Origin of the sequence: Paraflavitalea pollutisoli (genome assembly GCF_029360705.1) — a bacterium.
GTDB lineage: Bacteria > Bacteroidota > Bacteroidia > Chitinophagales > Chitinophagaceae > Paraflavitalea > Paraflavitalea pollutisoli.
Genome location: NZ_JARKMX010000006.1, coordinates 115344 through 173014 on the forward strand (window position 1 = coordinate 115344; position 57671 = coordinate 173014).

The following is a 57671-nucleotide window of genomic DNA, read 5'->3' on the forward strand; positions in this document are numbered from 1 at the left end:
GCCGCCATCAAACTCATGGTACCAGGCCATGGGATGCTTCGTGCCCATGCGTGGGCCGGTATACGAGGTCTCGTCGATGGTGATCAACACCTGTACACTGTCCGATAGCCATTTGAAATTATACCACTCGTCTTTCCGTGTCCAGCGGGCAGGAAGGTGTTTGGTCGAGATATGTTTGTTGTCCACCACATCCAGCGAGGCTTCCTGGGTAGCCGGATGGCTTTTGAAATAGGCGCCCACCAGTCGGCCATACCAGGGCCAGTCATATTCCGTATCGGTAGCGGCATGTACACCTACAAAACCTCCCCCAGAACGGATGTACTGCTCAAAGGCAGCCTGTTGTGCCTCATCGAGGATGTTACCGGTCGTATTCAGGAAGATCACTGCCTTGTATTGTTTCAGGTTGGCCGTATTGAAAACATTGGCATCCGTACTGGTGTCTACCCCAAACTTGTTTTCCTGTCCCAGCTTGATCACCGCGGCCTTGCCCTCTTCAATAGAGTTGTGGTGAAAGCCAGCAGTCTTGCAAAACACGAGGACCTTATTCTTTTGGGCTTGGGAAAAGGAGGTTACAAACAGCAGGCTGATCAATAAGCAGCAGGATAAACGAAGCATATGGCGCATGGTTACAGGATCATTTGGTGAGGCTATGAAGCTAACGCAAAACCGTCAGCCGTCCGGTAGCCAACCGCATTTATTTTTCGGTTGATACAAAACACCCAACAGCAAACGGGCTCCCCTGCGAATATTTTTTCCGGTCAGCCACCACCCCGGTGCCGGTACGAAATTTTTTTCATGCCTGCCTTTCTCTCAATAGCTTGAAATACAATGCCTTTTTCAACTGGCACCCCGTTGGATATAGTTCTGGCATCAGCCGGAAAGACAAAAACCGGAACAACACATTCTTCATTTTAAAACACTATGTTATGCACAATCTTGATCGCACTACCAATGAGTATGAATTCAACAATGAATTCGAATATGAAGGAGAAGGAGAATTCGAGTTTGAATTCGAGGGAGAAGGAGAATTCGAATTTGAAGGAGAACTGGAAGGCGAAGCACTTGAACTGGAACTGGCCACTGAGTTACTCGAAGTGACCAATGAATACGAACTGGAACAATTCCTCGGCAACGTATTCAAGAAGATCGGCCGTGGCGTATCCAGCTTCGCCAAATCCCCCATCGGCAAAGGATTGTTGGGAGGTCTCAAATCCATCGCCAAGAAAGCATTACCCATCGCTGGTGGAGCCCTGGGCAATCTTGTTGCACCTGGTGTTGGTGGTATGATCGGTAACAAGCTCGGCAGTTTTGCTTCCAGCATGTTTGAAATGGAGCTCGAAGGCCTCAGCAATGAAGACCGCGAATTTGAAGTGGCCCGTCGTTTCGTACGCTTTGCGTCGGATGCTACCCGCCGTGCGACGTCTGCCGCCGCTGCTGGTGCACCACCCAGAGCAGCTGTAGGAAGCGCCCTCAAGCAAGCCGCTTACAACCATGCACCCGGTCTGTTGCGCAAACGTCGTGGTGGTGGCCGATACGGCGCACGCTCCATGGGCAGACGCGGTTATGGTGGCGGTGGCTACGACAATGGCGGTGCAGAAGGAGCTACTGGCACCTGGGTACGTGATGGCAACAACATCATCGTGTACGGCGCCTGATTACCGCAGGTCAAAACCATTCACCACACCTTAAAACTGATCTACATGAGCAGCTTATATGAATATGAGTTCAACAATGAATTCGAATACGAAGGAGAAGGGGAACTCAACGAACTCTTATCGGTCTCCAACGAGGGCGAGTTCGAAAACTTCCTCGGTAACATCTTCAATGCCGCCAAACGGCTCTACAATTCACCGCAAGGGCAGGCCGTCAAGAAGGACTTCGTGGCCGGCGCCAAAAGCTTCGGTAAGAAAATGCTGCCCAGTGTGGGGCGCAACCTGGGATCTTATATCGGTGGCAATACCGGCGGTAAGGTAGGTGGCGCACTTGCCAATGCAGCCAGCAACTGGCTCTTTGGAGAAGTAGGAGAATTGGAGGCTGTCGACTACCTGCGCGTGGTTAAAAAGGCCGCCAAATACCTCAACAAAGCCATCGCCGAAGGTGCCAGTGGCGAGCCTCGCCAGTTGGTCACACAGGCCATCAACCAGGCAGCAAGGCCCATACTTTCCAAACGCCGCTCTCGCGGAGGATATAGCCGCATTTCATCCAAAAACAAGGGAACATGGTTCAGACAAGGCAATCAGCTGGTCCTGCAGAACGCGATCTGAAATACCGGCGCTTCCTCATCAACGAAGCACAGGGATTACTGACCCGGCTCACGCAGATGCAGCCCTTCGAGTTCTCCATGCCCATGGTCATGGCAGCAGCCATACCTAACCAGGCACAAAAGAACATCTTCGAGCTGATGCGCGCCGGCAAAGACCTCCTCGCTACCAAGGTCAGGAAGTTCATCGACAGGATGGAGCAACCGCACAAGATGAATGTGGAGAAATGCCAGGCGGCCTATGCAGTACTCAAGCTCCAGTTCAATGCCCTGCTCGATCAGTTCGACATCTTCGCCGATGTCGTCAGTCAGCGGGGGGAGAACGAAACCGGCATTTGGGTAGCAGGGTTGGATGTATTCGCTAAAGATGCCCTGCGCATGAACCGCTTCCTGCTCGAAGCACCGCCGATGATCTGTTACCTCGACAGAGGCCACGGAGCCGCCATCCGGCGCGCCCGCACCAGGTTGCCCGGCGGTGATGAAAATCCGGTAGCCGTCATACGCATCCCACGCGAACGCATGGTCGCCAACGGCATCGGTTCATCACTCGTGCATGAAGTAGGTCACCAGGGATCGGCCTTGCTCGACCTCATTCCATCGCTGAAGCCAGTACTCGATGAGCGGGAAAAGCACGACCAACCGCGCAGCAACGCCTGGCGGCTACTCAATCGGTGGATTTCCGAAATACTGTCCGACTTCTGGTCGGTATCCTTCCTCGGCATCAGTGCCACCACCGGCCTTATGAGTGTCGTTAGTCTGCCTAAGTATTTCGTGTTTCGCGCCGTCGATAACGATCCGCATCCCTTTCCCTGGATACGCGTCAAGATCAGCCTCGCCTTCGGCAAACAGGTATATCCCGAAGACCAGTGGCACCGGCTCGAACAGTTATGGGAATCGATGTATCCGAAGACAGGACTGAAGCAGGAAGCGCTCGACATGATCGCAACGCTCGAAGCAACGCTCGCAGATTTTGCCAAACTCGTCGTGGACCACCAACCACGCAAGCTAAAGGGGAAGAGGATCGGTGACATTTTTCCCTATGCAGATCGCGATCCCGGTCAACTGCGCGCCTTGTTCAGGCAATGGAAGCTCGAACAGGAAACCATGAAAACACAAAGACCCTCGCTCGTCTTTGCCGTGATAGGACAGGCCAGGGCCGATAACGTGATCACGCCATTCACAGAAAACCGCGTATTGACCAATATGCTGCGTCATTGGGCCCTGGTCAATAGCTGAGGCAATAACATTTTTGAAATCAAAAATCAAACAACATGGGTACCATAAATTACGAGAACCCGATCTTCAATAAGACGGGCAACCTCTCCTTCGGCATCGGACACGTCAATGAGTCCAGGTTCATGGATGTGGGCAAGGTGCTCAACAACCCCAACAGCCGGCTCGTTAAAGTAGGGGACCTCATTTACCTGACATTACAATTCTTTGTCGATGATGTGAGCGCAACCCTCACCGGCCAGCAGATTCCTTCCTTCTTTGTATTTTATTCACCGGCAGATGATAAGGTACTCAACGTGAAGTACCTGTTCGATGCAGCCAGCCCCATCGTGGTAGAGCCCGATCAATCACAGATGGTACAGCTGGAATGCCTGCTTGATCTCTCTGACCTGGCTTCCGGTGAAAAGGTCATCCAGATGCGTGGATACGACAAAAACACCGGCACGCTGCGCGAGGTATTGATCGAAGAGTCTGATCCATTTTATGTACAGCAGTCGATTACCGAATGGATGCAGCCCAATATCGCCAACCAGGGTATATCGACAGATGATCCCAGTAATACACGCGACCGCATCAACAATCCTTCTTATTTTCCCGTAGGCTTGCAGCCCGTCAATCCCATCCTCACCAAAGACGTGAAGTTGTGGCAGGCCATCCGGGATGCTACCGAGGCCCTATCGTTCCGCAACTACCAGGACTACATGAACGTGATCTTTTGCGGGGAAGACGTGCCCATCGAGAATACCGGTTTATTCCAGGCCGAACTGAAACGTCTGCGCCGGCGCCGTAAACTGCCTTTCAACGATACCGACGCTTATCGTTCCATCAAGATCGCGACAGAAGCCTTCGTGATGGTCAACCTCGCCAACAGTACCGGCGACCTGTCTGGATATCTGGAATCTGTATCCGATTCCTCCGGTGAAGTGCTGCAGATTATTCCTTACCTGGCCATCATCCGCAACAAGCTAAGTGATATCGATTTCAAATCGACCAGCTTCGACGATGCGATGAGCAACTTCATCAATCCCGCCAATGGCAAAGTGGCCGATACTTGTTATGGTATCATTGCCGAAAGGATACAACAACCCATCTACCTCGAATTGATCTGGAGTTACTGGCACGAAGAAAGTATGATGGTACAGGGCGTCAATACTATTGCCCGCCGCTTCCAGAACATCAAGGGAGATGGTCCGGTCGATCCGCTGGCCAACCTCGAAGTAGGGCCATTACGTCCGCTCAGCAACCTCATGTGGGGGTACATCCAGGACGAGCAACACCGCCTCACCGTTCGCCGCCGGGCTTATGAATACGATCATCACTATGGCATCACCCTGCAAGGGAAAGCTGTTACCAATATGCGTACGGCCGATAGCCGCAGCAAGTTTATCGAGGCCTTCCATACCTTGCTCAACTTAAGTATGAAGTTCTATCGCCAGTACGACGATACCACCGTGGTGGCCGATGGCTTCCCCATCATGAATGCACTCAAAGAAGTACACATGATCCTCAGTGAAGGCGCCCACAACCAGTATGGCGACCTGCCCTCTACCACGCGCATAGAAATGCTGATGCAGCAATACCTGTTGGCAAGGCCCGAGTTCCGGGAATTTCTGCCCACGCGTCAAATGGTGCCCTATCCAGAAGCTTGGATGGATCGTGCCGCAGTGCTCAATCAACTGCATGGCTGGACCAAGACCAGCGTACTGCATTTCCGAGACCTGGGTGTATTTGGCGAGCAGATCCTGTTGTCCATCCGTTTCGGTGCCTGGAGTACCGTCTTCAACCGCGATCAGGCAGCCAACTGGGCCATCTTCTGGCGGCCGCAGATACAGAACTACATGCACGCCTACCGCGCTGTAACAGGTGTAGACCTTACCCGCGACGACAGTACGGCCATCGACGCACAACAACCCTCCACGCATTTGCTGCGCAGACTGAAAGAACAAAACACCCGGATGAGAATATGATGGATTTTACTTCATCGCTCTACCTTGGAATGAAACATAGTAGTAAAGAACTGGATGGCTGGTCCTCACTTACCACGGGCAGGCCGGCCATCCTGGGCGAGGTGAGGATTGCCAGGCAGGTCGGCAAAGAGATAGCCGCCTTGCAGGGATTGGAAAAAGGACTCGTATCCCCCTCTACCTTGCACCTTTACTACGACCTGTTCGATTGGCTCTGCCACCAGCCGGTACGGGTATACATCGATGAGAAAGTATACCCGGTTTCAAGATATGGCATCGAAAAACTCCTGCTGCGAAAAATACCAGTCAGTTATTTCCGGCACATGGACGCGCAGCACCTGGCCAGGCAGATGGCCTCGCAAACAGTGTCCGGCGCCAGACCGGTGATCATCACCGATGGCTGGTGCCCCGCCTGCGGTAGGCCCGCACCAGTACAGCAATATGCAGCCCTGGTAAAACCCCACAAAGGCTGGGTGGTAGTAGACGATACACAGGCCGTCGGCGTACTGGGAAAAGGAAAGCAGGCAGGAATGCCCTTGGGCTTGGGAGGTGGTGGTTTGCTGCAGTGGTTACCCGCTCCGGCAGATCAGGTGATGACAATCGTTTCCCTGGCCAAAGGGTTGGGGGTGCCCATGGCCGTGATCAGTGGAAATAGACGCACCATCGAGGATTTTGCCGCCAACAGCCGCACCAGGATTAATTCCAGTCCGGTGAGCATGGCACACCTGCAAGCGGCATTGAATGCCCTACGCATCAATCGGCAGGAAGGGGAAGACCGGCGGGCCAGCCTGAGTAGAAACATTCGGCTACTGCGATCCTCCCTGCACAACGCCGGTATAGCCGTTCAGGGCAGCTTATTTCCGGTACAGACGATCGAGGCAGGCAACAGGCAGCAAACCGTGGCTTTATGGGAAGCCCTTTCCCGCGAAAAGATCAAAACGGTGATGGTCACGCCGCACTGGCAACAGGATCCTGCCCTTTCGGTCATTCTGCGCAGTGATCAGTCTGCCCGTGACATGCACAAACTGGCCAACGCCATTATCCGACACCATACATACAATAAACCTATTGAACATGGCAACTTACTTACAGGAGATTTTGGGCGAACAGGAAACAGCCGAAGTAGCGCCCGTCGCCAGGCCGGGTCATAAAAGCCCCTGCAGCTGCAATGAATGCAAACAGAGCAAGAGCTCCGGACACCAGAACTGGCGCGAACGACGCAACCAGCGTTATTTTGGTACGCCGGTGAAATGCAGCGTATCGCCACAGCAGGAATTGGAAGAAGAACAGTTCCTGGGCCCCGTACTCGGCAATGCAGTCAGGATTGCCGGTAGCCTGGCCAACGCAGCGCGTAAGCATACAGGTCCGGCTAAGATGTTGGCAGCATTGCCCGGGAACGTCACCAAATCGCCGGTCATCAGTGTCGGCAAAAGACAGCGCGATGCTTTGTTGCAGCACTGGACACAGAAGTTACAGCGTGCCCGGAGTGCAGCCGTGAAGCAGAAATACCAGCAGTACATCGATACGATCAGAAAACGGCAGCGGCCCAGCTGGCACCAATCTGAGAAAGACCTGCAAGCCCTGTTCAAGGCACAAGGTATGCCCGGGCAACAGGTGTTTCTAAATAACCAACCAACAAAAATGATCCAGCGGCCCGGGCAAAGACCCATACCGCCGCGGGGTAGTGTAGTGCCAGACATCAATCCGGCCGATGCGATGATCGAAGTGAAAAACTACAACATCAATAACCAGGATGCCCTGATCCGCACCTTGCAACAGCAGATAGGTCGTCGCATGCAACAAGGCCCCAAGGGGCCCACGGGCAATCCGCTCGACCAGAAGATCGCCCTCGATATGCGCGGACAGAAAGCCACGTACGATCAATTGATAGAGCTGGCGAAGAAGGTGGCCAACAGCACCGGCCTGGCGCCGGAGAATGTGCAGGTCGTTACCTGGGAGATTGGAATGTAATAGACAATAAACCACATCGTCATGTTCATCATCGATGCCCATTGTCATGCCGGTAAAGGCGACGGCCTCACCGGCCCCTGGGACACCAGCGCGCCTTTGAAGAACTTCCTGCGTTGGTCGGCCGAAGCCGGCATACAAAGAACCAATCTCTTTGCGGCTTTTCATTCCGACTATGCCAGGGCCAACCGGGCAGTGGCAGCCATCGTCAACAAGCAACCCGACAGGTTTTATGGATTTGCCTTCGTACACGCCGTGAATGACCGCGGACGTGTGTTTGAACTGGTGCGAACTGCTGTTACACAATATGGCTTCTGCGGAATAAAAGTACACCGGCACGATGCCCGCATCTCCCGCGAGATCTGTGAGGCGGCGCGTTATTTCGCAGCGCCGGTATTGTATGATCCTACAGGAGAAGTATCGGTAGTCGAACTGTTGGCGACCGAATACCCGGATGTCAATTTCATCATCCCGCACTTATCCAGCTTCTCCGATGATTGGCGGGCGCAGATAGCGTTGATCCCTTTGCTGGAGCGTCACTCCAATATTTATACCGACACCTCCGGCGTGCGGCGCTATGACCTGCTGGAGATGGCCTTTAAAAGGGCGGGAGCACATAAGATCATTTTTGGAACAGATGGTCCCTGGCTGCACCCGGCCGTGGAATTGAAGAAAGTAATGGTACTTACCAACAACAAAGCCGACCTGCAACGCATGCTGGCCGGCAATTTTCTGCGCCTCACGGAGAAGGTGCGCAACAAAGAATATGAAACGGCAGGCCGTCCCAGGCCTACAGCCAATAAAGCCACAGAACCGATGGCCTACGAATACCGTGATCCCTGGCTTGTTGCGCCTTAAGTATTCGCACAATCCACACATATCCGGTTGCAGCACACCGCAACTGGTACCCGGCAGTATACCCACGAAATATAACCAGGGTGACTGGCCTTCCCCTCACTCCCCATTCCGCTTCCGCATATATTGCAAGGTCCTCACTTCTACATTCAGCCTTCTGGCAGCCAGCTTCAGGTTGCCACCACAATCTTCCAGTGCGATCTCCATGGCCAGTTTCGCCACATCGTTTTTGATCTTCAACAGGTCTTTGCCGCTGGCAATGGCCAGGCGGATGGATTGCTGCATACTTTGTTGCTGCTGGTTCCAGGCCTGCTTCAGGTCGTTGATGTCCGGCAGTTCGTCTTCTGGAATATCACCCATACTGATAAAACCTTCCCCGCAATAACGCATGGCAATCCGCGCTACCAGTTGCTTCAATTCCCGCACATTGCCGGGGTAGTTACGGCTCACCAGGTAATTCATCACCGTATTGTCGATGGCGGGCGCCACCACTACTTTTAATTCTTGCCGCAGAAAGAAACGCACCAGCTCCGGAATATCTTCCCGACGCTCCCGCAGCGGCGGTAAGGTCAATACGGTAGAGGCCAACCTGAAATAGAGGTCTTCCCGGAAGTGCCCGCGCTCGATCTCTTCTTTGAGGTTGCGATTGGTGGCGCAGACCAGCCGGAAACGGGTTTTGTTCCAGATATTGCTACCCACCCGCTTAAAAGTTCCTTCCTGTATCACACGCAGCAGCCCCGCTTGTAATGCCATCGGTAGCTCACCCAGCTCATCGAGAAACAAAGAGCCTTTGTCAGCCAGGGCAAAAGCCCCATCACGCGCATAGATCGCATTGGTAAAAGCACCTTTGTCGTGCCCGTAAAACTCGCTGCCCGATAACTCGGGAACGATGGTGGTACAGTCCAGCAGCACCAGCTCGCCCTTGTCCTGGCGGGGATCCAGTGTATGAATAAGACCGGCAGTCATCTCTTTGCCAGTACCCGATTCCCCCATTAGCAACACATGGTGACTGGTAAACACAGCAGCTTCCACCACACGTGTCAGGAACTTCTTCCAGACGCAACTCTCGCCAATCATCGCCTCCTGTACGATCCTGGAGTGAACCAGTTCCTGCAGCACCTTCCACCTTTTCAGGCGCGAGCACAGAAAACCTGTCACCCCTTCATCTGCTTTCCAGGCAATGACATCGGCAGCGCCCGCATGCAGCAATTGCCATTTCTGTAGGTCGGGCAAAGCCTGGTTGATAGCCAGTACGATCACCTTGCAGCCGCTTTGACAGGCAACCTGCAGTTGATCAGCCAGTGCTTCAAAAGCACATTTCTCCTGCCAGCATAAAATAATGCCCAGGCATCCCACACATGGCTCCTCCTGGCAGTCGAAGTCTTTTGCTGCAAGGGCATGACGAATAAAGGCCAACTCCGGATGATCCGGTTGACCAGTATGTTGCACACATACCGATAGGTTCTCCATGACGAAGCGATTGATGCTCGTTAATAGTTGTTACTTCAGGTAGGTGCCTTCAGTCGGCAAAATGGTGATGGCAGGGAAAATTCAAGTCATGATCTGTCATGGCATGGCGGGCTCAACAGATGCCCCCAAAGTTAGATCATCAACAGGCGGTGATAGTAGGCGGCAGGAAAGTGCGGGAAGAGATATCAGCTAAGGACATGGATGGAAATACTCATAGCGATAGTTGTTTTTAAAGGTTGGCTATAAAGGTAACGGCTCCACTAAACGCCAGCAATACCACATTGTGGTAGTTTTGAACACCGGATTGCGGTGCTGGAGGGCGTTTGGTGGAGCCGTTGGATTAATATAAAGATCAGGTAGTTGCAGGAGCTGTATGATAAACAATAGGTTGTTCGTCATGCGTAAAAGAAGGTAGAGGTCGATACTCCGAAATGGTCAGTCCCTCATGCAGGGGAAGTAAGAAAGTGGTCGCCCAGCCATGGTGCTCCAGTACCGACACATTATCGCTACTTACAATCAGGTTATTACTCACGCTACCGAAAAACAGGAAAGGCTCGGTAGTATAAGTAATGGATACCTGGTGTTGTCGTTTGTTGGCGAGGTCGGAATCGACGAGGGCAAATTCATATTGCGAAAAGGTGATAGCGACCTTACCCAGTGTATCTGATATACCAGGTACTATCTGGTTCAACTGTCGGATATACAAGCCAACGGCAAACCCCACCTTATAATGCAAAGAGTTGGCTTTGGGGTCATGGGCGATGATATCCTGCAGCCGCGTAAACTGGTTGTCTTTATTATAGCGCTGCGCCTGCATCAACAATTCGGCATAGCTGTCTTCAAAAACGGCTTGTTCAAATACGCTGCGCGCCCTGTGATCGATCAGCTGTCGATAGGTAAGGCGGATAGAAGCTGGATACATAAGTATAAGTTGAGAACCAGCCGGGCCGCCTGTTTGGTTCCGGCTCTCTGTAGTGTGATATATCTCCGCGGCCCGGCAGGCTCGGTTAAGCTTTTACGTAAATGGTGTGTACGAGGTTATAGCCACCCGTAGTACTGTTGGCAGTCACGGTCGCCAGTTCATTGTCCAGCGAATCCTGGATAATGTTGTCACCGGCATTGGTGATGGAGTTTTGTCCGTGGGCCGAATACAGGCTGGTTTTGTAAACAGCCGTATTGATGGCATCGGGGAAAGCGATCTGCGTAGTCAGCTTCAGCGAAGTGCCCACATAGATCTGTGCATGGACATGGGTAACACGGCCCGTGTACCAACCCGGATAAATACTGGTAAACTTTACCTGTCCCTGGCTATCGGTATATTGGAGGCCACGGCAGAAAACTGCTTCGGAATTGTTTTGCGTGCCCAGGTAACCCGAATTGGAATAGCCAGAATAATAACCGTCTTTATCGCAGTGCCAGACGTCGACGCGGGCATTTGCCAATACATTACAGCTGTCATTCACGTTGCGGACGGTGATCGTCATATCGAGCGGTAAACCGGTTTTGCCATCGGTGATATCCACCCGGTTGATGGCCGATCCACGGCTATTGTACAAAGGGTAGGGGCCATCGGTTTCGGTATCGGTGACTGCACAATCACCCGAAGCCGAGCTATAGCTGGCTCCGTCATCATCACCGCTGCCTTTTTTGCACGCGTTGATGATCAATGGCATCGCCGTACTGCCCACGATCAGGTGTCTGAGGAAGTTTTTTCTGGACTGCTCCATAAATGAAAGATTTTGTTAGCAAGAAGATTGTAACAGCAAATCTTATCAATTATCCGGAGCAGGGAAACTTTGATAGATCACCCTGCCTTATGTATCGGTGAATCCTGCAAAGGCCCGCCAGTACTGCTTTTGCGGGTTGTTTTGTTGTGAATGCTTTAACAGCCAGAGGCTTCTTTAAGACTGCTTCTTCCATTCATTGATGAAAGAAGTATAGCTGTCGCTGACCGGCAATTCGGCGCCGGAAGTCATGGTGACCTTTCTGTTGAGAATGGACTTTACCTTGTCGACCGCTACAATATAGCTTCGGTGAATACGCTTGAATTTAGAAGAAGGTAGTTTCTCCAGCACGCCCTTTAGGGTCATCAGCGTCAGCACCGGTTTGTCGTTCACCCGGTGTATCCTGATATAATCTTCGAGGCTTTCGATCGATTCTATATCCTGTAGGTTGATCTTCATCATCCTGTATTCGGAGTAGATGAACAGGCTTTCTTCCTGCTCGTACCGTGGTTTACTTTTGTATTCGTGAAACTCGATCGCCTTTTGTACCGCCCGCGCGAAACGTTCCGATGCGATGGGCTTCAGTAAATAGTCTACAGCATCAAGTTCAAACCCTTCATGGGCAAACTTCTTATAGGCCGTCGTGAAAATGATCAGCGGCCGTTCCTGCAGCGAACGTACCAGGTCCAGCCCCGTAATATCGGGCATATTGATATCGATGAACAGCAGGTCTACCGGCTGCTGCCGTAAGTATTCGGCCCCACTGATGGCATCATCAAAGGTTTGCAGCAATTGAAGGCCGGGAAACTGAGCAATGTATTCCCGGATCAGCGCCAGTGCCGGCGGCTCGTCGTCGATAGCGATACATCTTAAAGCCATAATAACTACAATGCGTGGTTAAGTGTCTAATTCCAATACTACCGTAAAAAGGTTGTTTTCGGTGGAAATGTTTAACGAATGCCGGTTGGGGTAGAGATGTTCCAGTCGCTGCTGGGTATTGGTAATGCCGATGCCGGTTCTTTCTGTTTGCTTCCGCGGAAAGAGGGCATTGCTGCAGTGGAAATAGATATGCCGGCCATCCACTTTGATGGTGATGTCGATCGTCGAAGTATGATGACTGCTGATGCCGTATTTGAAAGCATTTTCTACGAATGTCATCAGTACGAGCGGCGGGATCGACAGTGTTTCAGTAGGCCCTTCCACGTTTAAGGATACCACCGTTTTTTGTCCCAGCCGCAATTGTTGCAGGGCGATAAAGTCACGGATACAATCGATCTCGTCTTGCAAAGACACCAGGTCCATCGCCGACTCGTCAGTGATATACCGCAGAATATTCGACAGCTTCATAATGCTGGCAGCTGTATGCTCACTGTTAGTCACCGCCAGCGAGTAAATATTGTTGAGGGTATTGAAGAGAAAATGAGGATTGATCTGTGCTTTGAGGAACGACAGCTCAGCCTGCGCTTTGTCGGCCACGGCCTGTGCACGGTCAGCTTCTGCCTGCAGGGCCCGCTTCTCTGTCATACGCCAGCGCCACGTGCTTTGCAAGGCAATGCCCAACGACAGGGCCAGCAGAAAAAGAAAGATACTGACCACATCGAAGGGGCGGCGCCGCGGTCCGCGGCCAGGCATCGGCCCGCGTTCACCCATATTGGGAGGCGGTTTGAAAGCCCGATCCTGCGATGGCGACCGGGTGCCGGGCTCGAATCCCTGCGAGCCGGATCCCTCGCGACCCTGCCAGGTAGCCGAATCTGCCCACTTGCGTTCTCTGGCTTCCATGCCTGGCCGACGGAATTCTTCCTTCCACTTGTCTTTTCCCGATAGCTGAAAGAAGAGACTGTCGAACGGACGCAGGAAATAGACGCTTGCCAGCATCACCAGCAGGATGCTGAAATACCAGGCATATTTCTTTTTCAGGTACAGCAACGGGTACAGCACGTATGTATGCAGGTAAAACACGCAGACATAGGTGCCGAACAGCAGCCAATACCACCCGGTACTGATGGTAGATAGCGCGCGGTCATTGCCCGAATGACCGGCAATAAAGAGAAACGGCAGGCTTAGAAAGATAAGCCACCCGATTATATGCGATACGATGGTGGGCGTTTTGACGCGGTACATAGGCAAATAAACGATAATAAATGTACAGAAACCGCCGTGTACCGGCGTATGGGCCGTATGTATGGGTAAAAAGACCAGGGGCTGACCATCGAAATGGCCAGCCCCTGGAAAAGCGTTTAAGCGTTGGTTATTGTTTTACCACTTTCAGCACCTGGCGATCGGTGGCCGTGGCAATCGTCAACAGGTAGGTGCCGCCGGGGATTGATGGAGCAGCCGCGATATCCAGAATCCGGTGTCCGTTCGACAGGGAAACTGGCTGCCGCAGCACGATACGGCCATTCATGTCGGTCAGCAGCAGCTCGGCCTGTTGCACCTTGGGCGAATGAATGCTGATCTGCAATTGGCCGGCGAAGGGATTCTGCAGGGCAGTGACCAGGAAGGCGCTGTTGCCCCGTTTCAGGGTAATGACCTGGCTATAGGACTCCCCGCCATTGGCGGCAATCACGCGCAGGCGGTAATATAAGATCGTGTTACTGGTTTGACGAATATCATCGGGGTATTGATAGGCCTGATCTGTCGTAGCATTACCAACACCATTCACCCGACCGACCGTAGTGAAGCGAATGCCGTCCGTACTACGCTGCACCTCAAAATGGCTGATGGTTTCGTTGCCCGATGTAGTCCATTGGAGCAGGTTGTGTTGTGGTTGGATCGTTCCCCCAAATTGCACCAACCGGATCGGCAAAGCCGACGAAGCAGAGGTGTGAACATAAAAGCCGCTGAACCCATTGACCGCGAAACTCACCTCCCACCGGCTGGCGGTAGCATTCCAAACGATGTCTGCGTCATTGGGATCGATAATGGTGGTACTGCCCGAATAACTGCCGGGCAGGCCCGTGCCACTCATGCCCTTGTATTGACTCACCCGCAGGTTGGCAATACCGGTAGCATCGGCAGCGCCGGTCGGGAGATCTGGAAAGGCGCCGTTATTGCTATTGTAAGCAGTAAACTCAGCCTGACTATAATAGAGAGTGATGGTGGCTGTGGCCGTAGCGCCGCCCGAAGATGGCGACAGATCAACGTGCCGCTCGCTGAAAGGTTGGCTATTGAAAGTAGGCGTGCTGGATTCATATTTGACACAGGCGCTGATCGATCCACTAACAGGTGTAGCACCAGAAGGTACCACCCGGGCAATGGCACGGCAATAGGCGTCGGTGTAAGTGGTGCCGCCTGCCGATACCGTATTGCTCACACAAACCTGGTTGCTGCCCTGTATACCAGACAGTGAATACACATTGCCGGGTTGCAGCATCGGATTTGAACAGGTGGTAGTGGTAAATCCCGCTGAGGTGATCACATTGCCTCCGAGGATATCATCCGCGCTGAGCGTTCTGGACTGCGTACCGGCACCAATAGCGTAATGCATCACCGCTCCCGGGTTGATGATATGGGTCAATTGTTGTCCGTGTCCAAGTTCATGCACTGCCACTGTTTCAAAATCTACCTTGGGGTTCACCGGAGCTGCAGGCCCGTACTCCCAATTGGTCGTACTGCGAAACGTTACATCCAGCTCATATACAAACCATCTGACCACGCCAGCGCTGATGCAGCCATTGTAACGGGATAAACAAACGCCCAGTATACCGGCACCAAGCGGCGCACTGTTGTCGAAAGTGACCAGGCTGATCCCGTCATCGGCGGCAACATTCGCGGAAGTGTTGGCACCCACTGTCCAATTCATGCCCGTACTGCAGGTCCAGGTATCCATCGCTCGTTGGAAGGATGCTTTGGCAGCGGAAGCAGCGAAATTGGTTTCCATTTGAAAAGTATAGCCACCGGTACCATTTTTATTGACATGTTTTGCGCGATAAGTGGCGCCGCTATACGGAATATTGATATGGGCATAAGGGACCGTAATGCTAGCTGCGCTGATTACTGAATTGGGGTCAGCATTGGTTACACGTATCTGACCGCTGCCGGCTGGCCGCCCAGTAGTGCTGTATGAAGGAACAACCACCCGGATCTCTACGTCAGTCCAGGATACGATGTCAAAGCTGTTGGCCTCTATCCAGGTAGTGCCGCCCGTGTTGGCATCACGAAACTCGACCTTGCCGGGCGTACCGCCGAAATTGGTACCCGTGATGGTCAATACAGATCCGGTGCCAGCTGTGATGGTGGTAGGCGATAAATTTGAAATGGCCGGGATGGCCGCAACGCCCAGGGTGGTGAAGTCATTTACCAACAGGTCCGGGTTGGCACGTAGCTTCGTTTCCTGGTGGGTCAGTTGCCGTACTGCCGCAACGGCAGCATCGATCGACGTGTACTGTTTAAAGGGATCAGTGGCCCGCAGATATTTTGTATCATAGTGGATAAGCCCCTGCATGCTGCTGTAAACCATGTAAGCTGGCGTATTGCCTGCCTGCCGGCCTGTGGACTGGATGGTAGCTGGCATACAAAAGAAGATGCCCGATTGGCCGGTAGACAACTGCAGATACGAAGAATACACATCCATACGATCACCGAGTACGCCACCGTGCGTAATGATCTCGATTTCCTCCCCTTGCAGGGTTCCCTTGAATAGCCGGTAAACACGAATGCGGTTACTTGTATAAATATTGCCCAGGGCATCGGTAAAGGCCGATTGTCCCACCACCTTGCCTTCGGCGATCAGGTTGGAATAACGAACCCGTTGCGGTAGTGAAACAGGGTATAGCTCATTGGCCGATAGGAATAGAGGAAGGCAGAATAGCAATAAAAGAAAGGGAACAAGGGTTAGCTGGTTCTTCATAAATGAGGGTTAAAAGGATGCTGGATGCCCCTACAGAACGCAAAAAATTAAAATATAGTTTGCGCTCAAGCTTCCATTCATCGTGGATTTTCTGGCTTTGTATTACCAGCCATCATACCACTTTCACTAACCCTCAATGCTTCAACGAGATAAAATAAGAAGCGGATAAATACGAGCATGGCTACCTCGTATTTATCCGCCAGTGGATTAGAAGTTCACCTCATCAGCGCTGGGACCGTAACTGCCCGGGATCGGAATATTGAGCAATCGCAGGTATACACCCAGTTGCGCGCGGTGGTGCACCGTCTGGCAGTAAGCCATCCTGATCACTTCGGCTTTGCTGCTTACACTGTATACCTGGTCGCCGTTGCGCAATGTCCAGTTGTCGGAAAGATCTTGATCGGTCGCTTTTTCGAGTGCCACGTTGCCAGACGCTACATTCTTATCGAAAAATGCCAGCAGCTCCTCGTTATTCTGAACAGGCGGAAATGTATACGGGTTTGCCGCAAAGTCCAGCTCACTGGTACTAATCGTCATATCCACCCAACCCGGTAACTCGGCAATATGCCCGGCCAGACGCCGTATAGTCATACTTTTTTCATGGGGTGTCCAGTCGTATTTATCTTCCGGTACCCGCGACAACATCTTACGGGTGGTAGCAGCTTCCTGGTTCAGTTCCTTGATCAGTGACGGGATGATTGACATAGTGGTTTGTTTTAGTAATACAAAGAAAACCAGGGTTAGTGACAGCCCTATGTCAGTAGGTGGCAGGAGAAGAAAAAGAAAAATATAGGGGTAGGTATTTGTTCGTACGAAATAATTCCTATCTTTATTCCATGACAGCAGAACAACCCATCCATAAACAGCCCGAGCCCACCAAATCGGAGTTGGAAATACTGCAGGTGCTTTGGGCGCATGGTCCTTCTACCGTGCGTTTTGTGAATGACCAGCTCAACGAGCAAAAGCGCGCCGTACAATATACCTCCACGCTCAAGCTCATGCAGATCATGGTCGAAAAGCAGATGCTCGACCGCGATGAAAGCAGCATGAAGCATATATATAGTGCAGCACTGGAAGAGCAGAAAACAAAAGGCTTGTTACTCGACCGTTTTGTCGATTCGATGTTCAATGGGTCGGCTTCCAGCCTCATGATGCAGCTGCTGGGCAACAAAAAGACCTCCAAAAAAGAACTGCAGGCCATGAAAGACCTGCTGGATAAAATGGAAGACGGCAAGAAATAACCACCCAATACACCTCACCTATGCAACTACTGTTCATGAACCAATGGCTTCCGGCCAGCCTGATGAAGGCCATCTGCTGGACACTCGTCCACTCGCTGTGGCAGGGGCTGATCCTCGCGGCAGGAGCGGGCTTGATGATGATGCTGACCAAAAAGCGCACGGCCGCCTTTCGGTACAATATGCTGGCCATACTGTTCCTGGTGTTCATGTCGGTAGCGACCGGAACTTTTATTGTAGAGTTGAATACGAAGACACCAACTGGCACGGTTGCCAGTTATGAATTCGTTGACAAAACGATTGATGCCACTCACCACGAAGTATTTCCCCTGGGCACCAGCCTCGAAGCCAATAGTGGAGAGGATTACATCGAAAAGTTTACGGGTTATTTCAATGAACATGCCACCCTGCTGGTAACGATCTGGTTCCTGGTATTTATGGCCAGGGCGCTCAAGCTGATCAGCGGTCTGGCTTATATACAAAGGATACGACACTATAAAACACAACAACCTGCTGCTCCCTGGGGCCAACGCGTAAAAGAGCTGGCTGATTTATTGGGAGTAGGGGCGCCAGTGCAATTGCTGGAGTCGGGCCTGGTGACCGTACCTATGGTAACGGGTATATTGAAACCCATTATCCTGGTACCAGCAGGCCTCATGGCCAACCTGCCGCCTGAGCAGGTAGAGGCCATCCTGTTGCACGAACTGGCCCATATCCGGCGCCGTGACTTCCTCGTCAACCTGGCGCAGAGTTTTGCAGAAACTCTGTTCTTCTTCAATCCCGCCGTACTGTGGCTGTCCTCCCTGCTGCGTGACGAAAGAGAGCATTGCTGCGACGATATGGCCATTGGTGTCACCCAAAGCAGAAAGCAATATGTACATGCGTTGGTATCCTTTCAGGAGTACCAGCTGGAGAACACCACACCTTATGCAATGGCTTTTCCCGGCAAGAAGAACCAGTTGCTCAACCGGGTCAGGCGCATTGTGAACAACAGCAACAAAACACTGAACCTGACCGAGAAGACCTTTCTGGTTGTTTGTATTGGACTGATCCTATTGTTGTCGCTGGTGGTTACCCGTCCGGCCATTGCGCAGGAGGCTACCAATCATGAACAACAGCTGCCCGATACACTCGCACCAGTAGAGCGTTTAGCACCTGACGAACCAGGATCTCCCGTATCACCAACGACTGATCCCGATCAGCCAGCTGCCGAAGATGGACAGGCACCTATGGACGCACAAGCCACCCGCAAGGAGCCAGGTGTACCGGATACCATTCCTGCCATAGCTCCTTACAACGCTTACCGCGAACCCTATCAGGAGAAGGTGGAACCTGTGAACAAGGCTAACTATATAACGCCCTACGAGCCCGTCAACCAGGCATACACTCCTTATGTCTCGACTTACGATCGTGGCGATACTATGCCGGTGCTGCACAAAGCGAATTCTGTGATGTCTGGTGTTATTACGCTGACCTGGGAAGGCAAAGAGTACAAAATCACTGTAGACCACAACCGCCTTGTGGGTTTGATGGTTGATGGAAAACTGATTTTGAACGATGCCATGCCCCAATACTACAATGAGGTCAATGCGATATTCCGCAATATGGAAGCCGAAGAGAGGATGCTAAAAGGGGAGAAAGTAAAAGAAAATGCAGCACAGGCCCGCGAAAAGATGGCCGAAGCCAGCCGCCTGAGCGACGAGCAGGTCAGGCTGCATCAGCAGAAGACACTCCTGGACAACCGGGATAAAGAGCACCCCAGGCTTGGTAGCCTGGATAAGGTTGGCGGAAAATTACATGCGCAGGATAAATTGAACCTACTTAAAACGGATAGTCTGCTGAAGAAGAGCAAAACCATTGACGAAAATCCGGAAATTGCTGGAATCATCGCTGAGCTGGTAGCTGCGGGCGTCGCAACGTACGCCAATCCACTATCATTCAGGATCAACAAGGATGAAGTGGTTGTTAATAATGTGAAGGTGCCGGCATCCCTCCAGTCATTCTTTCAGGACAAGTACATCAAGACTCCCAAGGATAGCTACGTGTATAGCAAAGAAGGTAACCGTACCAGCAGTACGATCACCATCGATCGCTAAGAATGTGATCAGCGGAAATCAGTAATCAGCACAGATAAGGTATTTTGCGACCGGCACATTCCTCGCCCGGTAAGGGCTACCTATGCGCTCTATAAACGTCGCCTGGAGTTTGGTGTAAGAGAAGAGGAATGTTTCGGTTGCGTACAGAAAGTTTTACCACCCTCACGAATATATAAAGACCTGCGGGGCAGACCCTGTCTGCCAGCCCTGCATAAAATTGCACATACATGAAGAAAATGATTCGCCTCATGCTGGCATGCAGCATGATATTGGTACCCTACTGCCTGTTGGCGCAGACCACAGCCACCATCAACGGCACCGTACTCGACAACAGTAAGCGGCCGGTAGCTGCCGCCACCATCAACCTGGTGAAGCCCGGCGACACCACACTGGTGAAAGTAGCCCTTACCACCGATGATGGTACGTTTCAATTGGACAATATCAAGGCGGGAAACTATCGCTTAACCGTCACAGCGGTAGGTTTTGCCCGATACTTGAGTGATTCGTTCAGCCATACAGGTACGGTGCTGAAGTTGCCGGCCATTGTACTACAGCAGGCTTCCGCCGACCAGTTGAGCTCCGTGACCGTTACCGCCCGCAAGCCATTTGTAGAACGTAAGATCGATCGTACAGTGGTAAACGTCGATGCGCTGATCTCCAATGCTGGTACCAATGCGCTGGAAGTGCTGGATAAATCGCCGGGCATCCTCGTCGACCAGGATGGTAATATCAGCATGAACGGCAAATCAGGGGTTGTGATCTTTATCGACGATAAGCCAACTTATCTCTCTGGCAACGAGCTGGCCGCTTACCTCAAATCTCTGCCCTCGGGCACGCTGGAGTCGATCGAGATCATGACCAGGCCACCTGCCCGGTACGATGCCGCAGGCAATGCCGGGGTGATCAACATCAAAACCAAGCGCCTCAAGCAGAAAGGGTTCAATGGAAACATCGCTCCCGGCTATACCCAGGGCCTTTATCCCAAGAGTGCCAACAGCCTTAACCTGAATTTCCGCAACAACGCTTTCAATTATTACCTCAATCTCGGCTACAATTATAATGAAGGGTTCAGTCATCTCGATATCGAACGCCGGTATGTGAATGACGATGGTACCCCCCATTCCCGGTTCGATCAGCACTCCTGGATCAGGAGAAAGTCCAATTCGGGGCTGGCCAGGATGGGCGTAGACTACACCATCGATAAAAGCAATTCCTTGGGGTTGATGGTGAGCGGCAATACCAATGCCTATCGCGGTACGGTCAACAACAAAAGCTCCCTCTATGGCGCAGCAGGAGCACTCGATTCGGTGATCACCGCCGACAATATCGATAACCGGGATTTTAGCCGGGCTACTGCTTCGCTGAACTTCAGGCATAAATTCAAACAAACGGGGCGTGAACTCAGTGCCGATGTCGACTATGTCTACAATACGTCGGATGCGGATCAGTATTATAAGAATGCCAGTTATCGGGCCGACCAAACAGTGAAAGGAAGAGACGATCTGTCGGGATCATTGCCTTCTGATATACATATTTACTCCTTCAAGTCGGATTATACCCATCCACTGTTGGGCGGTGCAAAAGCAGAGGCGGGTATCAAGAGCAGCCTGATCGAGACCGACAATATCGCCGTCTATAACCTGATATTGAATGGCACTACGTATCCCGATTATGACAAAACCAACCATTTTACCTACCGCGAGAATATCAATGCTGCCTACCTGAACTACAGCAAGGATTGGAGCCGCTTTTCGGTGCAGGCAGGCCTGCGCGCAGAGAATACCATCATGAACGGGCACCAGTTGGGCAACGTGATGAAGCCTGATTCTTCCTTCAAGCGGGATTATGTCAACCTGTTTCCTACACTTTACCTGTCGTATAAACTGGATTCGGCTGCCAATAATCAGTTGATATTCTCCTATGGCAAGCGTATACAGCGCCCCAATTTCGGCAACCTCAATCCCTTTATATCTCCGCTCGACAAATTTACCTTCTACGTGGGCAACCCCTTTTTGCAGCCCACCATTGCCCACAGTGTAGAACTATCTCATGTCTATAAAAACAAGATCACGACTACACTCAATTATGAGTTCTACGATGGAGATATCAACGAAACGATCGAGCTGCAGGGACACCAGTACTACAGCCGTCCTGCCAACACGGGCAAAGCCCAGTACCTGAGCCTTACGGTCAATGCTTCCTTTCAGCCTGCTCCCTGGCTTACGATCAACTGGTTTGGATTGGGACAGTATGTCACGTTCAAGGCCGACCTGTACAACCAGAAACTTGACACGGCAGGTTACAATTTCATCACCAACTTCAATAGTCAGATCAGGCTTGGCAAAGGCTGGTCTGCTGAAGTACTCGGCCTCTATCGTGGCGACCTCATCACTACCCAGTTTGTATTGGGCGACTTCTGGACGCTGGGCGGTGGCCTGCAGAAGAAGATTCTCAAAGGCAAAGGTTCCGTCAAGCTGACGGTGAGCGATGCCTTCCTCACCAGGCTCAATTATGGATTGATCAATAACCTGAAGAATGCAAAAGGCCGGTATTACAACCTGGCAGATACACGTACGATTGGCATCAACTTCACGTATAATTTCGGAAAGTCCTTCGAAACACGCAAACGCAGCTCCGGAAGCGCCGAGTCGGAAACACAAAGGATATAACATACGCAATCGCAATTGATCGTACCTTAGATAGGTTGGCACAGTAATTAGTGTTACAGATCAGGATTTAAACGATCAACGATGAAAGCTTTTGTTTACCGGAAATTGGATAATGCAGCCTATCAGTACCTCAGAGAACATTTGCCCGAAGAAGTAGAAGCCGTGATACGCACGGAACTGCCCGAAGGAGAACACCGCAAGGCCTACGAAGAAGCCGATTTCATATTGGGCAATCCGCCACGCGAGTGGTTAGCTCAACTACCCACAGCCTTGAAGTTCTGGCAGATTTCTTCCGCCGGCTTCAGTGAATATGAGGGGATGAGCGTACCCATCCCGGTGGCCAATATGGGAGATTTCTTCGCCCGCCCCTGTGCAGAGACCATTGTAGGAGGTGTATTGTCCATGTACCGTGGCCTGCATACGCTGACGACCTTGCAGCGGCAAAAGAACTGGCAGGGCGAAAAGCTGCGGCTGAACCTCCGGTTGCTGGGCGATCAAAAAGCCATCGTATTGGGCGCTGGCGCCATCGGCACGCTGGTGAAAGAAATGCTGGAGGGATTTGGCTGTCAGGTTCAATTGGCCGCGCGCACCAACCCCGCTGCTACTATCCATAGTCGTGAAGCCCTGCTGCAACAGTTACCATTGGCGACGCTGGTGATTAATACGCTGCCAGGCAGTGCGGAAAAATATGTATCGGCAGACATGATCGCCGCCATGACGCCGCAAACGGTATATGCCAGCGTTGGTAGAGGAGAGACGACTGATGAAGAAGCGCTGATTGCCGCCCTCCGTACAGGAAAATTATGGGGAGCCGTGCTCGATGTGACAGAGAAGGAGCCGCTGCCGGAAACGAGTCCCCTGTGGGCGATGGACAACGTGATCCTGACACAGCATACCGGAGGTGGAAAGGCAGACGAGCTCACCGGCATCGCCCAACAGTTTATTGCCAACCTTCAACACTACTTGCACAAAGAACCCCTTGAGAACCAGGTAGAACTCTCAAGGGGATATTAGTAATTACAACTTAAGGGTGTGTAGCATTTCCTTGTTCGATTCTACGCCAATATAGGCCCAGGGATACACGGTCATTTTACCCGGTATCTTCCGCCCTGCTTCTTTAGCCTGTTCCGTTTCGTTGATCATGTGCAACAGGAACGCGAAATAATTATAGACGTACGGGATGAGCAATTGACCGTCTTCCTCTTCGCGGTAACTTTGGTAGAGCGCCTTGATGTTCGACTTCATGGCCGGGTCGCGGAAGAACTGGGCATGCTTTTTCGGCTCCTCATTCATATCGTAATGAAGCCATTCTTCCACCAGGGCAAACAGCGGTAGCGTAATGAGTATACTGCCACTGTCGGGCGTATACATGTCCCGGGCAAATTGTTGCATCTGCGCCAGGCTGCCACCCCATTTGGGATTCAGGAAATTGATCATCATCAGGTGGGCGATCAGGTGATTGGGCACCAGTTTCTTGGCCGCTTCGAAATAACTGGTAGCGGCTTCGGTTTCCGTTTGCAATCCCATATACACTCTTACGGTTCTCGCACAGATCTCAGCATCATCCTGGTTCAGTTCATCTGCCCGCTGCAAGTGCTCATCCGCAGCTTCGAGGTGTTCGAAAAATTGCTGCGCCCGGTCACCCGATACAGAATTGGCGATGCCTGCGGTACGCGCAATCCAGGCAAGACCTGTTTCCGACACACCGGCAAACAGGTGGGCGGCATAAGAGTCGGGACGTTGTGAAAGCCAGTCTTTGATCGCACCGGCCTGACCTGCATCCAGGCCAATACCTTCGTTGACGAGTGATTTGGCATCCCAGGTCAGTGTTTCATAGGCCGATTCAAAAGCTTCATAGTTACGTTGTGCCAGCCAGCCTTTGAATTCCGGCAGGCGTGCATACCCAAGCGACAGGTCGATGTCAGACGCCGATTTACCTCTAAGCGCCTTGAAAAGTTTGCCCAGCATAACGAGATCGGTTTGTAAGGTTTCTGTTTATAGATCGGTGATAAAGACTCGAAACTATCTACACTGTGCTACCAGCCAATGCCATAGTCTTCCCCGTGATTACTGCTACCACCCCAGAAACTGCCATGCTTCCAGTCGAAGTAGATCAGGTTGATGGGCCCACTGGTGCGGTCATCGAAGGTAAGGGTATAACCCATCTTTTTGAGCGCATCTCTCGTTGCCGGTGGGGTAGAGGCGTGCAGCAGCAGGTGCCCTGGCTTAGGCTGGCGGTCGGCTATTTTGGTACCACCCAATGATAACCAAAGTTGGTTGCTGTTGATATTGGCAGCTTCGGCAGCTTGTTGCGCCGTCATGCCAAACTCGACCACATTCAGGAAGCATTGCAGCAGGTTTTGATCTTGCGTGTCGCCACCTTGTACGGCAAATGACAGGAAAGGTTTGTTGTCTTTCAAAGCCAGCGAGGGCGTTAAGGTGACGCGGGGTCTTTGTCCGGGCTGCACCACATTGAAGGGGTTCAGTACAGAGTCCAATACAAAACTTTGCATCCGCTGACTCATGCCCACACCGGTTTGACCGGCAATGCAGGCAGGTAACCAGCCTCCGCTGGGGGTGATGGATACCACCCAGCCAGCTTCATCAGCCGCTTCTACCGAGGTGGTACCACGCCACAGGCGGTCCTGGTACTCGGCCTCCAGCATGGCCAGGTCGGCGGAGGTAGAGATCCCTTGACCGTTCATGCCGGTGCGCACGTCATGGGCAGGGGCAAAATTTCGGCGGTTGCCGCTGGTATCTCCCAACGTACCCCTTTCTTGCAGCAGCGCGGTGTAGGGGTTGATTTTACCTTCAAAAGGGTAGGGGTCACCGGGACCGGCCTTGTCATCGTTCTTGTCTGGGTTGATCAGCCTGGCTCTTTCTTTCGCGTAGTCTTTACTCAGCAAACCTTTGATGGGCTCCACAGGACCTTTGTACGGATCGCCATAATAAAAGTCACGATCAGCGAAGGTGAGGTTGAGGGTTTGGTAAAGGGTATGAATATACTGGGGGCTGTTGTAGCCCATTTTTTTCAGGTCAAAGTTCTCCAGGATATTGAGGCCTTGCAGCAGCATAGGGCCTTGCGTCCATTCGCGCAGCTTGTATACATCGATGCCTTTGTAATTTGTTTGCAGGGGTTCTTCCCACAGAGGTTTCCAGCGGGCCAGGTCTTCCTGGGTGATCAGACCGCCCTGCTCCTGGCAACCACGTACGAATTCTTTGGCGATATCGCCGGTATAGAAGCGGTTGTAAGCGGCCATGATGGCGTCTTTGCGGCTTTTCTTTTGTTGGAGAGCGGCTTGTTCGGCATCGACCATTTTTTGCAGGGTGGCCAGCAGGTCTTTCTGCACGAAGATCTCACCTGCTTCGGGGGCTTCCCTTTTTTCACCGGGGTGGGTCAGGAAGACGGCTTTGCTATACGGCCATTCTTTGATGCGGGCTTTGCCTCGTTCGATGCTGTTGGCAGTTTGCGCTTCGATGGGGTAGCCAGCGGCGAGCTGCATAGCGGGGGCCAATATCTCTTTCAGGCTCATGGTGCCGTATTCAGCCAGCATATAGCAGATGCCGCCGGGCGTACCGGGAGTAGTGGCTGCCAATGGGCCATATTCCGGGGGAAAACTGTAGCCTTTGCCTTTAAAGAAGGCAGGGGTAGCACCAGTAGGTGCCACGCCCATCGCGTTGAGGGCAATAACTTTTTTCGTTTTGGGATTGTAGATGAGTGCCTGCGTTTCGCCGCCCCAGCTCAAGACATCCCACATGGTGCAGGTAGCGGCGAGCATGGCACAGGCGGCATCGACGGCGTTGCCGCCTTTTTGAAAGACGATGCTGCCGGCGGTAGCTGCCAGTGGTTTGCCGGTGATGGCCATCCAGTGTTTACCGTGTAAGGGTGGTTTCTGGGTTGACTGTCCGAAGGCGACAGCAGTCATAAAGAGTAAGAAGAGAGCGGAACAGGCTATTCTCATGTCAATAAGTTTGGTTCCTAAAGATAAGGATTGAACTAGGTATCCGTATCCTTAGAAACCATCCTATTGACTGCTGGTATTATTTAGCCAGGTGTTTGTTGAATCCAAGCGCTACCAGTTGTTCAAAGGCCTGCCATACGGTGTCGGGTATTTCCTGGGGTATCTGAAACCCTTTTTCGGGGTAGATGCGTATGCGTTGCAGGTCGCCTACCATGACGTTGATCACGCGTTCCAGGGGGATCTCTTCAGTGGGGTAGTCCTGGAAGCTGATCTGCGGTGAGGTAACGAGTAAGGATTTTTCTGGCCAGTGCTTTTTAAAGGTAGCGTAGCTTCTGCGTTCCATGTAAGGCTTTTGCACCACGATGAAAGAGGCAGGATCGAGGCCGCGTTGTTTCAGCAACTCCTGGGTGAACAGGATATTTTCGCCGGTATTCGTCGATTTGTTTTCGACGAGGATGGCCTGGTCCGGCACACCCATATTGCGGGCGATCGCTGCAAACTGATCGGCTTCCGTTTCGGTCCAGATCTCTTTGGTGAGGTTACCGAGGCCACCGGAGAAAACGATCAGGGGTGCCCAGCCTGCGAGGTACAGTTCGGCTCCACGTGTAGCCACCCGTTTGTCATGGCTACCCAACACAAAAATGCAATCCGACTTTTGGAGGGAGTGCAGCAGGTGGTGGTAGTCCCAGAGTGTTTGAGCAAGGCGCAGCACTTCGGGGGTGATGGTCATACGGGGTGGTGTTAGCTATGAAGGTATTTATAGACGCGGTCTTTGTAGGCGGCCAGGTCGTCGAGGGTCGAAAATTCTTCGATCCTGTCGGTTTCGCCGGTGCGCTGGTGGCGCACAACGGCTACGATGCCGCCACCTACCAGCATTACTTTAGCGCGTTGGAAGATGCTATCCAGTCCTGCAACATCATTGAGCATTTGCAGTTCTTCGATCTTGCCCACGTTGATGATATAGTCTTCCATAGTAAAGTAATTGATAGAAAGAACGCTTTATTTGGCCTTTTTGGTGGCTTTCTTCTTTACAGGCGTGCCCTTGGGAGCGCTTGCTTTTTTGGTGCTGCTCTTGGTGGCTTTTTTAGTGCCGTTCTTAGCGGTACCATTTTTGGCTACACCGTTTTTCGCAGTGCCGTTTTTTGCTTTCTTGAGGCGTTCTTTTTCGTTTTCCTTCTCAACCCGGATGTTGTGACGGATCACCTGCCAGTATTCGGGGCCATAAGGCACCAGGATCTCGCTGTTGGCGGGAATATCCTTGGTCGCCTCGATAAATACGCGCTTGCCTTCGTTGATGTATTCGCTGTTATTGGTAATGCCTTTTACGCGGCCGATTCCACGGGCATCGTTGGCATAGCGGGCCAGGGCCGTTTTGTCGTTGGCGGCATCCAGTACGAGGTTACGGGTTACGTAGTAGATGTAGCCATTGTTGCCTTCGTTGTGCTCGACATCTTTCCAGGTAGAGGCTTTCCCTTTGTATTCAACGATACGGGTTCCTTTGGGTATGGACTTGGAGGTAAACAATCCTTTTCCGGCGCCAGGGATGGTGGATGTTTTTACTTTCAATTGCTTTTCGAGTAGTTCCATTCAATATTCGCTTGTAGGTGAACTTTAATAAGGCGGCGAAGATAATTATTCTTAACTGTCTCTGTATGATAGACATGAGAAAACATCGGGGTTGATTGTTGATCGTACAGTTATTAGCGCTGGCCGGTGCGACCTGATTATGGGTAGAAGTCAATAGGGGCGTGGCTGTGCGGCGTTAATTTGCAAGTTAGTTGCATATAATTATTTGGTTTATAGATAAATTGTAGATTATCTTTAATCAACAATTAACACGACAAACAGCCTGATTTGATTTCAATCAGGTATTCCCATTGAGCTTTTCACCCCTCCGGATATTATAGCACAAGTCGATACTCCCGTTATTTCTCCATCTCCCAGTTACCCCCGCAAAATCATTTCATTAAACCTTCCAACCGCTAACAGCCGTTTGCAATTGACTTAAGTCATAAATTGTTCCATTGTGCCAAGCTGGACCCTTTTTAATTACATTTGTTTCTAAGCATCCTTTCGGATCTACTTTTCCCACCATTTACCTTATCGATCTGAAGAATTCAAGAATCACACAAATGATTTTTACGGTTGAGCCATGTTGAAACCTGGACGGAATTGTCTAAGGACAGGCTTTGTTATCTATCCCTTTAATCAATATGAAACGGAAGGTTGTAATTGAGGTGCTTTCTTCGTTGCTGGTGTTATTGTTTGTTTATACGAGTGTTAGTAAATGGCTCGACTTCTCCACCTTCGCGGGTCAGATGGATAACCAGCCTTTTCCGAATTGGATGACTCCTGTTGTTGTTTGGACGCTCCCGATCATGGAGGTAATCATTTCCTTGTTGTTGATGTTTAACAGAACCCAACTGTGGGGATTCGTTGCATCGCTCGTGTTAATGCTATTGTTTACGTTGTATACGATATTGATATTGCTCAACGTGTTTGATCGCGTACCCTGCTCATGTGGAGGTGTCATTGAGAACCTGAGTTGGGAACAGCATTTAGTGTTCAACCTGTTCTTCGTCGCCGTTGCATTGACAGGCATCATACTCAAGAGGAAGGATCAACGAATCACGACAACGCAAAATATGGCAACAGCTGCTTGATAAACGAATTTCAGGGGAAGCCGAAAACCTGCCAATAGAGTAGGCGACACTAAAATGCATTAAAACAAAGACATTACCATTTATGAAGAAGAGCAATGTTTCGCTCATGGTGATTGCTGCAGTTGCCGCAATTACAAGTGCTTTTGCTACCCGGCCCGATTGTTTACAGTGTGAGGATGCGCTGCAGTATCATAAGGTGGCGAATACCTATTCTCCGCTGGGAGAATTCGGTGTTGATTATGATTGTGATTTTACCGAGAATACTACTTGTACTTACTATAAACCTAATCCGGTAGGTCAGCCTAATGTCTATGCTCCATGTAGGCTTGGAATCTGGATTGATTTGGCTAGCCGCACCAAATAATTTGGCGTATTTTAACATAAAAGCTTATCGCCGACCTATTGAAATCATTTTTAATGCTTGGCCTTCGGGCTCCAAATAAATTCCTTTTAAATAAATCCTTAATATCAGCCACAACTTTCAGATTTTAATAATTAAGTGCAAATCAATGTGTAATACTTGCATGTATTTTTCCCTTGTTTAATTCTTGGCGGGGAAATTTTCCACATTTCGAAAAATGTCCTACATTCATGTTTTCATAGGATAAGGTTTAATGGTTAATGGTATTTGATTAGTGCGGTCCCGTCTTCATGGCGGGACCTTTTTTTGCCCACATATCGCCAATTATCTTGGATTTTGCTGCATGCCGGTGAAGCTGATTACATCTGGAGGTATCAGAAAAGTGTAGCGGAGGTCACCTGGTCTGAGTTCATAATCTTTATTATTGATCCATCGTTTCAAAATTATATTAGCACCGTTTTTGTTCAATCTTCTCAGGTCGGTCCAGCGCAATCCACGAAACGGCAATTCTTTCCTGCGGTGTGCAAGAATACTGTCTAATGCCTCTTCATCATTATGTACTGTTAACGGCCGGAAAGCGGAAATTCTCCAACGATGTTCCAATAAAGTGTTTAAATCCTCCATGGCTTCTGATACATTTCCAAGCCTTGCATTGCATTCTGCTCGGATTAGATATATTTCATCGGTTGCAATTCCGGTAAATAGTTGGTTTGTGCCGTTGTAGCTTGATTTGGGGTTTATTGTATTTTGTGAGTTAACACGGAAGAAGACGGCTTTTCGAAGATCGTTTGTTTCGTATGATCTATATAATGAACTATCCACAACACAACTGCTTACGGAGATAGCTCTGAGAACGTTGGTGGTTACGAATCGACTTTGGTAAATCGTTTCAGGATTGAATTTGTTAAACTGGTTGGAGTTGGGACCAATTGTTAGCGTATCATATTTGATTAACGTCGGATATAATTGAAGGCAACTGTCTGCATATTTTAATGCTTGGTTGTAATCGTCCATGCTGAGAAATGTCCTCGCTAACAATCCCAGTGCTGCAGGTTTCGAAGACCGGTTGCGATTCAATAACGGAATATCGTTGGAAAGAAAACGAGCAGCTTCCTTTAAGTCGTGAATAATTTGTCTATAGGTAACCTCGAGGCTAGACCGAAGACTTATTTCATCTACTTCTGGTTGTAAGCGAAGCACTATTCCTGGAATGCTTTCTGGGTTTTTACTACTAAAGACGGGGGCAAAGAGTTGCGCTATCTGGTAAAAGGCATGCGCTCTTGCAAAAAATGCCTGGCCTTTGACCTCTTTCCATTTAACCTCATTGCTGGAGGTAATTTCAATACTTTCTACTGCCTGCAATACAACATTGGCATAAAATACCTGCTTATAAGGTGAGTTCCAATCCACAACGTTGGCAACCATTCCTTCAAAAGAATTTGGATGCCATATGTAAGCATTTTTCTCTCTTGGAGTTAGCGTATTCCAAAAAGTCGTCGAAATAAAAAAATTATCGGCTGCCACCTCCCCTAATACTGGGGATTCGTTCATCACAGTTTCGTTATCTAGCAACGCCTGACAGTCTTCGAGTGTAGTGGGAATAAAAATATTGCTGTCTGGATTTTGCTCCAGGAACTCCTTTTTGTTGCAACTAGCGAAGATTATAAGCATAGCGCAGAGCAGCCATGAAGTTATCGATCTAAGCATAAACTTTATTTAAAGTCAAGTTTGATACCGCCAGCAACTGTAAAAGGAGGCGGCCAGCCCGCAACGTAATCGGGATCAATTCCTTGATTGTTGGCTTTCCATAAAAGACCTATATTATTCGCATAAATGTAAAACTGTATTGATTGCAGTGGCAGTTTTCTTAATGCCTTATATCCTGGGTTATATTGTATTCGTGCATCTTGCAATCTAAAATGGTCTCCTTTTTCTACTAGAATGTTTGAAAGTCTGTAAAATTGATTTCGGGTTGTATTAATAGGATAGTCGAGAGAGGGGACATTTGTGTGAAGTTCATCTCCGGGGCTTTGCCAACGTTTGGCAAAATCCGAGTGCCCTTTTGTATTCATACCGAGTAATTCATCATAATCCACAGAAGATCTTCTAAAATAGTAGCCCGCCTTCCAGGTAATATTAAAGGAAATGCTGAGCCCTTTCCATTCAATATTGTTACGTAACGCTCCATAAAGAGTAGGGTTTGCCGGCCCATTATATCGAAGTGTACTAAAATCTGCTGATTTCAGAATGTTAACGTAGTCTTTGCTGGGCACGCCATCAAGCTCGCCAATCGGGTCTCCATTTTGTGGATCCAACCCTCTCCAAGGCAAACTATAAATGGCATAAACAGGCCGTTCTTCCAAAGGGTTGATATAGTCAGTATTAAGGTAGCTACCAATATTATTCTGCTGTACCAGATATTTGGTTATCTGGTCGGAGGTATAACTAAATAGCCAGTTTGTACTCCATTTAAATTGGGTAGTTGCGATGTTTAGCGTGTTCAGCGTTATATCAACTCCCTTCCCCTTCATGTTAGCTGTATTACCCCTGAAATTCGATAGGCCCGTGGTGGGATCGAGCGGGCTGTTACCAATCAAGTCATCTGCCTTTCTAAGGTAGAATTCAAGGCTTCCCGTAATCACGTTTTTCAAACTTGCAAAATCAATTCCCAGGTTGGTCATTCTTACCTTTTCCCAACGAAGATTGGGATTGGGTGGATTAGCTATATTACCACTGGGGGCACCATAAGTATTGGTACTGGTAATAAGTGCGGTTGTGTGTGCAGACACCGAACGATCCACGTTTCCATTATATCCATAGGTTAAACGAAATCGCAGATAAGGAAGCCAGTTTTGTTGTTTATAGAAAGTTTCTTTACTCAACTCCCAACTAAAGCCTGTACTCCACAAAGGAACGCCTTTTTGATTTGTCTTAACCCCGAAAATGTTAGATTCGTCTTTGCGTGCACTGGCTGTAAAAGTATAGCGTTGTTTAAACGTATAGGCGGTATTTATAAAGTAGGAGATAAAGCGATCAATCATACGCCAACTTTTATTAGGATTGTCAATTTTTTGTTCATAGGAGGGATTGTTGTACATCGGAAAGGTTGAATTGTAGTCTACAACTGTACCTGTTTGTCGATCTTGGATGTAGCCATATACGCGGTCATATTTCTGGTCCCTGGTAAGACTTTGTATTTCAGACCCGCCAAATGCTGTCAAGGAGTGTTTACTATTCCATGTTTTGGTATAATCTATCTGGCTTCGTATGATATGTGCCTGGGTCGATGAATTAAACCTATCCAAAATTCCCCCGTAAGGGATTGGAGTTTGGGTAGTATTGCCGTTTAGTTGTGTATATAAATTAATCAGGTTACGCGTATAAAAGGTTTCCTGGCTATAAAATCTATTCAGATCTGTAAATCCACGATTGTATTGATACAGTAGATTAATCAAAAGCCCTTTGGTTGCCTTAATCTTTAAACCTGCGTTCAATCTATAATCGGTTCCTGAACTCTTGTTACTACTTAAGTTAAACTCGTCCAAAGGACGATGTGTCCAATCAAGCAAGCGACCGCCTCCTGCTGTGTCTAAATATGACTTCCTTAAATTTAGGTAGATGGTCGATGGGTGACCGTTTTCATCTATTAATTTGGCATAGGGTGTCCTGATAGGAGTTTCCGGGGATGGGGCTTTACCGTCAGCAACCGTAAATATAATGCCTGTGCTGAGCTCTACTTTCTTATCCCACCAAGCGTAAGTATTGTTTGCATTGACGGTGATTCTATTGTATTGGCTCCCGACCTCACTACCTAGGTTTCTGTCATACCCCGCTGAGAAGTAATACTGATTCTGTTCGCCTCCACCGCTGGCATTGATCGAGTATTGCTGGTTGACGCTTGGGCGATAAAAGTATTTGTCTTTATCGTGGCGTAAATCATTTTGTTTAAGGGCATCTAAGAGTGATTGTGCTTTTGTTGACGAGATCAATCCATCACGTTCCTGGATCAGGATTTCGACAACAGGCGAAAGCGCAGGATGTGTTGGGTTAGTCTCGTTATCGTTGTAAAAACCTTGCCCAAACAGAAACTTCTCCACTTCCACATAATCACTCGAGCTCATCTGCGGGTCGTAATAGAGATCTGGTTTAGCACCCACCGTAACATTCGCATTCACCGACAACTTCATGGCTTGTTTGTACTTGCCCATCTTGGAGGTAATGACAATGACACCATTCCCAGCACGAGCGCCCCAAATGGAAGCAGCCGCAGCATCCTTCAATACTGTCACACTTTCTATGTCGTTGGGATTAATATTATTGATATCGCCAGTATAAGGGAAGTTGTCGAGGATGATCAACGGCTCCGGATTCGCAAAAATCGTACTGCGCCCACGAATGCTGATCGATGCCTTGTTAAGGGAGTTACCAGGTATCACACCAGGATTAAAGATCATCCCACTCGTTACCCCATCCAGTCTGTCCAGGATATTGGTTGTGACCTTATAATTCAATAGCTCCTGGTTCAACTTAGAATACGATCCCGTCAGCTTTTCGATCGACTGTTTCTGGTAACCAGTGGAGACCACCACTTGCGTCAGCTCTGATACATTTGTTTCCAACGTAACCTGTAGGCTGCGTTTGCCAAGTGTTTGGATCACCATCGTACGATAACCCACATAGCTTACCCGTAAACTATCCTGGGCATAAACTCCGATCCTAAACCCTCCATTCGCATCAGTTGTCAGCTCGTTTTTACTGCCCATCGCCAGGATATTGGCCCCCACCACCGGCTCTCCCGTCTGGTTCACCACCCTGCCCGAAAACTCAGAAAGCAATCCAGTACCCGCGCCACCCGGCCTCACCGCGGTCGGCGCGGCCGGCATGATCACGATCACCTGTTGCATCAACTCAAAAGTATAAGGATGCCCCTGCAGCAACAGCGTCATCACCTCCTTCAACGGTTGTGCACTCACCCGGATCGTCGCCTTTCGCTTCGAAAGTTGCCAATCCTCGTTGTACACGACACTACGCCGTACCTGTTTTTCGATTGCCTTAAAAATAGTGGTAAGTGGAGCGTTGTTGAAAGAGAGGGTCACCAGTTCCTGCTGTTGTACGCCCGTATCCTGGGCATATCCACAGATGCTCCAGAGCAGGTTAATGATGGTTATTAGAAGTATGCTGGCCCTTTTCACTACACCCTGTTGTTTTTTTCCGCTACCCTTTTGTAGATAACAGATTACATTCGCTCCCTGCGCTTAACCAGACTTCAGTTCTTCACCAGGGATATAAAATTTCAAAAAAAAACTGCGAACCTTGAGCAAATATAAGCTCTTGGTCCGCAGTAGAAAAAGATTGCTGCATGTTTCTCTGCCATGCAGCACAGGATGGTTTAATGATTAATGGGAAATCTATTGTTCCAATTAATTTGTGTGACCTCTTCGTTAAATTACTGATTGCTAACTATATCAATACTATTTTTCGCTCTTTTCGTAACAACTCGAACTTCAATCCCTGCGATTTCAACAACTTCTCCAATTCATCGATCGACATGGTCCGCGGGATCTTTCCTTTCAATGATTGCTCCGGGATTTTTCCCTTAAACTCCACGGTGAGATTGTACCAGCGCCCAATCTCCAGCAATACCGATTTGATATTACCCTCCAGGCTGATCAAATCCTCTACCCAGGGAACCGGCTTTGTAGCGTCTGCCGCTTCTATTCCATCCAGTATCCCCTTCCTGTTAACCACAGCGGTTTGCATCGGTTGCAGGATCTGCTGTTCCGCAGTAGGAGTCGTGAGTTTCACAGAACCCTCTACCAGCGTGGTTTTCATCAGCGCTACATCGCTGTAGGCGTCAATATTAAAATGCGTTCCCAGCACTTCTACCGTTCCCCCATCACCCAGTGGCGTCGTAACAGACACCCGGAAAGGCTTGTCCGTCATACGGGAAACTTCGAAAAAAGCCTCACCGGTTAATGAAACTTTTCTTTCATTACCGGCGAAGGCTATAGGAAAACGCAATGATGAAGCCGCATTTAGCCAGACAATACTTCCATCAGGAAGCTTTACCTGGAATTTACCACCCTTTGGCGTGGTGACTGTATTATAAAGAACTGCTGATCCGGGTAATGATGAACCACTGTAAGTCAATTGACCTCCTTTTCTCATCACTAACACATTACCCTCTTTTATCACCGATTGATCAGCAACCTGATCAAGGTCGATCTGTTTTCCGTCTGCCAGTGTCAGGGTTGCTTTCAACCCGCCCGGCAAAATGTCGTTGTTAGCCGCATTCACAGGCAGGTTGCCAGCTGTTGCTTCCTGGTTGACCGGCCTTAGGTATTGCCATCCCACTACGGAGACTGTCAACACCACCGCAGCGGCTGCCGCATACTTCCACCAAACACTTTTGGGAGGATGCAGCGGGATCAGACTACCTTCCTGAGCGATATGCTGCATAGTTTTTTGCCAGACAGCATCCCCGTCGATTTGGTTATAAACCCTCAAACGGTCAATCAAGGTCTTGTTATCCGTTAATTCCTGTAACAAAGAGCGATTCTCCTCAGATTCGTTCAGCCACCGCTCTAACTCATTTCGTTCCTCATTGGTCAAAGTCTGGGCCCTATGCTTCAGGATGAGCCCTGCTATGTATTCGACTTTTTCCATAAAAAATAAGGTAGTAATTGAGTTTTCGAGCCAGTACCCTCGCGAGTACGATTATATAAACAGCGAGTAGTGACTCTTTGACAAAAAGATTTTTTACTTTTTTTTCCGGCGGGCTGCATCAGCCCCGCTGGAGGTGTACCGGTAGCTGCCTGTGCACCCGACAGGCATAGACCTAATAAGGTGTTTATCAGTATAATCAGCAATATTTTATCGCGTAGCAATTGCAGCGCACGAGCTTTCTGATTCAATACATTACGCGCACTAATCCCCAGATTGGCCGCTACTTCTTCAGTACTCGCCCCGTCAAAATAGATTTGTTTGAAGACCGCCTTACACTTCTTGGGAAGGTTTTCAATATGCGGGTGAAGCTTTTGCAATAATTCGATCTCCACCATTTTGCGGAAAAAATCTTCCTCCTTGTCGGCAAGCAGATAGCTCAGCTCATTGTTAGAAGCCGCCCGGCGCTTTTTCTGCTTCAGCAGATTGAGCGCAGCATTGCGGGTAGCGGTGATCAGAAAACCCTTGATATGCTCCTCGGAAGTAATCTGCATACGACCATGCCACAACTTCGTAAAAGAATCGGCAGCGATGTCTTCCGCCTCCTCTTTTTCCAGCCCCATCTTGATGGCATAAAAACAAAGTGCCCGGTGATGTTCATTGAACACCCGTCGGAATGCCTCCGGCTTTCCCTCCCGGAAGGAGAGCATCCAATACGAGTTATCCTGAAACTTTGGGGTCATCGCATGACGCGGTAGTCGTCGCTTGTTTTAATGGTTCAATAAATCAAATAGTAATTACCAATGCCTGGTGGGCATCATAGCAAATAGATAAGGCTTAACCTGTTCAGGGAAGATGTAACTATATAATAAACAAATCCCGGCAAACAGTTCATTTGATAAGGGGAGAGGAGCTAACTGAAACTGAATAGATGCCGGACTGCAGCGAACTAATAATTGCCGATCAATATTGGCCCGCAGCAAATGCAACATTACAAAAATTAATCCTAAATGCACACAGGTATTATGTTACACATTCGTCACTTTTCCAGCTGTAGCGTTCACCCCTGAGAGTAATGGAAAAAACTGATATATAAGACGGAAATGTTATTTGATACTTGTCAATAATTTCCCAAATCAGGAACTGCCAATCGCATCACTAATGGACAGCAGTTCCACTTTTTCAGGATAAAGCTTTTAAATTGTGCCATCATCAATTTCTTACAGCACATGATTAAGCATCGTTCCTGTTTTCAACAGACTGCTTTCGTCCTATTGATCGGCACTACAACCCTCTTCTCCTGCGGAGAACCAGCCAAAGGAACCGGCCAACTCGTGATCGATAATACGACGATCGATCGACCGGCTCAACTCGTCGTACTCAAACGAACGGAACTGATCAACCAGGTAGATAGCCTCACCCCCGGTAAATACATGGTCGCTACCGATGCAGGACGCCCGCTGGTCGTACAACACGATGACCTCGACGGCGACGGCGCCTGGGATGAAATTGCCTTCCTGCTGCCGCTGAAAAGTGGTGAGCAGAAAACGCTGCAGTTAACCGCTTCCGACGCACCCGCTACCATCAAAGCTGCCGTACTGGCCCACGTACGCCACAAACGCAAAAATGCCGACAACAGTTTCGGAGATGACCTCGCCAAAGACTCCGTCCCTGCAGGCCAGCCCGCCACCGATTTCAGCAAACAACCCCTGCCACCCTTCCTCACCGAAGGACCAGCCTGGGAAAATGATAAAGTAGGTTTTCGCATTTATTTCGACGTACGTAACGGAAAAGACATCTGGGGTAAAACCACCCCCCGGATGGTATTGGACGAAGTTGGCGTGGATACCGCGAACAACTACCACGCAAAAGCTGACTGGGGCATGGATGTTTTGAAAGTCGGCAAATCCTTGGGAGCAGGCTCCCTGGCCTTGTTGCTGAAAGATGCCACCGGCAAAGACACCCTCGTGCGACTCGGTGGTATCAATATGGGGCCTATCCAATATGAAAAACTGGCCGACGGCCCTGTACGCGCTATCTTCCGGATGAAATACCCCGCCTGGAAAGCCATCGATTCCACCAAGCCGATCGCTATAACAGAAGAGATCTCTATTTGGGGCGGACAATATTGCTACGAAAGCAAAGTCTACCTCAGTGGCGCTCCCGCCGACGCCCGCCTGGTGACCGGTATTGTCAACCTGCACAGCAAGGAATCCGCTACCATCGATACCGCTGGTTACAAAGCATTGTACACCTACGACGCGCAAAGCGAAAACAAAGACAACCTCGGTATGGCTATACTCACCGCCAATGACCTGTTTGATAGCTATCTCACCACACCCAACAGCAATACCGATGTACAGAATACCTATGCTGTCGTATTAAAGCTGCGCGAGGATGCCGCCACCTTCCGTTTCTATGCAGGTTGGCAACCCAGCGACGAACAGTTCGCGACGGCGACCACTTTCCGTAGTTTCCTGACCCAGGAGATCATCCGGGGCACACCGGTAAAATTGAGCTGGAAGTAAACCGATAGTCGAACCGATGGCACCTCCGTGACGGGAATGCCAAAAGGCGAGCATTGCGCTACCTGCAAAACAATACCGCGCTCTTTTGTAACAATTCCAGAAAACCTAGCGTCACAATAGGACCAGGGCTTACCCTTCACGTAAGCCTTTTTTGTTATATGAAAGGTGTGATATAGGTATAATGTATTTATTATTATTGTCTTATGGGTGTTTCTAGCACTTAGTTAACTGGCCGAATGTACGCGAATAGCACGCTAATAGTATGATAACCTGTCTGATATAAGCCAGCAGATGGCATGGAAATATACTACACATAGCACTGCCTAGAGCAGTTGAGTGCTATGTGTAGAGCAGTATAGTGCTATGTGTGGAGCTATTTTTCACCATAGTGCGTACTATTGGCGTGCATTCCACCCACCTTTCGCCCGCTCAATTTCCTGGCGCGCGCGGGCGAGTCCAGGGGAGGCAGCGGTCACCAACGGGTTGTCCGGCAAATGCGAACGAACTGTGCGAAACCGGACAGTCAGGAAGCAGCAAGTTCTACTGTAAATATTTGATAATTATATGAATAGTAAACTGGCACAGCGTATGTTACAAATACGCCGCTATTGTACGCTATCGATCAAATCCAACATATAGCCATGCAGGAACAAGATCGTATCTGGACGTTGCTGGGTCACAAACTCGCTGGAGAGGCCACCCCACAAGAAGTAGAAGAGCTCGAAAGGCTCATCAGGCAGCGGCCTGAACTCGCCTACCAAATGGAGGCAGTTTTGCAATATTGGCAAATGTCGTCTTCCGATGACACGGAAGAGGCGGAGGCTGCCTTCAACCGCATGAAACAGAAAATGGCCGCCCAGCAAGCGCAGCAGCAACCACCGTCGTCCCCAAGCAACAGAACCCCGACCCCCATCGCTCACCGTGTTACCTGGAAGAAAAAAACCTCACCCGGCGCACGCCTGTTCAAAACCTTGCGCAATAAAAGCGGCCTCCTCAACAGCTATGTAAAAACTTCCTGTCGCACCCTGCTGCGCAACAAGACCTTTTCCTCTATCAATATCATCGGACTGGCAGTAGGCATGGCCGGCGCCATGTTGTTGCTCATGTGGATTCACCATATGTTCAACTACGATACCTTCAACACCAAAGCAGACCGGATCTACCAGGTATACAGCCGGGAAATACAAGACGGACAAACCAACGTATGGAGCGGCACGGCACATCCCCTGGCTCCTGTGCTCAAAGCAAAATGGCCCCAGGTGGAAGAGTCCGTTCGTCTCAATTGGGTAGCCGCTTTTGTACTCAAGCACGGCGACAAACAATTGCAGGCACAAGGCTTTCTCACTGATCCCTCCTTTTTCAACGTATTCGATTATCCGCTGCTGAAGGGCAATCCAGCTTCGGCGCTGCTGGATAAATACTCCATCGTATTGACGCAGGAGACAGCCGAACGCCTTTTCGGCAAGGAAGAAGCACTGGGCAAAACCATCCGTATCGACAGCAACATCAATTTTACGGTCACGGCGATTCTCGACAAAATTCCTAACAACAGCAGCTTCCGGTTCGACTACCTCGTTCCCTGGAGCTATATGAAAGATGTGACCTGGGAAAACAACGACTGGGGGAGCAGTTCTGTAGCGACCATCGTACTGTTGAAAGAAGGTGTTAGCGAAGCAGCTGCCAATAAACTGCTGGTCAATGCTATCCCGGAAAGCGATCCCAAAGTGACTACCCAAATATTCCTGCACCCCATGCGGAAATGGCAACTTTGGAGTCGCTTCGAAAACGGACAGAGCGTTGGCGGGGATATTGAAGTAGCCCGCCTGATGGGGATCATCGCTGCATTTATCCTGCTTATTGCCTGTATCAATTACATGAACATGAGTACAGCCCGTAGCGGGAAGCGGGCAAAAGAAGTAGGTATCCGCAAGGTGGCCGGGGCTGCCAGAGGTTCGCTGGTCTTTCAGTTTATCAGCGAATCGCTGATGATCTCGCTGGTAGCGGGTGCCGTCGCATTGCTCATCGCCCAGTCGGCTTTGCATTGGTTCAATAACCTGGTCGGGCAGCAACTGCAGATACCCTATGGTCATCCAGGCTTCTGGCTGGCCGCGCTGGGCTTCGTCATCATGACCGGCGTACTCGCGGGCAGCTATCCTGCCTTTTATCTCTCTGCCTTCAGGCCAGTAAAAGTATTGAAAGGAACCTTCAAGGCGGTCAATGCCCTGGTTACTCCCCGCAAAGTGCTCGTGGTAGTGCAATTCACTTTTGCCATCCTATTCATCATCTGCACGATGGTGATCTATAAGCAAATCATACATGTGCAGCAACGGGATATCGGCGTCAACCTCGATAAGCTGGCGTTTGTGTATGTCAAGGGCGACATGTCGAAGAATTTCCGGCTCATCAAACGGGATCTGCTCGATCAGGGACTGGCTACCGACGTAACGCGCACCAACTCGCCCATCACGGATATATGGAGCAATACCGATCAATTTACCTGGGAAGGTAAACAACCCAACCAACGCATAGCCTTCTCACAATTTCTCGCCGATGAAGATTTTTCGCGTACCATGGGTATTAAGATCTTGTCGGGCAGGGATATCGAACCCGCTAAATATGCGACTGACTCTACGGCCATGTTGCTATCGGAAATGGCAGTACAACAAATGGGGCTGAAACAACCCATTGGCGTTATTATCAAAGATGGTCAGGTCGATTGGCATGTAGTGGGCGTTGTTGGCAATTTTGTACCAGGATCTCCCTTTGAACAAATGAGTCCCATTGTTCTTCAAGGACCTTATAAAGATCAATTTGGCGCAGTCAGTTTCCGCCTCAAAGATGAGCGTAAAGAAACACTGGCAAAGATCGAAAAGGTGTTTAAGCAATACAATCCCGGTTATCCGGTCGACTATTACTTCGCTACGGATGTACACAAACGTAAGTTCGAAGGTCAGCAAAATACCGGCCAACTGGCTGCCGTCTTTGCCGGTCTCACCATCCTTATTTCTTGTCTCGGACTTTTTGCGCTGGCTACCTATATGGCAGAAAGCCGGATCAAGGAAGTGGGCGTACGCAAAGTGTTGGGCGCTTCCGTGTCTGCCCTGGTGGCCCTTTTGTCGACAGGCTTTCTGAAGCTCGTCCTGATCGCTTTCGTAGTGGCTTCGCCGATCGCCTGGTGGTTGATGCATGCCTGGTTGAGCAATTTTGCCTACAGGATCGAGATCGGTTGGTGGATTTTTGGCATTACCGGCGCTATTTCCCTGGTGATTGCCGTTTGCACTGTTGCGACCCAAGCATTGCGCGCAGCTACTGCCAACCCGATCAAGGCACTGCGCAATGAGTAATTGATAGCTTTTTTCGAAACACCGCTGCATCGTGCAGGCGGTTCCCGCCGTAATACCCGACTTTGCCGGTAGGGTATCTAATGTCGCAAGGCATAGTGCTGCCTATGCGTGAATATGTTTTTCCCTTATCTTTGATTGCACCCTGATAAAGTGAACTGGGTAATTGGTTTCCACCACGATACAACAACTATCTTATGAATAATGGGAAAACCTGCCTGCTGATAGATGACGATATAGACGACCAGGAAATATTTACCCTGGTGTTGAAAAGCGTCAATCCCTCGATCTCCTGTATCGTTGCGCATGATGGGGTTGAAGCGGTATCGCGTCTGACCAGCGAAGCAACCCTCAATCCCGACTACATCTTTCTCGATCTCAACATGCCCCGGATGGATGGAAAAGAGTGTTTACAAGAGATTAGAAAGATCGACCGGCTAAGACAAACCCCCGTTATCATTTATTCTACTTCTTCCGAACAAAAAGACATTGTGGAGACGCAAAGCCTTGGCGCCAGCGATTACCTCGAAAAACAGTCCAGCGTGGAAGACCTGAAAAGGATGCTGGCACATTTTTTTAAATGATATGCATGTCCGATCGACATGCAGGTAACCGACGAACGCAGCTGTTATGAATGATGCTTTCAACGACAATCACTTATCTTCTCCTGAAGCAGGACCTGGCCATCCCAACTTCTACGTAAATCTGTTCAATAATCTACCCGTTGCGTTGTATTACTGCGACAAGGAGGGTTATATCAGCCAATACAACGAGGCCGCTGTGGCTTTGTGGGGCAGGGAACCCGTGAAAGGCACCGATCGTTGGATTGGTTCGCTGGAGTTGTACCGGGCAGATGGATCCAGGTTGCAACCCGATGAAAGTCCATTGGCCCTCGCCGTGCGGGCCGGGCATGCCATCATCGCGGAAGAAGTAAGCATAGTACGTCCCGATGGCACCACCCGCGTGATCATGGCTTCACCACGATTGATACACGATGCCGCTGGTGGCCTGCTAGGCGCCGTCAATATGCTGACCGATATCACAGAGCGCCGACATACCGAGGTCCGGATGGCACACCTGGCGGCCATCGTCGATTCTTCGGACGATGCCATCATCAGTAAAACGCTGGATGGCACCATCACCAGCTGGAATGATGCGGCTGAACGCATACTTGGGTATACCGCCACTGAAGCCATCGGTCGTCCCATCACCATGTTGATCCCGCCCGATCGGCTCAACGAAGAACCGCAGATCGTACAACGCCTCACCAGGGGCGAACGTGTCGATCACTTCGAAACGCAGCGTGTCACCAAACACGGTGCTATTATTGATGTTTCGCTGACGATTTCTCCGGTAAAGTCTAAAGATGGACGGGTTATCGGGGCCTCCAAAATCTTACGTGACATCACCTTGCAAAAGGAAACTGAAAGACTGATACGGGAGAGCGAAACACGCTTCAAAATAAAACTGGAACAAGAGGTCGTGCAAAGAACAGGCGAGTTGTTGCGCACGAACGAAGAACTGGAACGATCGAACCATGAGCTGGAGCAATATGCCTATATTGCCAGCCACGACCTTCAGGAGCCGCTGCGGAAGATCCAGACCTTTGCCGACCTGTTGAAGAGTAGTTTGCATGACGAAGCGGCGGTCGAGTTGTACTTCAACAAGATCAACGTATCTGCCCAGCGTATGTCGAGCCTGATCAAAGATGTGTTGAACTACTCCAAACTTTCCCGGACGGAGAGTGTATGGCAAAGGGTAGACCTCAACCAGGTGCTGCTCGAAGTGAAAAGCGATTTTGAATTGCTGATCGAACAGCGGCGTGCGACTTTTACCGTCGATCATTTGCCGGAGATAGAGGGAGATACGCAGCAACTGCGTCAGCTCTTGGGAAATCTCGTCAGTAATGCCATCAAGTTTTGTGAGCAGGAGCCGCATATACAAATATTTACCTCGATCGTACAGGTAGCCGGTGATACCAATGAATATGACCTGTATCCAGGCCAATATGTACAGCTCGAGTTCATCGACAACGGTATCGGATTCGAGCAGAAATATGCCGACCAGGTATTCGTGGTATTCAAGCGACTCAATCACCGGCATCATTACAGTGGTACTGGTATTGGACTCGCACTCTGTAAAAAAATAGTAGAGCGCCATAAAGGCGCTATCAAAGCCAGTAGTCAGCCGGGCAAAGGGGCAGCCTTTCAGATGCTGTTTCCCCTACCGCAGACCATGGGATCAAACCGACCCACTCAACCATGAGCGAAACGATCGTCATCACCGTTCCCTATCGCGGAACAGACAAAGAAATAGAGCTCGAATGGCAGCCCATGGGCTATACCCATCGGTTCAAAGCCCAAATCGATAACGTGGAAGTGTATTTCGAGCCCGATGAAGAAAGAAATTACCGCGTAGTATTGCCACCCGACGTGTTGGATAGCCACGCAAAGATCAATGTAGAGTTGGTACAGGCTGTGGCCACCGTTCTGCAGGAAACCTTATCCTGAACCTTTTCGTTACGCGTCACTTAATTATACTCCATTGTTGTATTTTCATGCGGGGATCCTGTTTACTCCGGTTGCATGCAAAACGATCTTACATACCAGCTATTCAAGAAGGCATTCGATGATTATTATGAGCCCTTGTGCAGATATGCCTTTACCCTGGTAAAGAACGAGGCAGCCTGTGAGGACATCGTGCAGGAAACTTTTGTCAGGATCTGGGACAAAAAAAAGGACCTGATCGGTTCCGAAGGGCTTCACTTCTATTTGTTCCGGGCCGTCCGTAACAACAGCCTCAGTTATATCGAACAACTGCGGCGGCAGGCCACAGGTGATTTGGGCAGTTATGATATGGCCGATACAAGCGCCGACCAACCAGCCCCCACCAGCTCGGGAAAGGATTACCACACCCTGTTGCAGGAAGCGATCGGCTCCCTGCCACCCAAGTGCCGGGAGGTATTTGTGCTGAGCCGGGTTAGCGACCTTTCTTACCAACAGATCAGTGAAACGCTGGACATTTCCATTAAAACAGTTGAAAACCATATGGGTAAGGCCCTCAGGATACTGCGGTCGTACGTACGCAACAAGCAGGCATTCCTGGTAACACTGGCTTTGTTATTTCTTTATTGAACCAGATAGGGGTTTCCCTGTTTTTTACGTTTATCTTAAATATGAAGTCCCTTCCATGAACCAAGCCGATAACATAATGGACCTGATTGCCAAAGTGCTGAGCGGTCGTGCTTCGGTCGACGAGCAGCAGCAGCTACAGCAGTGGATTGAAGCTGACCCCGCCAACAAGCGCGAGTTTGAGGAACTGGCGATCGTGTGGCAGGAGAGTCTCCGCCTGACGACCGATAGTTCATTCGATAAAGCCGCGGGCTGGACCCGAGTGGCCAACCGCATTCACGAACAGGCTGCGGCCAATGTTGCCCCGGCGCCTGCGGCAAGAACGCCCATACGTTCGCTCCGTCGCCCCCTGGCTATTGCTGCCTCCCTGCTGGCAGTTGCACTGATCGGCTGGTGGACCTGGAGCCGTACAGCATCCCCGGCCTGGAAAGCGATCGCCGCCGAACGGCATACCACCATCGTATTGCCCGACGGTAGCTCGGTAAAGCTGCGCAAAGGCGCTACCCTGCAATATCCCGAGCAATTCGATCAGCGGGAGCGCCGGGTGACCCTGTCTGGCGAAGGTTTTTTTGAGGTACAAAAAGATGAACATCACCCATTTGTCATAGGTACGCAAAATGCCAGCATCAGTGTGTTGGGCACCTCTTTCCTCGTCAATACCTCCGATCAGGAAGACGAGGTCATCGTGGTAAACGGTAAAGTGCGGGTGGCCAGCAAGCAAGATGGCCAACAACAGGTGGAGCTTTTACCCGGTCAGCGTATTGTGTTGCAACAGAACGAGTTTCACCAAAGTGCGGTGGCCGATTCCAATTTTATTGCCTGGAATACCGGTCTCCTGCATTTCAACAATACCCCGCTTCCACAGGCCTTGCGCGACCTGGAAGACTACTACGAAGTGCCTATCTCCATCGATAACCAGCAGGCGGATCTGGCAGGCATCGTTGTCAACGCCCGGTTTGATCAGCAACCCCTCGATCAGGCCCTCGAAGAGATCCGGTTGGTAACCGGTTTGCAGACTAAAAAAGAAGATGGTAAAATCGTCTTTTATATGAAATAAATGGTTCCTTTGTTGGGCCGGCAACGGCAACCCCAACGAATACATTGTACAGGAACTACGGCATGAAAAAGGCTCTGGGCATACTGGCATTACTTGGCAGTATGCTTACTGCGCACGCGCAAAAATTCTCCTTTACCAACAGGCCTTTCCAGCCTTCCCTGATCAAAGGCACTGTCCGGGAATTTCTCGACGACATCAACAAAAACGGCAAAGTACTGATCGAATACGCCTCCACCAGTGTGGAAACGGAGCGGATCATTGTGCTCAATGACCATCCGGCTACCCTGGGCTCGGTGTTGCAGCAAGTGTTAAAAGGGCAAAAGCTGTCGATTGTCGAGAAGAATAATAAAGTCATATTGGTGCCGGCTGCTGTTCCGTTACCAGACGATCTGTTGTTGAATTACTTTGCCGTGTACGGACTGGTAAAAGATGAGGTCAGCGGTGAGCCACTTCCCGATGCAACGCTCTGGCAGCCTGTGCTGCAGAAAGGTGGATTGTCCAATACGTTTGGCCACTATTCGGTGATGCTTCCTGAAGGAAAGCAAACCCTTTATATTTCCTATGCCGGCTACAACACGCGTCGGGTAGAGCTGGACCTGCTGGAGAACACCCGTATAGACCTGAACCTGCAACCAAGGCCAGCTATTGAAGAGGTAACTGTCACCGCCGGCGGAAAAACTGGCGATGAAGTGAACCTGGCAGAGCAGGCCAATGCCGTACAGGATATGTTTCTCGGTGAACCGGATGTGATCAGGTCGCTGTATATGCAGCCCGGTGTGAAGAATACGCCTGAGATCACCAATGGGTTACTGGTGCGCGGCGGCAGTCCCGACCAGAATGTATTTCTGCTGGATGGGAACACCGTCTTCAATCCCACCCATATGCTGGGTTCGTTGTTTATCATCAACCGGGCATCGGTCAAATCACTGCACCTGTACAAGAGTAATTTTCCGGCACAATATGGTGGTGGGCTTTCATCGGTGATCGACGTGATCACCAAAGATGGCAACCTCAAAGAATGGAAGGGAGAAGTCAACGCGGGCGTATTGGCAGGTTCCCTCACGCTGGAAGGCCCGGTGAAAAAAGATCGCTCGGCCATTATGTTGTCGCTGCGGCATAGCTGGATCAATCCCTTGCTGCGGGCGATGAAATCCGGGATCGGTGTCAACTTTTACGATGTCCATGCCAAGTTTACCCAATGGATCGGCAAGCAGGACAAGTTGATGTTTGATGTATATGCCGGAGAGGATCAGCTGACCCTGCACCAGGATTATACCAATAACCGGCAGCAATGGGGCAATCGTACGGCTTCTATCGGATGGAACCGGCTGTTGGGTTCCAAAGCCTTCATCAATACCTCTGTCAATTACAGTCGCTACCGCAATATTGCCGGCTTCCGGTACAACCTGTACGACAGTACCGGCAGCTCGGTACAAAACAGGGTATACAATACCTACTCTTCCATTCAGCAGTTTACCGGACAATCACGACTCGAGCTGACAGCCTCTAATAAGGTGCGCATCATTACAGGTGTGAGGGCCAATTTCATGAAGGTGCGTCCCTTCGATTCCAATATTTCTACAGACTTCTTTGATAAGCCGGGTGACTTTTCCGAATTCCCACCCATTGCTTTTCGGGAGCTGGTCTATTTTGCCGAAAGCGAGTACAGACCGAATAAGCGACTCTATGTCAGGCCTGGAATACATGTGTCCTTTTTCACGAATAATGAATATGATTATACTTCCTGGCAACCTCGGTTGTTGGCCAACTACCGCCTTAGCCGGCAGCACCAGGTGAGTGTAGCGTACAACCACATGACACAGTACCTGCACCTGGTCACCAATCCTTACCTCGGAATCAATGGTGATGCATGGGTACCCAGCACCGGACAGCTGAGCCCGGAAGAATGCGATATGATCAACCTCGGCTACACGTTTCGCGATCGCCGCAAGTTTGTGGTGTCTGCGGAAGTATATTATAAACAGTTGCGCAATGTGACTAACTACGTAGAAGGTAAAAACCTTTTTCTCAATACGGCCGACTGGGAGCAGAACGTACAATCGGGCAAAGGCTGGTGTTATGGTGTGGAGCTGAAGACCGAGAAGACCACCAACAAATGGTACATGCAGGCCAGTTACACTTTGTCCTGGAACTGGCGTCGTTTTACAGGGATCAACAATGATGAAAAATTTCCGTTCAAATACGATCGCCGTCATGTGCTGAACGTAGCGGCTACTTACCGGCACAACAAACACTGGAATTTCTCGACGTTGTGGACCTTCTCCACCGGCGATGTATTTACACTGCCCGACCGCGGTTACCCCGATTTTGATGATGCCCAGCAGATATTGAATCCACTGTCACCGAAAGAGTACCGGCTTATTTACCATTCATCCGCTATCAACCAATACCGTACGCTACCTTATCACCGGCTAGATGTGGCTGGCACTTATGAGCTGAAACACCGGGAGAAACTGGCCTCCCGTATTTCGATGGGGGTGTATAATGTATACGGATCGCCAAACCAATATGTGTATGACCTGGAAGGTACCTTTGGCAAACGTTCGCTGGTGGTCACGACCAAATACCAGTTCTTCAAAATAACTCCTTACGTATCTTATTCATTGGTTTTCTAAACAAGATGAACAACACACGACCATATCGTATACTACAGAAGACAACCTGCCACTGGATAGGCCTGGCCGTTGTGTGTCTGTTAATGGCGTCTTGTAACAAAGGGTTTTCTTCGCACCAATTCGAGGATGATCACCTGGTGGTATTGGCGGAGATCTCGGCTGGTGACTCCGTGAAGATACCGGTGGGTAAAACGATCAAAGTAGGCAATGGAGGACTGGTTCGGTTCGATAAAGTGAATGACGCTACCGTAACCCTGAAAGAAGACAGTAGCCGGACCTGGGTATTGCAACCCAGTTTTGCCTGGCAGTATGCCGCCAATCCAACTTCCATCTTCACCAACCGAAAGCGTTTCCGGTTAAATACCAAATATTCCATCGAGGTCAAACATCCTACCATGGGCTTGGTGACGGCCAGCACCCATATTCCCAATATCCCCCGCTGGGGCACTGTAGATACGATGAGTGTGGTGCATGAAGGCCGCAACACCCTGGCGATCACCTTCGAGATTCAGGACCCTGGCGATACGGAGGACTATTATGTGGTAGAGTGCATAAAAGACCTGGTAAAGCCTGGCAAATATTTTATTTACCAGGGGCTGCGGTATGATTATCTGACGCCGCAAGGGAAGACGCTGTACGACCAGGTAAAGAACAATCCGGGCGTGCGGCTCTACAATGACACCGTTTCCATCAACAAATACCTGCGCCTCGAGCTGTTTACCGAAGATGTGAATACGGAAAACGCCCGCATTGAAAGCCTCCACACCCCGTTTCGCCGGCTTTTCCTGAACGATAAAACCTTCAATGGGCAATCTTATATACTCAAATGTTTCGTCGACAGGCAATTCTTTGTAGCCAACGACCCCATGCAGAAAGGCAGGGTGCGTTTTCAATTCAAGTCGGTGAGCAAAGAGTTGTTTGAATATCTGTTGGATTACGAAAAATACAAGGCCGACTTTGGCGCCATTCCTGCCAACCAGCTCCCGTCGCCTGCAGGGAATATCAAAAATGGGCTCGGGATCTTTGGGGGAGCTGCCCGTCGCGAGCGGGTTTATTACTTCGATCCGCTTTGGTAATTCTCCTGCAACCTAATCTTGCTGGTATTCAGGAGATTGATTGTCAAAACGTCTATTCTTCCCCGCGTTGCCTCCGTTGCCTTTGTGCCTTGTTGCCTTTTTCGAAAAATATCCTCTGGCCGGATTAGGGGTTTCTACTAAATGGCTGTGTTATCAGGATAAGTCCCCCAAATCTCAGTCTTTTATGAATAGTACACAGCCCCTTCCTGTTGCCGGTCCGGTTCCTGGTGTTGTTATGCAAGTGGTGTTACCAACGCCCAAAGAACTTAAAGTGACGGCTGTCATCATTACCTATAATGAAGAAAAGATCATTCGAAAAACCTTGTCGAAGCTCGACTGGTGCGATGAGATCGTGATCGTTGACAGTTACAGCACCGACCGCACCGTGGCCATCTGCCGCGAGTTTGGCTGTGATATTTATTCCAGAACTTTTGACGGATACGGAGCCCAGAAGCAATTCGCCATCGCCCGGGCTACCAATGATTGGGTGCTTTGCATCGATGCCGACGAGATCCCTTCCGATAAGCTCATCGAAGAGATCAGAAGCATCCGTCCCGACACGGCCTTTGCCGGGTTTTCTTTCCCCATGAACCTGGTATTTCTTGACAAGGAGTTTAAGCACGGAAAGGAAAGTGGTAGACACTTTCTACGGCTGTTCAACCGGCAGAAAGGTGGCGTAACCCCCGAAAAAGTACATGAAACCTTTTATGTAGAGGGAGAGATCAAAAAACTGGATCAACCGATCTTGCATCATAGCTATACCAATGTTCACCAGTGTATTGAAAAATTGAATCGTTATTCCGCGCTGTCTGCAGAAATATCCTATGGTAAAGGCAAAAACAAACCGGTGGTGGCTGTCTTGTTCGGCCTGCCGTTTAATTTCTTCAAATACTTCCTGTTGGAACGTAATTGCCTCAACGGCATGCAGGGCTTCTACTGGTCGGTATTCATTACCTACTATCACTTCCTGAAGTACGTCAAGCTCCGCGAACTGAACCGGACCCTGGGGCAGCCAGTGAAGGCAGCCGCGCTATACGTTCCCAATCACTAAAACCCTTAACTGTTCCTCAAACTTAATTGGCGTGTCGTTTCGTTCGTACCCCTTGCGCGTGTTAATGTATCATCAGATCAGTGCCGACGGCTCAGCCGATGCGCTGACGGTACCCGTTCAGGAATTTACCCGGCAGTTGCACTACCTGCGGCAGGAAGGGTATACTGCCATCCTGTTGAGCGAGTTGGTCAGCCATATCAAAAAAGGCACTGCTTTGCCGGTTAAACCAGTACTGATTTCATTCGACGATGGTTATCGCGACAATTTCACCAATGCTTATCCCGTGCTGGAGCAGCTGCGGATGAAGGCGAATATATTTTTAGTACCTACTTTTTTGAATAAAGCCAGTTACCTTAGTATCGAAGATATCCGTACAATGGATCCGGCGCTGGTGGAATATGGGTTGCATTCCTACGATCACCAGAGTTATAAGGCGCTCAATGCCGAAGCCGTACGCAACGACCTCGTGCAATGCGCCGTATCGCTCGATTTGCAAGGGATTCCTTTTCAACCCTGTGTAGCTTTTCCCTATGGTGCTTATCCCAGGAAAGGAGAAGCTGTCCGCGAATTTCTCGATGTGTTGGCCGGCGAACGAATAGCGGCCGCCTTCCGCATTGGCAACCGGTTGAATGCCTTCCCGTTGCGCAATCCTTTGCTGATCCAGCGGCTCGATGTACGGGGCAACAATAATTTCAGCCAATTTACCAGACTGGTGCGTAAAGGCAAAAGCTGGTTTTGAAAACGTTGATCTATGCGTCCTGATTTCAGTGCCATCAATGCTTACTTCGATAAGATCTATATATTGACCCTGCCACGGCTGACAGACCGAATAGCGTCTTTCACCCGCGAACTGGAAGGGCTTAATTATGAGATCTTCTATGGCGTAGATAAAGAAGCCGTCGATTTCACCGATCTGAAGGAGCGTGGTGTCTACGATTCCGGGGCCTACAAAGATGTGTATAAGAAGCGGGCAGAAATGAGCATGGGCATGCTCTGTTGTTCACTTGGGCATGTCAGGATCTATGAATCGATCATCTTCAACAATTATAAGCGCGTACTGATCCTGGAAGACGATGCATTCCCCATCCTGGAAAACCTGGCGCGTTTTGCTGCAATCAGCGAAGCGTTACCAGTCGACTGGGAAGTGTTTTACCTCGGTTACGAACGCAATGAAACCTACGGATGGAAACAACAGCTGAAGAGAACCCTGTACAAACTGTTTCCCTTTCATTCAGCCCTTCGCTTATCGCGCCAGCATTACGCCAACTACTATCCAAAGAATATTTCTCCCCTCATCGCACAAGCCGGTTTTCACGATTGTACCCATGCCTATGCGGTAACACAGGCCGGCGCCCGCAAACTACTGCAGCGGCAGACCCCAGTGGCCTACAACCCGGATAACCTCCTCGCATTCGCCATTGCCGAGCGACAGGTAAAAGGATATATCTGCCGCCCCAAACTCTTCAACCAGCGCACCGCCTTTGTACACGAAATGGCCTCGCTAACCGCCTGATTGTGCTGATTATCAGCGTGAAATGATAGGTTGTCAACAGCCTTCATCAATTTATGCCCATTCACTGGCAAACACGGAACTTTTACCCTATTTTGTTCGCAAATCCGGTCCCCGTGAAAACACTCATGATCCCCTGCCTACTGGCTGTGATGGCCAATGTTGCCATCGCACAACCGACCCCTCCTACGCATATAGATACAACAGGAGGGCTCAAGCTTCAGAAAGAGAACATCATCAATGCCAACACCATCATCAAGATCGAGAACCTCGGGGTCAATATCAACTCCGACCTGCCCGAGTTAAGACCTACGATCTCCGCCGATGGTAATTTGCTTTTCTTCATCACCGAAAACCATCCTGCCAACACCAAATACAATTCGATTCCGAATTCGCAGGATATCTGGTATTCGGAAAGGGATACCCTGGGGCGGTGGAGCGAAGCTCGTCACCTCAAGGCACCGCTCAATACCGCCCACTACAATGCTGTGTATTGGATATCGCCCGATAAGAACAGGATCCTCATTCGTGGTGCCTTTATCGACGGTGGTTACCATGGCAAGGGTGTCAGCCTCAGCTACCGCAAGACCAACGGTCGCTGGAGTGAACCACAAATGTTGTACATCAAGAACTATGAAAAGTATGATCGCGGCTTGCTGTCCGGGGCGACCATGACCCACGACGCGCGTACTTTGTTATTATATATGACACCGGATAAAGGCAGCAGTTTGAATGACCTCTACGTTTGCCACCTGCAGGACGATGGATCCTGGTCGGAACCCAAAACACTTGGCAAGCAGATCAGCCTGCCGGGATACGATGAAATGACGCCTTATGTGGCTGCAGATGGTGTCACCATGTATTTCAGTAGCAACCGTCCGGGTGGACTGGGCGACAACGATATCTGGATGACCAAGCGCTTGGACAAGAGCTGGCAGAAGTGGAGTGAACCCGTTAACCTGGGTGCGCCCATCAATACCACTGGCTGGGATGCCTTCTTTACCCTGGATGCTGGTGGTGAATACGCTTACCTCACCACGAACCTGAACACCTATGGCGAAAGTGATATCGTACGGGTGAAGTTGTTGGAAAAAGAAAAGCCCAATCCCGTTATTCTCGTGAGTGGCAACGTCTACAACCAGAAGACGAAGGAACCATTAAGTGCTTCGCTGGTATATGAAACCTTACCCGATGGCGCGCCTGCCGGCAATGGAGTGAGCAGTCCGACGGATGGAGCTTTCAAGATCGTATTACCTTATGACAAGAACTACTCGATCCGCGCGACGGCCGATAAGTTCTTTGCCATATCTGAAAACCTGAATCTCGATTCTATGATCAAGGCGGGTTATAAAGAGATCCACAAAGATTTGTACCTGGTACCCATCGAGATCGGGGCCATCGTGCGCCTGAACAATGTATTTTTCGACTTCGATAAATGGGACCTGCGTCCGGAATCTTATGTTGAGCTGAACCGCGTAGTGAAGCTGTTGAAGGAAAACCCATCGATCGAGATCGAGATGAGTGCGCACACGGATAGTAAAGGTACCGATGAGTACAACTTCAAGTTGAGTGACAACCGGGCTAAATCGGTACGTGAATACATCATCTCACAAGGCATCGATGAAAAACGGATCATCTCACAAGGATATGGTGAGTCGAAGCCGGTAGCGCCGAATGATACCGATGAGAACAGGCAGCTGAACCGTCGTGTTGAATTCAAGATCCTGAAGAACTAAATAAGAGCCTCTTAAAATACAAACTGCTACTACCTGTTAGCCTGAGCGCGCAAGTAGTAGCAGTTTTTTATTAAGTAACAGTAAGTTATTTCATGTCCACGGGGATCAATACCAGTGGGGTAGGGAGGCAGGAAGCGCCGGGCGGCGAATAGGTAAACCGAATGGTTTGTTCTTCCCCATTGGGGGCTGGTGTAAACACCTGCACCAAAATGGCTTCGGGTGATTTGCGCGTCACGAGCTTGTCGGAGGGTAACTGAATGATACCTTCTTTAAACTTACCCTTGCTCACCACCATAGTATTGGCCATACCACCACACCATTGACCATTGTCGGCGCGGGAGTTCCAGGTCACCAGGGCTAGTCCGCGTCCATCGGTGCTTTTCCATTTCAGTTCTACTTCATACATAACACCATAGTTGCCGGCCAGGGTAGCAACGCGGCCCGTATTTCCTTCGGTACCCAGTACCCAGGGATCCTGGTTGCCATCGGCCATGATGATCTGTTGGATGCCATCTTTCGTATCGATGGTGTCTTGCGCCAGTACGCGGTAGTTAGATACACCAAAAATGCCACGACCTGCATTGACCCCTTTCGAAGAGATGGCAGCCTTGATGCGGTCGTTCGCTACAGTGACAGGCGTTTTCAGATCCGTTTGCACCACACTTACTTCGCCGGGCTGATCGATCACAAGCTCATAGAAGCCGTGTACCAGCTCATCATATTTGGCGACGTATTTCTCCTGCGCCGGATCGATCGCAATACTTTTACCGGGCTTGATGATACGCACGCCTGTTTGTGGCGTAGCGGCAAAGAAATCTGCCAGACCTTGCTTGCCAGCCAGAAAGTAGTTGGTGGTAGGTTTTTGTGAGGAGTATTTCAACAGGCGCAGGCGCATATCTGCTTTGCCCGTGTTTTTGATCACGGCAGCAATTCTCGTTTCGATCTTGGCAGGTTCCTTCACGCCATTGACATTGTAAACATACAGGCGAACGGTGCCGGGCGTTACTGCTTCCCGCAGCGCAACCGCTTCGGGAACGCGGATGTATTCCGGATCATCGGAGATCAGGTACTGTGGACCAGGCATTACGATCTTGCGATAGCCGATCTGGGGTAGTTTTTCGGTGAGTACGCCGGGCAGTTCCACTACGGCGCCCTGGGGCGCGGATAGTAAACGTTGGTTGAGGGCAGCATCGAGCTGTTGGGCGGTAGCAGGGCAGGCCGTAAGCAGGGCGCCGGACAGCAAAACAGACAGGCAACCCGCATTCCTTACTAATTTCTTAATCATGACGTGCAATGGTAGGTTATTAGGAAATAAATTTATTAACCATTGCGAATTTAGTAAAAGTATTTAATAACTAGTGCCCATTTAGCGGTATTTAGTGCTTCTTTTTACTGCACAGAGAGTAATTTATCGCGGGCAATAAGGCATCCGCCGATCACACCGGCCTTTTCCTGGAGCTTGGACATATGCAGTTGTGTGTCGTTGTTGACGAGGCTGAGCGAGTACTTGTTGAGGGCGCTGCGGATGGGAAGCCGTACGTAGTCGCCTGTTTCAGCCAGAATACCACCCAGGATCACCAGCTCGGGATTGAATATATTGATGAGTACAGAGATGCCCCGCCCGATCTTCTCACCCAGTTCGGCAATGAGTTCAATACACAATACATCTTCGTTCTTGGCCGCCTGGATGATGTCGATCAGGCGCAGGTTGTCGGGTATCTTATTTTGTTGCACCAGCACCGAAGTAGAGCCTTGCGCGATCTTCTCTTTAAACAGTCGGATCAATGCCTGGCCGGAAGCTTCTGTCTCCAGACATCCTTTCTTACCACAATGGCAGATGATCTCATTGGCAAACAGGGGGATGTGGCCAAACTCGCCACCGAAGCCCGATTTGCCGCGGTAGATCTTTCCGTCGATCATGATGCCAAGGCCGATGCCATAGTCCATATTGACGAACAGTACATTCTTTTCTTCCTTCACCAGGCCGTTGTGAAACTCGCCATAGGCCATGGCGCGTGAATCATTCTCCAGGAAAGTGCGGATGCCCGTGATCTGCTCCAGGATGGTGCTGAGCGGCTCTTCGTGAAAGTGAAAATAACTATAGCTGTAGCCGTTCTCGCTGTTGATGCGCCCCGATAGGTTGAGGCACAGCGCCAATATATTGCGGTGCTCTTCCGGCAACTGCGAAATGAACGTTTGGATCACCTTTACCAACTGGTCAAAGGCCTCACGGGTATTGGACAACTCGTACGGTACATGCATTTCCGCCTTCACCAGGTTCTTCTTGAAATCGAGCAGACCTATATTAATATAATACTGCTTTACATCTACCCCCAGGAAAAAAGCAGAATCCGCTACCAGTCCATACAGGTTTGCCTTTCGGCCGCCCCCTTTCGAATCTTCCTTTCCATAATCCTGCACCAGCCCGTCGGTCATCAATTCATTGATGAGGCTGGTGATCTTCGGCACACTGATATTCATCTCCTGGGCCAGATCGGTAATGGTGGAATTACCCGTTTGATCCAGGTGATTGATGATAGCCCGTTTGAAGGCCTTGTTTCTGTAGGCCACACCCGAGGTATTCTCTTCGGAAAAGATCTCAAATATGCTTTGTTTAACTGCCATAACCGGTAAGGGATAAAGTTTATTCATTAACTAAGATAAGCGAATGCCCAATAAATATTAAATAAGAGCTAATCTAGATTTTTTAATAAAAATATTTACTAACTGTCCGTGTTTGATAAATTAATTATTAAATTTACTAGCGAAAGTAAAACAAATTAATAATATCAAGGATTTATGGCGTCGGATGTTAGAAATCAAAGCCAGCTAGAAACTGTATCCCCTGAAAAGGAATGGCCTTTTGCGGCCTATGCTGCCCTGTACCGCGATGAGCTGCTGGAAAATGTGTTGCCTTTTTGGATGAAACACAGCCGGGACGAACAAAACGGCGGTTTTTTTACCTGCCTTCGACGTGATGGGAGTGTGTATGATACCGATAAGTTCATGTGGCTACAGGGCCGGCAGGTCTGGTGCTTCAGCCACATGTATAATAATATAGCACCTCGGCAGGAATGGCTCGATATGGCCCTGCAAGGCGCCGGCTTCATGGAGAAATACGGCCGCGACAACACGGGGGGCAACTGGTATTTCTCACTGACAGCAGCCGGCAAGCCGTTAACACAGCCTCACAACATATTCAGTGATTGTTTTGCTGCGATGGGGTTTGCGGCACTAGACAAGGCCACGCCGCACGACCGCTACAAAGAGATGGCGATCGATACATTCGAGAACATCATACGTCGCAAAGACAATTGGAAAGGCATTTATAATAAAGCCTATCCTGGTACCAGGCCATTGAAAGGATTCAGCCTGCCCATGATCCTGTGCAACCTGTCGCTGGAACTCGAGCACTTGTTGGGCGCCAGCCGGGTGGATGAATTTATTCCTACGGTGATCCACGAAGTGATGGACGTGTTTTACCAGCCACAGCATGGATTGATCCTGGAGAACGTGCAACCCAACGGAGCGTTTTCCGACAGCTTTGAAGGGCGCCTCATCAACCCCGGGCATACCATCGAAGCCATGTGGTTCATCATGGACCTGGCCAAGCGTATGGGTGATGAAGCC

General features: G+C 50.0%; 46 protein-coding genes (2 of these 46 cut by a window edge). 27 read left to right on the forward strand and 19 right to left on the reverse strand.

The window, feature by feature from the left end; translation table 11 throughout:
* On the reverse strand, positions 1-615 hold the 5' portion of the coding sequence (locus tag P2W70_RS13610; RefSeq protein ID WP_276482023.1) for a ThuA domain-containing protein. It extends 108 nt beyond the left edge of the window; 615 of the gene's 723 nt are visible here — the first part of the coding sequence; the start codon lies at positions 613-615; its stop codon lies off the left edge, out of view.
* 311 nt (positions 616-926) lie between these two features.
* Between P2W70_RS13610 and P2W70_RS13615 the strand changes: the two genes are divergently transcribed.
* Genes P2W70_RS13615 through P2W70_RS13645 form a run of 7 tightly spaced genes read left to right on the forward strand, consistent with a single transcriptional unit; the run spans position 927 to position 8283 of the window.
* Complete coding sequence (locus P2W70_RS13615; RefSeq protein WP_276482024.1) at positions 927-1655, forward strand: hypothetical protein; 729 nt, start codon at positions 927-929, stop codon at positions 1653-1655.
* A 45-nt stretch (positions 1656-1700) separates the two neighbouring features.
* Positions 1701-2264 (forward strand): hypothetical protein, encoded by a 564-nt coding sequence (locus P2W70_RS13620; RefSeq protein WP_276482025.1) that lies wholly within the window; start codon positions 1701-1703, stop codon positions 2262-2264.
* On the forward strand, positions 2219-3496 hold the full coding sequence (locus P2W70_RS13625; RefSeq protein ID WP_276482026.1) for a hypothetical protein: 1278 nt from the start codon (positions 2219-2221) through the stop codon (positions 3494-3496). Before P2W70_RS13620 ends, P2W70_RS13625 begins: the two co-directional genes overlap by 46 nt.
* Positions 3497-3531: 35 nt before the next feature.
* Positions 3532-5460 (forward strand): hypothetical protein, encoded by a 1929-nt coding sequence (locus tag P2W70_RS13630; protein WP_276482027.1) that lies wholly within the window; start codon positions 3532-3534, stop codon positions 5458-5460.
* Between the two features lie 29 nt (positions 5461-5489).
* Positions 5490-6608 (forward strand): aminotransferase class I/II-fold pyridoxal phosphate-dependent enzyme, encoded by a 1119-nt coding sequence (locus tag P2W70_RS13635; RefSeq protein WP_276482028.1) that lies wholly within the window; start codon positions 5490-5492, stop codon positions 6606-6608.
* Entirely contained in the window at positions 6532-7428 is an 897-nt protein-coding gene (locus tag P2W70_RS13640) for a hypothetical protein (protein WP_276482029.1), read from the forward strand. Before P2W70_RS13635 ends, P2W70_RS13640 begins: the two co-directional genes overlap by 77 nt.
* 21 nt (positions 7429-7449) lie before the next feature.
* Positions 7450-8283 (forward strand): amidohydrolase family protein, encoded by an 834-nt coding sequence (locus P2W70_RS13645; RefSeq protein WP_276482030.1) that lies wholly within the window; start codon positions 7450-7452, stop codon positions 8281-8283.
* A gap of 96 nt (positions 8284-8379) precedes the next feature.
* On the opposite strand, the gene P2W70_RS13650 is transcribed toward P2W70_RS13645, so the two are convergent.
* The 7 genes from P2W70_RS13650 to P2W70_RS13680 form a co-directional block, all read right to left on the reverse strand.
* Positions 8380-9750, reverse strand: a complete 1371-nt coding sequence (locus P2W70_RS13650) for a sigma 54-interacting transcriptional regulator (RefSeq protein WP_276482031.1) — start codon at positions 9748-9750, stop codon at positions 8380-8382.
* A gap of 352 nt (positions 9751-10102) precedes the next feature.
* The gene (locus tag P2W70_RS13655) at positions 10103-10672 is read right to left on the reverse strand and encodes a hypothetical protein (RefSeq protein ID WP_276482032.1); all 570 of its coding nucleotides are present in this window, start codon (positions 10670-10672) and stop codon (positions 10103-10105) included.
* Between the two features lie 85 nt (positions 10673-10757).
* Positions 10758-11477 carry a dioxygenase family protein gene (locus P2W70_RS13660; protein WP_276482033.1) on the reverse strand — a complete coding sequence of 240 codons (720 nt, stop codon included), beginning with the start codon at positions 11475-11477 and terminating at the stop codon, positions 10758-10760.
* Between the two features lie 174 nt (positions 11478-11651).
* Complete coding sequence (locus P2W70_RS13665; protein WP_276482034.1) at positions 11652-12353, reverse strand: LytR/AlgR family response regulator transcription factor; 702 nt, start codon at positions 12351-12353, stop codon at positions 11652-11654.
* Between the two features lie 18 nt (positions 12354-12371).
* Positions 12372-13595, reverse strand: a complete 1224-nt coding sequence (locus P2W70_RS13670; protein WP_276482035.1) for a sensor histidine kinase — start codon at positions 13593-13595, stop codon at positions 12372-12374.
* 127 nt (positions 13596-13722) lie between these two features.
* On the reverse strand, positions 13723-16323 hold the full coding sequence (locus P2W70_RS13675) for a matrixin family metalloprotease (RefSeq protein WP_276482036.1): 2601 nt from the start codon (positions 16321-16323) through the stop codon (positions 13723-13725).
* A gap of 207 nt (positions 16324-16530) precedes the next feature.
* On the reverse strand, positions 16531-17028 hold the full coding sequence (locus P2W70_RS13680; RefSeq protein ID WP_276482037.1) for a DinB family protein: 498 nt from the start codon (positions 17026-17028) through the stop codon (positions 16531-16533).
* 131 nt (positions 17029-17159) lie between these two features.
* Between P2W70_RS13680 and P2W70_RS13685 the strand changes: the two genes are divergently transcribed.
* The 4 genes from P2W70_RS13685 to P2W70_RS13700 all read left to right on the forward strand — a co-directional run bounded on the left by P2W70_RS13685 (position 17160) and on the right by P2W70_RS13700 (position 23340).
* Positions 17160-17564, forward strand: a complete 405-nt coding sequence (locus P2W70_RS13685; protein WP_276482038.1) for a BlaI/MecI/CopY family transcriptional regulator — start codon at positions 17160-17162, stop codon at positions 17562-17564.
* Between the two features lie 35 nt (positions 17565-17599).
* Positions 17600-19657: a M56 family metallopeptidase gene (locus tag P2W70_RS13690; RefSeq protein ID WP_276482039.1), complete on the forward strand. Its 2058-nt coding sequence runs from the start codon at positions 17600-17602 to the stop codon at positions 19655-19657.
* Between the two features lie 227 nt (positions 19658-19884).
* Positions 19885-22326, forward strand: a complete 2442-nt coding sequence (locus P2W70_RS13695; RefSeq protein ID WP_276482040.1) for an outer membrane beta-barrel protein — start codon at positions 19885-19887, stop codon at positions 22324-22326.
* A gap of 81 nt (positions 22327-22407) precedes the next feature.
* Entirely contained in the window at positions 22408-23340 is a 933-nt protein-coding gene (locus tag P2W70_RS13700) for a D-2-hydroxyacid dehydrogenase (protein WP_276482041.1), read from the forward strand.
* A 3-nt stretch (positions 23341-23343) separates the two neighbouring features.
* Here the strand turns inward: P2W70_RS13700 and P2W70_RS13705 are convergent, their stop codons facing one another.
* From P2W70_RS13705 to P2W70_RS13725, 5 genes are all read right to left on the reverse strand, one after another.
* Positions 23344-24294 (reverse strand): DUF4034 domain-containing protein, encoded by a 951-nt coding sequence (locus P2W70_RS13705; protein ID WP_276482042.1) that lies wholly within the window; start codon positions 24292-24294, stop codon positions 23344-23346.
* A 68-nt stretch (positions 24295-24362) separates the two neighbouring features.
* Entirely contained in the window at positions 24363-26288 is a 1926-nt protein-coding gene (locus P2W70_RS13710) for a gamma-glutamyltransferase family protein (protein ID WP_276482043.1), read from the reverse strand.
* Positions 26289-26367: 79 nt separating this feature from the next.
* Complete coding sequence (locus P2W70_RS13715) at positions 26368-27018, reverse strand: YdcF family protein (protein WP_276482044.1); 651 nt, start codon at positions 27016-27018, stop codon at positions 26368-26370.
* An 11-nt stretch (positions 27019-27029) separates the two neighbouring features.
* Complete coding sequence (locus tag P2W70_RS13720) at positions 27030-27260, reverse strand: hypothetical protein (protein ID WP_276482045.1); 231 nt, start codon at positions 27258-27260, stop codon at positions 27030-27032.
* Positions 27261-27287: 27 nt separating this feature from the next.
* The gene (locus tag P2W70_RS13725; protein ID WP_276482046.1) at positions 27288-27875 is read right to left on the reverse strand and encodes an SET domain-containing protein; all 588 of its coding nucleotides are present in this window, start codon (positions 27873-27875) and stop codon (positions 27288-27290) included.
* Positions 27876-28501: 626 nt separating this feature from the next.
* Here P2W70_RS13725 and P2W70_RS13730 point away from each other — a divergent pair.
* A complete protein-coding gene (locus P2W70_RS13730; RefSeq protein WP_276482047.1) occupies positions 28502-28951 on the forward strand; it encodes a MauE/DoxX family redox-associated membrane protein in 450 nt (149 codons plus the stop codon).
* A gap of 82 nt (positions 28952-29033) precedes the next feature.
* Entirely contained in the window at positions 29034-29315 is a 282-nt protein-coding gene (locus P2W70_RS13735; protein WP_276482048.1) for a DUF6520 family protein, read from the forward strand.
* A gap of 321 nt (positions 29316-29636) precedes the next feature.
* Here P2W70_RS13735 and P2W70_RS13740 read toward each other — a convergent pair whose 3' ends face one another.
* The 4 genes from P2W70_RS13740 to P2W70_RS13755 all read right to left on the reverse strand — a co-directional run bounded on the left by P2W70_RS13740 (position 29637) and on the right by P2W70_RS13755 (position 36685).
* A complete protein-coding gene (locus tag P2W70_RS13740; RefSeq protein WP_276482049.1) occupies positions 29637-31019 on the reverse strand; it encodes a RagB/SusD family nutrient uptake outer membrane protein in 1383 nt (460 codons plus the stop codon).
* 5 nt (positions 31020-31024) lie between these two features.
* Complete coding sequence (locus P2W70_RS13745) at positions 31025-34504, reverse strand: SusC/RagA family TonB-linked outer membrane protein (RefSeq protein ID WP_276482050.1); 3480 nt, start codon at positions 34502-34504, stop codon at positions 31025-31027.
* A 268-nt stretch (positions 34505-34772) separates the two neighbouring features.
* Entirely contained in the window at positions 34773-35978 is a 1206-nt protein-coding gene (locus P2W70_RS13750) for a FecR family protein (RefSeq protein WP_276482051.1), read from the reverse strand.
* Positions 35957-36685: an RNA polymerase sigma factor gene (locus P2W70_RS13755; protein ID WP_276482052.1), complete on the reverse strand. Its 729-nt coding sequence runs from the start codon at positions 36683-36685 to the stop codon at positions 35957-35959. The genes P2W70_RS13750 and P2W70_RS13755 overlap by 22 nt, the downstream gene beginning before the upstream one ends.
* A gap of 519 nt (positions 36686-37204) precedes the next feature.
* Here P2W70_RS13755 and P2W70_RS13760 point away from each other — a divergent pair.
* From P2W70_RS13760 to P2W70_RS13820, 13 genes are all read left to right on the forward strand, one after another.
* Positions 37205-38503, forward strand: coding sequence for a DUF4861 family protein (locus P2W70_RS13760; protein WP_276482053.1), 1299 nt, complete (start codon positions 37205-37207; stop codon positions 38501-38503).
* 641 nt (positions 38504-39144) lie between these two features.
* Positions 39145-41847 (forward strand): ABC transporter permease, encoded by a 2703-nt coding sequence (locus P2W70_RS13765; protein ID WP_276482054.1) that lies wholly within the window; start codon positions 39145-39147, stop codon positions 41845-41847.
* 194 nt (positions 41848-42041) lie between these two features.
* On the forward strand, positions 42042-42428 hold the full coding sequence (locus tag P2W70_RS13770; RefSeq protein ID WP_276482055.1) for a response regulator: 387 nt from the start codon (positions 42042-42044) through the stop codon (positions 42426-42428).
* A 46-nt stretch (positions 42429-42474) separates the two neighbouring features.
* Positions 42475-44109 (forward strand): sensor histidine kinase, encoded by a 1635-nt coding sequence (locus P2W70_RS13775; RefSeq protein WP_276482056.1) that lies wholly within the window; start codon positions 42475-42477, stop codon positions 44107-44109.
* Positions 44106-44354 carry a hypothetical protein gene (locus P2W70_RS13780; RefSeq protein WP_276482057.1) on the forward strand — a complete coding sequence of 83 codons (249 nt, stop codon included), beginning with the start codon at positions 44106-44108 and terminating at the stop codon, positions 44352-44354. Before P2W70_RS13775 ends, P2W70_RS13780 begins: the two co-directional genes overlap by 4 nt.
* A 75-nt stretch (positions 44355-44429) precedes the next feature.
* Positions 44430-44978, forward strand: a complete 549-nt coding sequence (locus P2W70_RS13785) for an RNA polymerase sigma-70 factor (RefSeq protein WP_276482058.1) — start codon at positions 44430-44432, stop codon at positions 44976-44978.
* Positions 44979-45033: 55 nt separating this feature from the next.
* Positions 45034-46032: a FecR domain-containing protein gene (locus tag P2W70_RS13790; RefSeq protein ID WP_276482059.1), complete on the forward strand. Its 999-nt coding sequence runs from the start codon at positions 45034-45036 to the stop codon at positions 46030-46032.
* 62 nt (positions 46033-46094) lie between these two features.
* Positions 46095-48668 (forward strand): TonB-dependent receptor, encoded by a 2574-nt coding sequence (locus P2W70_RS13795; protein WP_276482060.1) that lies wholly within the window; start codon positions 46095-46097, stop codon positions 48666-48668.
* A 5-nt stretch (positions 48669-48673) separates the two neighbouring features.
* Complete coding sequence (locus P2W70_RS13800) at positions 48674-49744, forward strand: DUF4249 domain-containing protein (RefSeq protein ID WP_276482061.1); 1071 nt, start codon at positions 48674-48676, stop codon at positions 49742-49744.
* 184 nt (positions 49745-49928) lie between these two features.
* On the forward strand, positions 49929-50795 hold the full coding sequence (locus P2W70_RS13805; protein WP_276482062.1) for a glycosyltransferase family 2 protein: 867 nt from the start codon (positions 49929-49931) through the stop codon (positions 50793-50795).
* Between the two features lie 31 nt (positions 50796-50826).
* Positions 50827-51534: a polysaccharide deacetylase family protein gene (locus P2W70_RS13810; protein ID WP_276482063.1), complete on the forward strand. Its 708-nt coding sequence runs from the start codon at positions 50827-50829 to the stop codon at positions 51532-51534.
* A gap of 12 nt (positions 51535-51546) precedes the next feature.
* Entirely contained in the window at positions 51547-52308 is a 762-nt protein-coding gene (locus P2W70_RS13815) for a glycosyltransferase family 25 protein (protein ID WP_276482064.1), read from the forward strand.
* A gap of 113 nt (positions 52309-52421) precedes the next feature.
* The gene (locus P2W70_RS13820) at positions 52422-54041 is read left to right on the forward strand and encodes an OmpA family protein (protein WP_276482065.1); all 1620 of its coding nucleotides are present in this window, start codon (positions 52422-52424) and stop codon (positions 54039-54041) included.
* A gap of 85 nt (positions 54042-54126) precedes the next feature.
* Here the strand turns inward: P2W70_RS13820 and P2W70_RS13825 are convergent, their stop codons facing one another.
* Both P2W70_RS13825 and P2W70_RS13830 read right to left on the reverse strand, forming a co-directional pair.
* The gene (locus P2W70_RS13825; protein ID WP_276482066.1) at positions 54127-55326 is read right to left on the reverse strand and encodes a copper amine oxidase; all 1200 of its coding nucleotides are present in this window, start codon (positions 55324-55326) and stop codon (positions 54127-54129) included.
* Positions 55327-55430: 104 nt separating this feature from the next.
* Positions 55431-56666 carry an ROK family transcriptional regulator gene (locus P2W70_RS13830; protein ID WP_276482067.1) on the reverse strand — a complete coding sequence of 412 codons (1236 nt, stop codon included), beginning with the start codon at positions 56664-56666 and terminating at the stop codon, positions 55431-55433.
* Positions 56667-56840: 174 nt separating this feature from the next.
* Here P2W70_RS13830 and P2W70_RS13835 point away from each other — a divergent pair, with 174 nt between their 5' ends.
* Positions 56841-57671: the 5' portion of a n-acyl-d-glucosamine 2-epimerase gene (locus tag P2W70_RS13835; RefSeq protein WP_276482068.1), read on the forward strand. Its footprint extends 408 nt past the window's final position; 831 of the gene's 1239 nt are visible here — the first part of the coding sequence; it begins with the start codon at positions 56841-56843; its stop codon lies off the right edge, out of view.

Bases quoted from the DNA above. Each gene is read 5' to 3' on its own strand.
- P2W70_RS13725 (WP_276482046.1), bottom strand. From the start codon at position 27,875: ATGGAACTACTCGAAAAGCAATTGAAAGTAAAAACATCCACCATCCCT.
- P2W70_RS13735 (WP_276482048.1), top strand. From the start codon at position 29,034: ATGAAGAAGAGCAATGTTTCGCTCATGGTGATTGCTGCAGTTGCCGCA.
- P2W70_RS13790 (WP_276482059.1), top strand. From the start codon at position 45,034: ATGAACCAAGCCGATAACATAATGGACCTGATTGCCAAAGTGCTGAGC.
- P2W70_RS13625 (WP_276482026.1), top strand. From the start codon at position 2,219: ATGGTTCAGACAAGGCAATCAGCTGGTCCTGCAGAACGCGATCTGAAA.
- P2W70_RS13830 (WP_276482067.1), bottom strand. From the start codon at position 56,666: ATGGCAGTTAAACAAAGCATATTTGAGATCTTTTCCGAAGAGAATACC.
- P2W70_RS13730 (WP_276482047.1), top strand. From the start codon at position 28,502: ATGAAACGGAAGGTTGTAATTGAGGTGCTTTCTTCGTTGCTGGTGTTA.
- P2W70_RS13660 (WP_276482033.1), bottom strand. From the start codon at position 11,477: ATGGAGCAGTCCAGAAAAAACTTCCTCAGACACCTGATCGTGGGCAGT.
- P2W70_RS13675 (WP_276482036.1), bottom strand. From the start codon at position 16,323: ATGAAGAACCAGCTAACCCTTGTTCCCTTTCTTTTATTGCTATTCTGC.
- P2W70_RS13665 (WP_276482034.1), bottom strand. From the start codon at position 12,353: ATGGCTTTAAGATGTATCGCTATCGACGACGAGCCGCCGGCACTGGCG.
- P2W70_RS13775 (WP_276482056.1), top strand. From the start codon at position 42,475: ATGAATGATGCTTTCAACGACAATCACTTATCTTCTCCTGAAGCAGGA.
- P2W70_RS13715 (WP_276482044.1), bottom strand. From the start codon at position 27,018: ATGACCATCACCCCCGAAGTGCTGCGCCTTGCTCAAACACTCTGGGAC.
- P2W70_RS13770 (WP_276482055.1), top strand. From the start codon at position 42,042: ATGAATAATGGGAAAACCTGCCTGCTGATAGATGACGATATAGACGAC.
- P2W70_RS13680 (WP_276482037.1), bottom strand. From the start codon at position 17,028: ATGTCAATCATCCCGTCACTGATCAAGGAACTGAACCAGGAAGCTGCT.
- P2W70_RS13690 (WP_276482039.1), top strand. From the start codon at position 17,600: ATGAACCAATGGCTTCCGGCCAGCCTGATGAAGGCCATCTGCTGGACA.
- P2W70_RS13750 (WP_276482051.1), bottom strand. From the start codon at position 35,978: ATGGAAAAAGTCGAATACATAGCAGGGCTCATCCTGAAGCATAGGGCC.
- P2W70_RS13705 (WP_276482042.1), bottom strand. From the start codon at position 24,294: ATGCTGGGCAAACTTTTCAAGGCGCTTAGAGGTAAATCGGCGTCTGAC.
- P2W70_RS13700 (WP_276482041.1), top strand. From the start codon at position 22,408: ATGAAAGCTTTTGTTTACCGGAAATTGGATAATGCAGCCTATCAGTAC.
- P2W70_RS13805 (WP_276482062.1), top strand. From the start codon at position 49,929: ATGAATAGTACACAGCCCCTTCCTGTTGCCGGTCCGGTTCCTGGTGTT.
- P2W70_RS13630 (WP_276482027.1), top strand. From the start codon at position 3,532: ATGGGTACCATAAATTACGAGAACCCGATCTTCAATAAGACGGGCAAC.
- P2W70_RS13640 (WP_276482029.1), top strand. From the start codon at position 6,532: ATGGCAACTTACTTACAGGAGATTTTGGGCGAACAGGAAACAGCCGAA.
- P2W70_RS13720 (WP_276482045.1), bottom strand. From the start codon at position 27,260: ATGGAAGACTATATCATCAACGTGGGCAAGATCGAAGAACTGCAAATG.
- P2W70_RS13645 (WP_276482030.1), top strand. From the start codon at position 7,450: ATGTTCATCATCGATGCCCATTGTCATGCCGGTAAAGGCGACGGCCTC.
- P2W70_RS13825 (WP_276482066.1), bottom strand. From the start codon at position 55,326: ATGATTAAGAAATTAGTAAGGAATGCGGGTTGCCTGTCTGTTTTGCTG.
- P2W70_RS13785 (WP_276482058.1), top strand. From the start codon at position 44,430: ATGCAAAACGATCTTACATACCAGCTATTCAAGAAGGCATTCGATGAT.
- P2W70_RS13800 (WP_276482061.1), top strand. From the start codon at position 48,674: ATGAACAACACACGACCATATCGTATACTACAGAAGACAACCTGCCAC.
- P2W70_RS13685 (WP_276482038.1), top strand. From the start codon at position 17,160: ATGACAGCAGAACAACCCATCCATAAACAGCCCGAGCCCACCAAATCG.
- P2W70_RS13695 (WP_276482040.1), top strand. From the start codon at position 19,885: ATGAAGAAAATGATTCGCCTCATGCTGGCATGCAGCATGATATTGGTA.
- P2W70_RS13620 (WP_276482025.1), top strand. From the start codon at position 1,701: ATGAGCAGCTTATATGAATATGAGTTCAACAATGAATTCGAATACGAA.
- P2W70_RS13635 (WP_276482028.1), top strand. From the start codon at position 5,490: ATGAAACATAGTAGTAAAGAACTGGATGGCTGGTCCTCACTTACCACG.
- P2W70_RS13795 (WP_276482060.1), top strand. From the start codon at position 46,095: ATGAAAAAGGCTCTGGGCATACTGGCATTACTTGGCAGTATGCTTACT.
- P2W70_RS13780 (WP_276482057.1), top strand. From the start codon at position 44,106: ATGAGCGAAACGATCGTCATCACCGTTCCCTATCGCGGAACAGACAAA.
- P2W70_RS13815 (WP_276482064.1), top strand. From the start codon at position 51,547: ATGCGTCCTGATTTCAGTGCCATCAATGCTTACTTCGATAAGATCTAT.
- P2W70_RS13655 (WP_276482032.1), bottom strand. From the start codon at position 10,672: ATGTATCCAGCTTCTATCCGCCTTACCTATCGACAGCTGATCGATCAC.
- P2W70_RS13760 (WP_276482053.1), top strand. From the start codon at position 37,205: ATGATTAAGCATCGTTCCTGTTTTCAACAGACTGCTTTCGTCCTATTG.
- P2W70_RS13765 (WP_276482054.1), top strand. From the start codon at position 39,145: ATGCAGGAACAAGATCGTATCTGGACGTTGCTGGGTCACAAACTCGCT.
- P2W70_RS13710 (WP_276482043.1), bottom strand. From the start codon at position 26,288: ATGAGAATAGCCTGTTCCGCTCTCTTCTTACTCTTTATGACTGCTGTC.
- P2W70_RS13615 (WP_276482024.1), top strand. From the start codon at position 927: ATGCACAATCTTGATCGCACTACCAATGAGTATGAATTCAACAATGAA.
- P2W70_RS13740 (WP_276482049.1), bottom strand. From the start codon at position 31,019: ATGCTTAGATCGATAACTTCATGGCTGCTCTGCGCTATGCTTATAATC.
- P2W70_RS13650 (WP_276482031.1), bottom strand. From the start codon at position 9,750: ATGGAGAACCTATCGGTATGTGTGCAACATACTGGTCAACCGGATCAT.
- P2W70_RS13755 (WP_276482052.1), bottom strand. From the start codon at position 36,685: ATGCTCTCCTTCCGGGAGGGAAAGCCGGAGGCATTCCGACGGGTGTTC.
- P2W70_RS13670 (WP_276482035.1), bottom strand. From the start codon at position 13,595: ATGTACCGCGTCAAAACGCCCACCATCGTATCGCATATAATCGGGTGG.